Annotated in this window: 54 protein-coding genes (2 of these 54 cut by a window edge); 29 read left to right on the plus strand and 25 right to left on the minus strand. The window is 64.6% G+C overall.

Annotation, left to right across the window (positions count from 1 at the left end; translation table 11 throughout):
- Positions 1-1,137, plus strand: the 3' portion of a protein-coding gene (gene gltB / locus E4P09_RS21585) for a glutamate synthase large subunit (protein ID WP_137391717.1). Its footprint begins 3,585 nt before the window's first position; the window shows 1,137 of its 4,722 coding nt (coding positions 3,586-4,722); its start codon lies beyond the left edge, outside the window; the stop codon is at positions 1,135-1,137.
- A 10-nt stretch (positions 1,138-1,147) separates the two neighbouring features.
- Positions 1,148-2,566, plus strand: a complete 1,419-nt coding sequence (locus E4P09_RS21590) for a glutamate synthase subunit beta (RefSeq protein WP_137391718.1) — start codon at positions 1,148-1,150, stop codon at positions 2,564-2,566.
- Positions 2,567-2,581: 15 nt separating this feature from the next.
- Here the strand turns inward: E4P09_RS21590 and E4P09_RS21595 are convergent, their stop codons facing one another.
- A complete protein-coding gene (locus E4P09_RS21595; protein WP_137391719.1) occupies positions 2,582-3,466 on the minus strand; it encodes a haloalkane dehalogenase in 885 nt (294 codons plus the stop codon).
- A 198-nt stretch (positions 3,467-3,664) separates the two neighbouring features.
- Here E4P09_RS21595 and E4P09_RS21600 point away from each other — a divergent pair, with 198 nt between their 5' ends.
- Positions 3,665-4,135, plus strand: a complete 471-nt coding sequence (locus E4P09_RS21600; protein ID WP_137391720.1) for an OsmC family protein — start codon at positions 3,665-3,667, stop codon at positions 4,133-4,135.
- A 23-nt stretch (positions 4,136-4,158) separates the two neighbouring features.
- Here E4P09_RS21600 and E4P09_RS21605 read toward each other — a convergent pair whose 3' ends face one another.
- The 3 genes from E4P09_RS21605 to E4P09_RS21615 all read right to left on the minus strand — a co-directional run bounded on the left by E4P09_RS21605 (position 4,159) and on the right by E4P09_RS21615 (position 7,642).
- Positions 4,159-5,283, minus strand: a complete 1,125-nt coding sequence (locus tag E4P09_RS21605) for an SGNH/GDSL hydrolase family protein (RefSeq protein ID WP_170984559.1) — start codon at positions 5,281-5,283, stop codon at positions 4,159-4,161.
- A 55-nt stretch (positions 5,284-5,338) separates the two neighbouring features.
- Positions 5,339-6,493 carry a lytic murein transglycosylase gene (locus tag E4P09_RS21610; protein WP_170984560.1) on the minus strand — a complete coding sequence of 385 codons (1,155 nt, stop codon included), beginning with the start codon at positions 6,491-6,493 and terminating at the stop codon, positions 5,339-5,341.
- 318 nt (positions 6,494-6,811) lie between these two features.
- Positions 6,812-7,642, minus strand: coding sequence for an MBL fold metallo-hydrolase (locus tag E4P09_RS21615; protein ID WP_137391723.1), 831 nt, complete (start codon positions 7,640-7,642; stop codon positions 6,812-6,814).
- Between the two features lie 69 nt (positions 7,643-7,711).
- Between E4P09_RS21615 and E4P09_RS21620 the strand changes: the two genes are divergently transcribed.
- The 3 genes from E4P09_RS21620 to E4P09_RS21630 all read left to right on the plus strand — a co-directional run bounded on the left by E4P09_RS21620 (position 7,712) and on the right by E4P09_RS21630 (position 9,626).
- Complete coding sequence (locus E4P09_RS21620) at positions 7,712-8,527, plus strand: class I SAM-dependent methyltransferase (protein WP_137391724.1); 816 nt, start codon at positions 7,712-7,714, stop codon at positions 8,525-8,527.
- Positions 8,528-8,534: 7 nt separating this feature from the next.
- Positions 8,535-9,065, plus strand: a complete 531-nt coding sequence (locus E4P09_RS21625; protein ID WP_137391725.1) for a class I SAM-dependent methyltransferase — start codon at positions 8,535-8,537, stop codon at positions 9,063-9,065.
- Between the two features lie 75 nt (positions 9,066-9,140).
- On the plus strand, positions 9,141-9,626 hold the full coding sequence (locus E4P09_RS21630) for an RrF2 family transcriptional regulator (RefSeq protein ID WP_137391726.1): 486 nt from the start codon (positions 9,141-9,143) through the stop codon (positions 9,624-9,626).
- Between the two features lie 147 nt (positions 9,627-9,773).
- On the opposite strand, the gene E4P09_RS21635 is transcribed toward E4P09_RS21630, so the two are convergent.
- Genes E4P09_RS21635 through hemP form a run of 4 tightly spaced genes read right to left on the minus strand, consistent with a single transcriptional unit; the run spans position 9,774 to position 12,911 of the window.
- Entirely contained in the window at positions 9,774-10,586 is an 813-nt protein-coding gene (locus E4P09_RS21635) for a heme ABC transporter ATP-binding protein (protein ID WP_137391727.1), read from the minus strand.
- A 2-nt stretch (positions 10,587-10,588) separates the two neighbouring features.
- The gene (locus tag E4P09_RS21640; protein ID WP_137391728.1) at positions 10,589-11,683 is read right to left on the minus strand and encodes a FecCD family ABC transporter permease; all 1,095 of its coding nucleotides are present in this window, start codon (positions 11,681-11,683) and stop codon (positions 10,589-10,591) included.
- 46 nt (positions 11,684-11,729) lie between these two features.
- On the minus strand, positions 11,730-12,677 hold the full coding sequence (locus E4P09_RS21645; RefSeq protein ID WP_137391729.1) for a heme/hemin ABC transporter substrate-binding protein: 948 nt from the start codon (positions 12,675-12,677) through the stop codon (positions 11,730-11,732).
- A 36-nt stretch (positions 12,678-12,713) separates the two neighbouring features.
- On the minus strand, positions 12,714-12,911 hold the full coding sequence (gene hemP / locus E4P09_RS21650) for a hemin uptake protein HemP (protein ID WP_137391900.1): 198 nt from the start codon (positions 12,909-12,911) through the stop codon (positions 12,714-12,716).
- 235 nt (positions 12,912-13,146) lie between these two features.
- On the opposite strand from hemP, the gene E4P09_RS21655 reads away from it, so the two are divergent.
- From E4P09_RS21655 to E4P09_RS21675, 6 genes are all read left to right on the plus strand, one after another.
- Positions 13,147-15,186: a TonB-dependent hemoglobin/transferrin/lactoferrin family receptor gene (locus E4P09_RS21655; protein WP_170984561.1), complete on the plus strand. Its 2,040-nt coding sequence runs from the start codon at positions 13,147-13,149 to the stop codon at positions 15,184-15,186.
- Between the two features lie 81 nt (positions 15,187-15,267).
- Entirely contained in the window at positions 15,268-15,780 is a 513-nt protein-coding gene (locus E4P09_RS26085; protein WP_170984562.1) for a hypothetical protein, read from the plus strand.
- A complete protein-coding gene (locus E4P09_RS21660) occupies positions 15,777-16,907 on the plus strand; it encodes a TonB family protein (protein WP_170984563.1) in 1,131 nt (376 codons plus the stop codon). The genes E4P09_RS26085 and E4P09_RS21660 overlap by 4 nt, the downstream gene beginning before the upstream one ends.
- Positions 16,908-16,941: 34 nt before the next feature.
- Positions 16,942-17,271 carry a heme-degrading protein HmuQ gene (gene hmuQ, locus E4P09_RS21665; RefSeq protein ID WP_137391732.1) on the plus strand — a complete coding sequence of 110 codons (330 nt, stop codon included), beginning with the start codon at positions 16,942-16,944 and terminating at the stop codon, positions 17,269-17,271.
- Positions 17,272-17,556: 285 nt separating this feature from the next.
- The gene (locus E4P09_RS21670) at positions 17,557-18,408 is read left to right on the plus strand and encodes a UDP-2,3-diacylglucosamine diphosphatase (RefSeq protein WP_137391733.1); all 852 of its coding nucleotides are present in this window, start codon (positions 17,557-17,559) and stop codon (positions 18,406-18,408) included.
- Positions 18,408-19,535 (plus strand): glycosyltransferase family 4 protein, encoded by a 1,128-nt coding sequence (locus E4P09_RS21675; protein ID WP_239025306.1) that lies wholly within the window; start codon positions 18,408-18,410, stop codon positions 19,533-19,535. The genes E4P09_RS21670 and E4P09_RS21675 overlap by 1 nt, the downstream gene beginning before the upstream one ends.
- A gap of 67 nt (positions 19,536-19,602) precedes the next feature.
- Here the strand turns inward: E4P09_RS21675 and galE are convergent, their stop codons facing one another.
- On the minus strand, positions 19,603-20,595 hold the full coding sequence (gene galE / locus E4P09_RS21680; protein WP_137391734.1) for a UDP-glucose 4-epimerase GalE: 993 nt from the start codon (positions 20,593-20,595) through the stop codon (positions 19,603-19,605).
- A 120-nt stretch (positions 20,596-20,715) separates the two neighbouring features.
- Here galE and galU point away from each other — a divergent pair, with 120 nt between their 5' ends.
- Positions 20,716-21,621 (plus strand): UTP--glucose-1-phosphate uridylyltransferase GalU, encoded by a 906-nt coding sequence (gene galU, locus E4P09_RS21685; RefSeq protein ID WP_137391735.1) that lies wholly within the window; start codon positions 20,716-20,718, stop codon positions 21,619-21,621.
- A 36-nt stretch (positions 21,622-21,657) separates the two neighbouring features.
- Here the strand turns inward: galU and E4P09_RS21690 are convergent, their stop codons facing one another.
- Positions 21,658-22,923, minus strand: a complete 1,266-nt coding sequence (locus E4P09_RS21690) for an outer membrane beta-barrel protein (RefSeq protein ID WP_137391736.1) — start codon at positions 22,921-22,923, stop codon at positions 21,658-21,660.
- Positions 22,924-23,039: 116 nt separating this feature from the next.
- On the opposite strand from E4P09_RS21690, the gene E4P09_RS21695 reads away from it, so the two are divergent.
- Complete coding sequence (locus E4P09_RS21695) at positions 23,040-24,062, plus strand: KpsF/GutQ family sugar-phosphate isomerase (RefSeq protein WP_205042244.1); 1,023 nt, start codon at positions 23,040-23,042, stop codon at positions 24,060-24,062.
- A 9-nt stretch (positions 24,063-24,071) separates the two neighbouring features.
- Positions 24,072-24,620, plus strand: coding sequence for a cupin domain-containing protein (locus tag E4P09_RS21700; protein WP_137391737.1), 549 nt, complete (start codon positions 24,072-24,074; stop codon positions 24,618-24,620).
- 20 nt (positions 24,621-24,640) lie between these two features.
- Here E4P09_RS21700 and E4P09_RS21705 read toward each other — a convergent pair whose 3' ends face one another.
- From E4P09_RS21705 to E4P09_RS21725, 5 genes are all read right to left on the minus strand, one after another.
- Entirely contained in the window at positions 24,641-25,087 is a 447-nt protein-coding gene (locus E4P09_RS21705; protein ID WP_137391738.1) for an NfeD family protein, read from the minus strand.
- An 11-nt stretch (positions 25,088-25,098) separates the two neighbouring features.
- Positions 25,099-26,133: an SPFH domain-containing protein gene (locus tag E4P09_RS21710; protein ID WP_137391739.1), complete on the minus strand. Its 1,035-nt coding sequence runs from the start codon at positions 26,131-26,133 to the stop codon at positions 25,099-25,101.
- A gap of 141 nt (positions 26,134-26,274) precedes the next feature.
- Complete coding sequence (gene hemH, locus E4P09_RS21715) at positions 26,275-27,291, minus strand: ferrochelatase (protein ID WP_137391903.1); 1,017 nt, start codon at positions 27,289-27,291, stop codon at positions 26,275-26,277.
- Between the two features lie 203 nt (positions 27,292-27,494).
- A complete protein-coding gene (locus tag E4P09_RS21720) occupies positions 27,495-28,613 on the minus strand; it encodes a FecR family protein (RefSeq protein ID WP_137391740.1) in 1,119 nt (372 codons plus the stop codon).
- Between the two features lie 13 nt (positions 28,614-28,626).
- Positions 28,627-29,961: a hypothetical protein gene (locus E4P09_RS21725; RefSeq protein ID WP_137391741.1), complete on the minus strand. Its 1,335-nt coding sequence runs from the start codon at positions 29,959-29,961 to the stop codon at positions 28,627-28,629.
- A 116-nt stretch (positions 29,962-30,077) separates the two neighbouring features.
- Between E4P09_RS21725 and E4P09_RS21730 the strand changes: the two genes are divergently transcribed.
- Positions 30,078-32,288, plus strand: a complete 2,211-nt coding sequence (locus tag E4P09_RS21730; protein ID WP_137391742.1) for a CHASE2 domain-containing protein — start codon at positions 30,078-30,080, stop codon at positions 32,286-32,288.
- 118 nt (positions 32,289-32,406) lie between these two features.
- Here the strand turns inward: E4P09_RS21730 and E4P09_RS21735 are convergent, their stop codons facing one another.
- From E4P09_RS21735 to betI, 9 genes are all read right to left on the minus strand, one after another.
- Positions 32,407-32,817, minus strand: coding sequence for an NUDIX domain-containing protein (locus tag E4P09_RS21735; RefSeq protein WP_137391743.1), 411 nt, complete (start codon positions 32,815-32,817; stop codon positions 32,407-32,409).
- 23 nt (positions 32,818-32,840) lie between these two features.
- Entirely contained in the window at positions 32,841-34,076 is a 1,236-nt protein-coding gene (locus E4P09_RS21740; protein WP_137391744.1) for a phenylacetate--CoA ligase family protein, read from the minus strand.
- Positions 34,077-34,160: 84 nt separating this feature from the next.
- Entirely contained in the window at positions 34,161-35,057 is an 897-nt protein-coding gene (locus E4P09_RS21745; protein ID WP_137391745.1) for a MurR/RpiR family transcriptional regulator, read from the minus strand.
- A 21-nt stretch (positions 35,058-35,078) separates the two neighbouring features.
- Entirely contained in the window at positions 35,079-36,242 is a 1,164-nt protein-coding gene (locus E4P09_RS21750; protein ID WP_137391746.1) for an iron-containing alcohol dehydrogenase, read from the minus strand.
- Between the two features lie 34 nt (positions 36,243-36,276).
- Complete coding sequence (locus E4P09_RS21755; protein WP_137391747.1) at positions 36,277-37,671, minus strand: aldehyde dehydrogenase family protein; 1,395 nt, start codon at positions 37,669-37,671, stop codon at positions 36,277-36,279.
- A gap of 13 nt (positions 37,672-37,684) precedes the next feature.
- Positions 37,685-39,055 (minus strand): glutamine synthetase family protein, encoded by a 1,371-nt coding sequence (locus tag E4P09_RS21760; protein ID WP_137391748.1) that lies wholly within the window; start codon positions 39,053-39,055, stop codon positions 37,685-37,687.
- 22 nt (positions 39,056-39,077) lie between these two features.
- Complete coding sequence (locus tag E4P09_RS21765) at positions 39,078-39,860, minus strand: N-formylglutamate amidohydrolase (RefSeq protein ID WP_239025307.1); 783 nt, start codon at positions 39,858-39,860, stop codon at positions 39,078-39,080.
- A 93-nt stretch (positions 39,861-39,953) separates the two neighbouring features.
- On the minus strand, positions 39,954-41,612 hold the full coding sequence (gene betA / locus E4P09_RS21770; RefSeq protein WP_137391749.1) for a choline dehydrogenase: 1,659 nt from the start codon (positions 41,610-41,612) through the stop codon (positions 39,954-39,956).
- A gap of 5 nt (positions 41,613-41,617) precedes the next feature.
- The gene (gene betI / locus E4P09_RS21775) at positions 41,618-42,205 is read right to left on the minus strand and encodes a transcriptional regulator BetI (protein ID WP_137391750.1); all 588 of its coding nucleotides are present in this window, start codon (positions 42,203-42,205) and stop codon (positions 41,618-41,620) included.
- A gap of 161 nt (positions 42,206-42,366) precedes the next feature.
- Between betI and E4P09_RS21780 the strand changes: the two genes are divergently transcribed.
- The 8 genes from E4P09_RS21780 (at position 42,367) to E4P09_RS21815 (ending at position 50,344) form a co-directional block, all read left to right on the plus strand.
- Positions 42,367-43,323, plus strand: coding sequence for a choline ABC transporter substrate-binding protein (locus tag E4P09_RS21780; RefSeq protein ID WP_137391751.1), 957 nt, complete (start codon positions 42,367-42,369; stop codon positions 43,321-43,323).
- Positions 43,320-43,724: a GFA family protein gene (locus tag E4P09_RS21785; protein WP_137391752.1), complete on the plus strand. Its 405-nt coding sequence runs from the start codon at positions 43,320-43,322 to the stop codon at positions 43,722-43,724. The genes E4P09_RS21780 and E4P09_RS21785 overlap by 4 nt, the downstream gene beginning before the upstream one ends.
- Positions 43,725-43,765: 41 nt before the next feature.
- Positions 43,766-44,632: a choline ABC transporter permease subunit gene (choW, locus tag E4P09_RS21790; RefSeq protein ID WP_137391753.1), complete on the plus strand. Its 867-nt coding sequence runs from the start codon at positions 43,766-43,768 to the stop codon at positions 44,630-44,632.
- A complete protein-coding gene (gene choV / locus E4P09_RS21795) occupies positions 44,629-45,690 on the plus strand; it encodes a choline ABC transporter ATP-binding protein (RefSeq protein ID WP_137391754.1) in 1,062 nt (353 codons plus the stop codon). Before choW ends, choV begins: the two co-directional genes overlap by 4 nt.
- Positions 45,691-45,803: 113 nt before the next feature.
- Positions 45,804-47,006 carry a pyridoxal phosphate-dependent aminotransferase gene (locus E4P09_RS21800; RefSeq protein WP_137391755.1) on the plus strand — a complete coding sequence of 401 codons (1,203 nt, stop codon included), beginning with the start codon at positions 45,804-45,806 and terminating at the stop codon, positions 47,004-47,006.
- 131 nt (positions 47,007-47,137) lie between these two features.
- Positions 47,138-48,316: a DUF992 domain-containing protein gene (locus E4P09_RS21805; protein ID WP_137391756.1), complete on the plus strand. Its 1,179-nt coding sequence runs from the start codon at positions 47,138-47,140 to the stop codon at positions 48,314-48,316.
- A 54-nt stretch (positions 48,317-48,370) separates the two neighbouring features.
- Positions 48,371-49,555 (plus strand): glycosyltransferase family protein, encoded by a 1,185-nt coding sequence (locus tag E4P09_RS21810; RefSeq protein WP_137391757.1) that lies wholly within the window; start codon positions 48,371-48,373, stop codon positions 49,553-49,555.
- 99 nt (positions 49,556-49,654) lie between these two features.
- A complete protein-coding gene (locus E4P09_RS21815) occupies positions 49,655-50,344 on the plus strand; it encodes a DUF1007 family protein (RefSeq protein ID WP_137391758.1) in 690 nt (229 codons plus the stop codon).
- A 7-nt stretch (positions 50,345-50,351) separates the two neighbouring features.
- Here the strand turns inward: E4P09_RS21815 and E4P09_RS21820 are convergent, their stop codons facing one another.
- Positions 50,352-51,119, minus strand: a complete 768-nt coding sequence (locus E4P09_RS21820; protein ID WP_239025308.1) for a gamma-glutamyl-gamma-aminobutyrate hydrolase family protein — start codon at positions 51,117-51,119, stop codon at positions 50,352-50,354.
- A 120-nt stretch (positions 51,120-51,239) separates the two neighbouring features.
- On the opposite strand from E4P09_RS21820, the gene E4P09_RS21825 reads away from it, so the two are divergent.
- The 5 genes from E4P09_RS21825 to E4P09_RS21845 all read left to right on the plus strand — a co-directional run.
- Positions 51,240-52,031 (plus strand): SDR family NAD(P)-dependent oxidoreductase, encoded by a 792-nt coding sequence (locus E4P09_RS21825; protein ID WP_137391760.1) that lies wholly within the window; start codon positions 51,240-51,242, stop codon positions 52,029-52,031.
- Between the two features lie 119 nt (positions 52,032-52,150).
- Positions 52,151-52,882 (plus strand): cytochrome c biogenesis CcdA family protein, encoded by a 732-nt coding sequence (locus E4P09_RS21830; protein WP_137391761.1) that lies wholly within the window; start codon positions 52,151-52,153, stop codon positions 52,880-52,882.
- A 105-nt stretch (positions 52,883-52,987) separates the two neighbouring features.
- Positions 52,988-53,830, plus strand: coding sequence for a D-amino-acid transaminase (locus E4P09_RS21835; RefSeq protein ID WP_137391762.1), 843 nt, complete (start codon positions 52,988-52,990; stop codon positions 53,828-53,830).
- A gap of 157 nt (positions 53,831-53,987) precedes the next feature.
- Entirely contained in the window at positions 53,988-55,268 is a 1,281-nt protein-coding gene (locus tag E4P09_RS21840) for a GNAT family N-acetyltransferase (RefSeq protein WP_170984564.1), read from the plus strand.
- 68 nt (positions 55,269-55,336) lie between these two features.
- Positions 55,337-55,787, plus strand: partial view of a lipid II:glycine glycyltransferase FemX gene (locus E4P09_RS21845; protein ID WP_170984565.1) — the 5' portion only. It continues 683 nt past the right edge of the window; 451 of the gene's 1,134 nt are visible here — the first part of the coding sequence; the start codon lies at positions 55,337-55,339; its stop codon lies off the right edge, out of view.

Genomic DNA, 55,787 nt, shown 5'->3' on the forward strand with positions numbered 1-55,787 from the left:
GTGGCCGAAGAGGTGCGTGAGCTGATGGCGCAGATGGGCTTCCGCTGCTTTGCCGACATGGTGGGGGCAACCGAGTTCCTGGACAAGCGCGCGGCCATCGCCCACTGGAAGGCCCGCGGGCTCGACTTCAGCCGCATCTTCTTCAAGCCGCGAGTGCCGGCGGGCGTAGCGATCCGCCATTCCGAGGCGCAGCATCACCACATCGAGCATGTGCTGGACCGCAGGCTGATTGCCGAGGCCAAGGAGGCGCTGGACAAGGGCACGCCGGTCGAGATCGACAGCCCAATCAAGAATACGGATCGTTCGGTGGGGGCCATGCTGTCGGGCGAGGTGGCCCTCCGCCATGGGCACAAGGGTCTGCCGGACGATACCATCACCGTGCACCTTCAGGGCACGGCCGGCCAGAGCTTCGGCGCCTTCCTTGCCCGCGGCATCACGCTCGATCTGGAGGGCGACGCCAATGACTATGTGGGCAAGGGCTTGTCCGGCGGCCGCCTAGTGGTGCGCCCGCCGCGCAACGCGGTGATCACTCCGGAAACGAGCATCATCGTGGGCAATACCGTGCTTTACGGCGCCATTTCCGGTGAATGCTACTTCCGCGGCGTGGCCGGGGAGCGCTTTGCGGTGCGCAATTCCGGCGCGATTGCCGTGGTGGAAGGCACGGGCGACCATACCTGCGAATACATGACCGGCGGCGTGGTGGTGGTGCTGGGCCAGACCGGGCGCAACTTCGCGGCCGGCATGTCGGGCGGCATCGCCTATGTGCTCGATGAGAGCGGCGATTTCGAGCAGCGCTGCAACATGGCCATGGTCGACCTGGAGCCTATCCAGCACGAGGACGACATGCTGGAGCGCCTGCACCACCATGGTGGCGACCTCGAATCCCATGGACTGGTCGACATCCTCAGCAATCTCAGCCATCACGACGAGCAGCGGCTGATCCAGCTGATCACCCGGCACGCGCACTATACGGATTCGGCGCTCGCCCGCAGGATCCTTGCCGATTGGGATGCCTACCGGCCGAAATTCCTGAAGGTGATGCCGGTGGAATACCGCCGGGCGCTGCAGGAGATCGAGCGGGCGCAATCGCAACAGTCGGTCGACATGCGCATCGGCCTTACCAAGCGGGCCTCGTGAGGACACGGCAATGGGCAAGATCACAGGTTTTCTCGAAATCGACCGCCAGTCCCAGGCCTATGAACCGGCCGCCGACCGGGTGCGCCACTTCCGCGAGTTCACCCTTCCCATGGACGAGCGCGAGGCCGGGCGCCAAGCGGCACGGTGTATGGATTGCGGCGTGCCCTACTGCCATACCGGCTGCCCGGTGAACAACCAGATCCCGGACTGGAACGACCTCATCTATGCCGGCAACTGGGAAGCGGCCTCGCGCGACCTGCACAGCACCAACAACTTCCCGGAATTCACCGGCAAGGTATGTCCCGCGCCCTGCGAAGAGGCGTGCACGCTCAATCTCGATGACGCACCGGTGACCATCAAGTCGATCGAAGAGGCGATCGCGGACAGGGCCTGGGCCGAAGGCTGGGTCAAGCCGCAACCGCCGGACAAGCTCACCGGCAAGCGCGTGGCGGTGATCGGATCAGGGCCGGCCGGGCTTGCGGCCGCCCAACAGCTGGCGCGGGCTGGACACGACGTTCACGTGTTCGAGAAGCAGGCCCATGCAGGCGGCCTGCTGCGCTATGGCATTCCCGATTTCAAGATGGAGAAGCACCATATCGAGCGCCGCGTCGAGCAGATGATCGCGGAAGGCGTGACCTTCCATTATGGTGTGAATGTCGGCATCGATATCCCCGCGGACGAGATTGTCGACGGGCATGATGCGGTGCTGATCACTACCGGCGCCGAACGGCCGCGCGATCCGGGGTTGCCGGGCATGGAACTCGACGGCGTGCATTACGCGATGCCCTACCTGATCCAGCAGAACAAGCGGCTGGGTGGGGAGTCTCTGGCTGGGGAAGAGCCCATCCTGGCCGGCGGCAAGCGCGTGGTGGTGATCGGCGGTGGCGATACCGCGTCCGACTGCATCGGCACCGCGATCCGCCAGGGCGCGGTGGAGGTGGTCCAGCTCGACATCCGGCCGAGGCCGCCGGTCCGCGAGAACAAGCTGCTGACCTGGCCCTATTGGCCGACCAAGTTCCGCACGTCGTCTTCACAGGAGGAAGGGGCAAAGCGGGAGTTTTCCTGCGCGACTTTGGGCCTCGTGGGTGAGAACGGGGTGCTGACGGGGGTGAAGGCGGCGCGCTGCGACGAGCGGCGACGGCCCATGGACGGCACCGAGTTCGTCATCCCGGCGGACCTGGTGCTCATCGCCATCGGCTTTGCCGGCCCGCAGGAGCACGGCCTGCTGCAAGAGCTGCCGCTGGAGCGCGATCCACGCTCGAACATCCTGGCCGACACGGAGCGCTACATGACCTCCGAGCGGAAGGTGTTCGCGGCGGGCGACGTGCGCCGCGGCCAGTCGCTGGTGGTGTGGGCCATCCGCGAAGGGCGGCAGGCGGCGCGCGCCGTCGACGAATTCCTCATGGGCACGAGCAATCTGCCGCGGTAGCTTCGCTGCCGTTGCTTAACCACGCAATTTGCGGACGAAATCGGCAACGGCCCGGCCGATCTCGTACGGGCTGTCTTCCTGCACGAAATGGCTGCCGCGCACGGTGACCTCGGTCTGATTGGGCCAGGCGCGGCAGAATTCGCGCGGACGGCCGGTGAGGATCGACCCCGGCTCAGCGTTGACGAACAGCTTCGGCACTGGTGAGGAGGCAAGCCAGCTGCCATAGTCCTCCACGATCTTCACCACGTTGGCGGGCTCGCCCTCGATCGGGATCTGGCGCGGCCAATCGAGCGTCGGCCGCCGCCCCTCGCCTGCTTCCGCGAACGGCTTGCGGTAGACCGCCATTTCCTCGTCGTTGAGATCGCGCAGGATGGCGTTGGGCAGCACGCCCTCGACGAAGAGATTCTTGGTCAGCACCATCTCCTCGCCGGCGGTCGATCGGAAGCCCTGGAACACCCGCTTGGCATTATCCGGCCAATCGGCCCAAGTCAGCGGGGCGACCACCGCCTCCATATAGGCGATGCCCTGAACCTTCTCCGGGTTGTGCCTTACCCAATCGAAGCCCAGGGCGGAGCCCCAGTCGTGCACCACGAGAACGACGTTGCGCTCGACGCCGAGATGCCGCCACAGCGCGAACAGGTGCTCGCGATGGGTTTCGTAGTCATAGCGGCCGGGTCCCGAATTGGGCAGCTTGGCGGAATCGCCCATGCCGACGAGATCGCAGGCGATCAGCCGGCCCAGCCCTTCCAGATGCGGCATGACATTCCGCCAGAGATAGGACGAGGTCGGGTTGCCGTGCTGTAAGACGATCGGGTCACCCTCGCCCACATCGATATAGGCCATGCGAGTGCCGTTGATCTCGGCAAAGCGCTTCTCTGCATAGGGCTTGGCGGAATACATGGTGTCACTGCCTCTTCCGTTGGGATGAACCTGTCCGGGCGAATTGACTCACGGGTCAGATTAGACGAGCGGCCAGCGCATGTCTCCTATGCGGACGCTTCGAGGGCGAGGGAAGCAAATCGGGTTGACGTGCCCGCATCGAGGGTAGGTAATCGGCCTGGAATCTTGGCGCCTGCCCGCAACGGAGGCAATGAACCCATGCATCAGTACAAGGCGACCATCGCCTGGACCGGCAATACCGGCGAGGGCACTCGCAGCTATCGTGCCTATAGCCGCGACTATGACATCATCGTCCCTGGCCGGCCCGTGCTCAAGGGCTCGTCCGACCCCGCCTTCCGTGGCGATCCTACGCGGCACAATCCCGAAGACCTGCTGCTGGCGGCAATCTCAGCCTGCCACATGCTGTGGTACCTGCACCTGGCGGTGGGCGCGGGCGTGGTGGTCACGGACTATGTGGATGAGGCAGTGGCCGACATGGCCATGAACCCGGATGGTTCGGGGCAGTTCGTCTCGGCCACGTTGAGGCCGCGGGTCACCATCGCGGCGGGTGACGAGACGGTGGCGCGGGCCCTGCATCATGACGCCAATGCGAAGTGCTTCATCGCCCGCTCGATGAATTTCCCCGTGCACCATGAGCCGGTGATCGTGCGCGCGGAGGCGGCCGCCTGAGGCGCTGCGCCGTTCGCGCATGGCTATTTCCAAGAGAAGTCGTCGAGCCGTCCCGGCTGGGACGGCGGAGGCAGCCCGTCGACGAAGAGCTGGGCAGCAGGCGATCCGGGCGGGGCGGTTTTCTGTAGCGATGTCAGGCCCGCTTCGCCACCTGGGCTGGAAAGGCCGATCGCCTCGGCAATGCTGGCGGCATCGATGCCGCCGACGGCCGTGGGCCGGGCCGTCTTGGGGAGCTCCGGCTGGATCATGATCGGCTCCTTCAGCCCGGGCTGGCCAAAGAAGGGCATGGTATTGGTGAGCTTGGCCGCCGGCTCGCCCGCACCGTCGGCAGGCGCTGCGGCCGCTGGCGGCGGCGGGTTCTCCGCTGCCTTCACATCCTCGCGCAGCACGTCCAGCACGATGGAGGCCAGCTTGGTGTTGCCCCGTTTCAGAAAGCGCACGCCGTCGCGGTCGCGTAGGCGGCGGTAGAGGCCCGATTCCGGGTCCATGCCCATCTCCGTGTAGCCCCCGGTCTCGTCGCTGAAATGCTTGCGGATATCGATGAACTTCACCCCGACCGCCTCGGCGCGCTCCTTCACGACGGCATTGATCTTCTGCATTGCCTCGTCATAGTCGGGTCGCGCCATGGGCGGGAGCCCGACCCAATAGACCGCGATGTTGCGCTTGCGCAGCTCGGCCAGGAACTCGTCCACCACCTCCTGGTATTTGGCTTTCCATTCCGGCGAGCCGAAGGCCAGGCGCTCGCTGCCGACACGCAAGTCCTGCCCGTCATTGGAGCCGAGCAGCACCACGGCCGCATGGACCTGGTTGCGGTCGAGTATGCCGGGCAAGGCGTCCAGCCAATCGTAGAGATCGGACCGGGCAAAACCGGAGCCCTCACGGTAGCGCACCTCGACCTGGAATCGGTCATCGGGCTTGACCGCGCGCCCCATGCCGGCCCACAAGCCGCCAGCCAGGGCGTCACCCAGCACCAGCACGCTGTAGCGGTCGTGGGCCTCAGGGATATAGGTGGCCCCAGGCCCTTTCTGGGCGGAGGTGGTGGAGGCTGCTTCCGCTTGACCGCTCGGCTGCTCCTGCGCCACCGCGGCGGGTAGCGCGAGCGCCCACGCGGCGAAGAAAGCCACCAATGCCGCAAGCATGCGCCGCATACGTCCCGCCTGTCCGGTTTGTGTACTCCCGAGCTGCCGCCGTATAATTCGCAGCTCAGCCGTCCTGCCGCAACAGTTTAAGCAGATGAACCGTGGGTTCGCCGTCCGCGTCCAGACCAGCATCGCGCTGAGCCCGCTCGACCGCCTGGCGGGTCATGGGGCCCAGCTTGCCGTCGATCTCGCCGGTCTCATAGCCCTTGGCATTCAGCAGCTCCTGCAGCTCCATCTTGTCGCGCACGGTCAGGCTATCCCGCGGGCGCGGCCACTCGGAAACAAGCGGCCCGCGGCCATCGATCCGGTCGGCCAGGTGGCCGACGGCCAGCGCATAGGCCTGGGAGTTGTTATAGCGCAGGATGGCGCGGAAGTTCTGCGTGACCAGGAAGGCCGGGCCAGAGGCGCCTGCAGGCATGATGAGCGAGGCCTTCACGGGCGAGTCCGATTTGAAGTTGCCACCGTCCGCCAACCTGACGCCAAGCTTGGCCCAATCGCCGATCGTCTTGCGCCGGTTCAGGCCGGCCAGCTTGGTGTTGAAGCCGCGCGGCAGCGCCACCTCCCAGCCCCAGGGCAGGCCCGGGCTCCAGCCGGATTTGCGCAGGTAGTTTCCGGTGGAAGCGAGCGCGTCGGGCACACTGCGCCAGATGTCGCGCCGGCCATCGCCAGTCCAGTCCACCGCATAAGCGTTGTAGGTGGTCGGAATAAACTGGGTGAACCCCATGGCGCCCGCCCACGAGCCGGTCATGACGGCGGGCGTCACATCGCCGCGCTGCAGGATCTTGAGCGCGGCGATCAGCTGCTGGCGGCCGAATCTGGTGCGGCGCCCGGTATAGGCCAGGGTCGCCAGAGACCGGATCACATATTTGTCGCCCATATGCGATCCGTAATTGGTCTCCATGCCCCAGATCGAGATGAGGATGTTACGCGGAACGCCGTAGCGCGATTCTATCGCCCGCACCTCGCGTTCGAACTGGGACAAGACGGCCTTGCCGTTCGCAATGCGGGCATCGGACACGCGCAGGTCGATATAGTCCCAGATCGGGGTGTTGAACTCCGCCTGGTTCTCGGCCCGCTCGATGACCTCCGGATCGGGGGTCACACCTCTGAAAGCCGCGTTGAAGGTCGACCGGGAGATGCCGGCGCGCTGCGCCTCCGGCCAGAGCCGTTGCAGGAAAGTGTCGAAATTTGCGTGGGCAGTGTCTGTGCCCGCGGTCATTGTGGTCACGACTGCGGCCACACCAACCCAACCGGCGAAAGCAAGCCTCGCCCCCATGCGCAACAGATTAAACTGCATACCATACCCCGCTGTCGGCTGAGCACTCCTCCACAAGCGTCATTCTGGACAGTGTTGGTTAAGAGAAGATTGCCGTTAAGACTTTATTACCCTGAGTTACAAGAACACAAGGGCTGACGATTGTGGCAACCTTTCGACAAGTGTGGCGAGCTGGCCAAACAAAACCGCCGGGTCGCCAAGCTTTACCGGAGGCGGGATGGGATTCCATAGACGTGCGCAGGACTTAGTTCGTTAACCATGTCACAGCGTTAACACCATGTTCTCGCGCGCAGCGACCGTCCCGGGGCGGCACTCCGCGGCCTGGGCCTCGATGGCCGCCAGCGTGTCGTCGTCGTGGCGCGGGTTATGGTGGAACAGCACCAGCTGCCGCGCATGGGCGGCATTGCACAGGGCAACCCCCTGAACCCACGTGGAATGGCCGAAGCCCTTGGTGGCCTTGTATTCCTCCGGGGTATACATGCTGTCATAGATCACGAGATCCGCGTCCCGAATAAGCTCGATGATATGCTCATCGAGGCCGACCTCCGGGTGCTCCGTGTCCGTGACATAGCAAACCGTCTTACCGCCATGCTCGATGCGATAGCCGACCGCACCGTTGCAATGGCGGAGCCTGGCTGTCTGCATCACGATGCCCGGCTTCGGCTCGAGGATGTCGCCGGCCTGAAAGGTGCGGCAGTCGAGCTTGGCGCGGAACACTTCCGGCCCGACGGGGAAGAACGGCGCCTGCATGAAGCTCTTCAGCATGTCCTTCGTGGTGGAGCCGTCCACATGATGGCCCGACCAGATCGTTACCTGCATGTCCGGCCGATAGAGCGGGTCGAAGAACGGGATGCCTTCGATATGGTCGTAATGGCAGTGGCTGAAGAACAGGTCGAAGGACTTCACGCCGTCGCGGATCAGCTGCGGCCCAAGCGCCCGGGCGCCGGAGCCCGCGTCAAACACGAAGATGTGCCCGCCGATCCGCATCTCGATGCAGGGCGTATTGCCGCCGAAGGCGTCGAACTGGCGTCCAGCGCAGGCTATGCTGCCCCGCACACCCCAGAACCGGATCACGAAGCGGGCTTGCTCCATCAAAAGCCCTCGCTGCTCCCCGCCCGTCGAGGGCCTCGCTGTGCTCTCTCCATGCCGGCACCTTAGAGCATGATCTTCCGAATTGGTAACGGCTTTTCGGAAAACTCGCCGCTGCCGCAAGGGCATGGCGGCCGAGCTCGGCTGCGCCTTCACGCACGGCCGGGGGCCGGTTGCGCTTGCCTCATCGATTTGGATTGCGCGATTCCCATTTTCAGGCATGGTCTCGGCACAATCGCCGCCCGATGTCACGGCAAGATTGCAGAGATGTGTGGAACGGATCTTCATCTTGATAAGCTGCGCAAAGCGCGCGAGCGTGGCCTAATCGACCGTTTTGGCCTCTATGGGCTGCAATGGGGCGACCCTGACGAGCGTTCCGACCTTGTTGCGGTGCGCGACCGGTTCGTGTGGCCGCTGGTTCATCCGGACAAGGTCACCGTGGAAATCGGGCCGGGCGGCGGGCGTTGGACACGCTACCTGGTGCCGTGCCGGACGCTCTACCTCGTCGACCGCTATCCCGAGTTGCTCGCCGAACTGAGTCGCAATTTTCATGCCCCTAATATGGTGTTCGTTCAGAATTCTGGAACAGACCTCCCCGGCATAGCAGACAAGACCGTAGATCTGGTCTTCTCCTATGGCACCTTCGTCCATTTCGAACTGCCGATCATCGCAGCTTACCTCGAGGAGATTAATCGTATTCTGAAGCCCGGGGGCGATGTGGTTCTGCAATATGCCGACAAAACAAAGCCGGTTGGGGCGGAAACGCCCAGCTTTCCCGATTGCGATCCGGAACGGATCGCAGCTCTCGTCCGCGATACGGGATTCCGGATTGTCGAGCAGGAGGACACCCTCTTGAATAACAGCGGCATCATCCGCTTCTCCATTTGAGGCCGTCATGTCGAGGCTGGACTCCTTCATCAACCGGGTTATCGCACAACGCGAGTGCCTGAACGCCGCCTGCGCGGAAATCGCCGGCCGCGAGGGGGTGGTGTTCGAGCTTGGGCTCGGCAACGGCCGCACCTTCGACCACCTGCGCGAGCGCTTGCCCGGACGGGAGATCTTCGTGTTCGAGCGCAGCCCGGCTGCGCATCCGAAATCGATGCCGGATGAGGCACACCTGATCATTGGGGACGTGACGAAGACCCTGCCCGCCGCCGTCGAACGCTTTGCCGGTCGGGTGGTGCTACTGCACAGCGATCTGGGCAGCGCGGATCTCGAGGAGAATGCCCGGCTGGCCCGGTTCCTGTCAGGCACCATTCCCCCGCTTCTGGCGGAGGGCGCAATCGTGCTGTGCGACCCCGCCCTGGATCTGCCGAGGGCGGAGCGCCTGCAACTTCCGCCTACCGTGCAGAAGGATCGCTACTATATGTATCGGTGGAAGATGCGCGCGGCGCAGCCGGCATCGGCTATTCAAGAATCATTCTAATATGCTAGAGTGCCGGTTGGAGCCTGTGACGGCCTCCAGACGTCCGGTACGGACGCTTCAAGCGGAACCAGACCCATGCGCCTGACGAAGATGACCAGCTATGCCCTACGGATCCTGATCCATTGCGGGCAGACTCCGTCGCGGAAGGTCAAGACGTCCGATATTGCGCAAGCCTATCAGATCACCGAGGCCAACGTGTCGAAGGTGGTGCAGCTGCTGGTGCGCGCCGGCCTGCTGGAGACGGTGCGCGGGCCCGGCGGCGGATTGACGCTGGCGCGGGCCCCGGAGGAGATCCGCATCGGCGACATCATTCGGGCGACCGAAGACACCACCATCCAGACCGATTGCTTCGGCCAGGGCGTCGACGAGTGCGCCATTCTCAAGGCGGTGCCGATCAACCGGGTGTTCGACAATGCGGTGAATGCGTTCATCGAGGTGCTGGACCGCCACACCCTCGCCGAGTTCATCCGCGCCCGGCCGGGCTCGGCCCTGTTCGCGCAGATCGCAGCCGCCGGCGAGGCGGGCGACGAGGCGCGGCGACCAGCCGGCGGGCTGGTCTAGAGCGTCCCGGGTTCGGGTGCTTTATGGGCCCCACCCGGCCACCTTACGGCGTCCACCCTCCCCTCCAGGAAGGGACAATCCGCAGACCCTCGCTTCCTTCCCTCCCTTCCAGGGGAGGGACGCGCGTAAATGGCTCACTGGTACTGCTCATCGTGCGGTATGGGGCAGGAGGAACGGCTTGCCTCCGCTCGGCACCTGATTGAGCGTTACCGGCACGTCGAACACCTGCGCGATCACCTCGGTGGTGAGGGTTTCGGCGGGAGTGCCCCGCGCGGCGACCCGGCCGTTGGAGAGAATGACGAGCTCGTCCGCATAGAGGCTCGCCAGGTTGATGTCGTGCAGGATGGCGAAGGCCCCGCCGCCTTGGGCGACGAAATCCCGGACGATATCGAGCGTCTCGAGCTGGTGCCGGAGATCGAGATTGGAGATTGGCTCGTCCAGGAAGAGATAGGGTGCCGCGCCAAGCCGGCGCGAGACTTCCAGCTGACAGCAGATGCGGGCGATATGCACCCGCTGCTGCTCACCTCCGGATAGTTGCTGGTAATACCGGCCTGCATAGCTCAGCAGCCCCACCCGCGACAAAGCGACGCGAACCGCCTCCTCCTGCTGGCGGTGCCGGTCGCGTCCGCCGCCCGCGAGGGAATGACCCCCGGCGGCAATCAGGCCGAGCTCGACGACCTCGCGCACGGTGAAGGGAAAGGCGAGATGGCTCTTCTGCGGGAGAACGGCCCGACGCAAGGCCAGCTCGCTCTTGCGCCAGGCGGCGAGCGGGCGGCCGTCAAGGGTGATGCGGCCGGCGCTCACGGGAAGATCGGCGGTGAGGCAGGCTAGCAGCGTGGATTTGCCTGCCCCGTTCGGCCCCAGCACCACCGTCAGCCGGCCAGGCTGCACCGAGAGGCTGACATCGGACAGAATCTCGCGGGCGCCACGCCGGCATGTGATGTGAGCAGCTTCGATCATGGTCACAGATCCACAAGCGAGCGGCGGCGCAGCAGCAGCCACAAGAAGAACGGCGCGCCGATCAGAGCGGTGACGATGCCGATGGGCAGCTCGGCCGGCGCGACCGCCGTGCGGCTCACGATATCGGCACCGATCAGCAGGATGGCGCCGAGCAGGGCGCTGCCGATCAGCAGAGCGCGGTGGCGCGGGCCTATCCCCAAGCGCAGGAGGTGCGGCACCACGATGCCGATGAAGCCGATCGGCCCGGCCGCGGCCACCGAGGCACCGACGCTCAATGCCACGATCACGATAGCGAGCCGCTTCACAGTCTGCACCTCCACCCCGAGATGGCCAGCCTCAGCTTCGCCGAGCAGAAGGGCATCGAGACGGTCCGCCAGCCAGGGAATGGAGATGAGGGCCACAAGGATGAAGGGCGCCGAGATCAACACCTTTTCCATGGTGGCACCGCCCAAGCTGCCCATGGTCCAGAAGGTGAGGTCGCGCAGCTGCTGGTCATCGCTCAGATAGGTGAGATAGCCGGTCAGGGCGCCGGCCAGGGCCCCCAAGGCGATGCCGGCCAGCAGCATGGTGGCGACCGAGGTGCGCCCGGCGCGGGTGGCGATGCGGTAGAGCAGCGTGGTGGTGATAAGCGCGCCGAAGAAGGCCGCCACCGGCAGGGCGTAGGGTCCGATCAGCCGGGCGGTTTCGGGCAGGAAAATCGGGATCCCGATGATGACGATCACTGCCGCCAGGCCGGCGCCGGAGGACACACCCACCAGGCCCGGATCAGCCAGGGGATTGCGGAACAGGCCCTGGAGCACGACGCCCGAGACCGCCAGCGCCGCACCGATGATGATGCCCAAGAGGGTGCGCGGCAGTCTGATATCGAGGATGATCGTATCGCGTAGGGCAGCTTCATTTCCCGAGGCTCCCCTGAGGCTTGCCCAGATGGCCTCCCAGGCCGCCCCGGGCGTGAACCCGGTGGCGCCGATGCTCAGCGAGAGGAATGCCGCGAGCGCCAGTCCGCCAACCAGCAGCCAGATGACGAGCCGGGCGGTCCGGCGACGATCACCGCCTAAGACGGCGATCTCTTCTGATTTGCTTTCGGCTATGGCCACTGTACCGACACCACTGCTGTCCCGTTATAGAATGGGCGCTGCGGGGTCACTTCGTCCATGGCCGCTCGGGGAGCGGCGCGATCGCCGCGTCCGGATGGAGCTTGGCGGCCAGGGTCGCGGCCGCATGCGCGGTGCGCGGGCCGAAGCCGAGTAGATACAGGCCGTCCATGGTGATCAGCCGCTTGTTGCGCCCTGCCGGCGTCTGAGCGATCGCGGGATTGGCGAAAAGGGCCTCGCCCGGCGCATGGGCGCCAGAGCGGGTCATCATCAGGATCACGTCCGGTGCCGCCGCGATTATGGCTTCGCCATTCACCTGCTTGTAGCCGGCAAAATCGGTCAGCGCATTTTCGGCTTTGGCCAGCTTGATCATCTCGTCAGCCGAGGTGCCCGCGCCGGCGGCCATCATGCGGTCGCCCGCCGTGCTCAGAATGAACAGGACCTTCGGCCGGTCGTTCACCTTGGCAAGCTGCTCCTCAAGGCTACGGAAATCCGCAAGCAGCGTGGCGGCCAGGTGCTCACCCTCGGAGGGCTTGCCCATGACCTTGCCGACGAAGCGGATCTTCTCGGCAATGCCCTCAGGGCTCGCCTCGTCCGGAACGGTCACGAAGGGGACCGACGCGTTCTGCAGCTGGCCGACCACATCCTTGGGCCCGGCATCAGCTTCGGCAAGGATGAGGGTGGGCTTCACGGAGAGCAAGCCTTCCGAGGAAAGCGCGCGCAGATAGCCGACATTCGGGTGTTCGGCCAGAGCGGCCGCCGGATAGAGGCTGGTGGTGTCCACCGCGACGATACGGTCCTGCAGCCCGAGCGCATAGAGAATCTCGGTCACGGAGCCGCCCGCGGCAACCGTGCGAGAGGTATCCGTCACCTCGACCTGTCGTCCGCTGCCATCGGTTATGGTGGCAGCGGTTGCCGGTTGCATCAGTGCAGCCGAAGCCAGCATTGCCATAACCAGAAGGCGGCGGCCCTGCTGCAGTCCCTTCATCGAACCCATGAAAAAAGCCTCTGTCCAATCCTCTTCCGCGGCGGCTCACTTGTTCAGAACGAGCTTGCCCTGCTTGGTGACGCGAAGCGTGTACACCTCGCCTCCATGGGCGATCAGGGCGCTGGTCTGGCCGCAGAAGATCGCCTCCGACTGGATGAGCCGGCGCGTCTTGCCCAGCAACTCCGACTCAACTTCAACCGACGGAAGTCCGGCGTCGCGCCGCTCGTCCTTTTCCTCTGCCATCGTCACTTCAACCCTTCCCCGAGGCACCAATTCCGTGCCGCACAATTGTTGACTTTAATAGTCAGCTTATCCTAGAACGCAAGAGACAAGCTTTGGGGCGGGGCTCCGGCTTGGCGATGCCAGCCAAAGATCATCCGGTCGAGTAGCCAGCGAACCACACGCTCGGGGTTGAGCGGGATTTGGGTTCGGAGGGTGAACCATGTGTAGTCGGTTGGCGTGGCTGCGCCGAGCGATCATGACGAGTGCTGCATTCACGGCCATGATGGCGGCCGCAAATGCTCAGGAAACGGCAGCGGTCCAGGGTCCAGTGCCACCGGAGGGAGAGCCGGTGCCGCAGGAATGGCTGACGCTTGATGAAATCACCGTCGTGCCGGGGAAGATCGAGGAGACGCCGATCGACTCGCCTACGGCGGTGAGCATCGTGAACGAGGAAAAGCTGCAGCTGCGGCAGGCGGAAACCTTGAACGACATTTTCCGCGGCATGCCGAGCGTTACCGCAGTGCAGGACCGCGACCAGCCGGGCGGAGCCATCAATATCCGCGGCCTGCAGGATTTCGGACGGGTGGCCGTGATCGTGGACGGGGCGCGGCAGAACTTCCAGATCTCCAAGCATAACGGCCAGAACCTGATCTTCATCGAGCCGGAGCTGCTGAAGGCGGTGACGGTGGTACGCGGCCCGGTGGCCAATATCTATGGTTCCGGCGCGATCGGTGGCGTGGTTGCCTTCGAGACCAAGGATGCCCGTGACATTCTCGATCCCGGCCAGTTCGCAGGCGGCATTCTGCGCAGCGGCTATGAGACCAATGGCGATGGCTGGTTCCTCAGCGGTTCAGGCGCCATGCAGTACGAGGCGTTCGATGCGGTGGGGAACATCACCTATCGCGAGCGCGACGACTACAAGAACGGCAAGGGCGAGACCGTCGACGGGTCGGGCTTCGACATCCTGAGCGGCTTTGCCAAGATGGGCTACCGGCCGGCCGAAGGGCACGAGATCAAGGTCAGCTATATCGGCACGGACGACCATTGGCTGGACGAATCGGAAAGCGTCGCCCGCGACAGCCGGCTCACCAGCAATATTGGCGTTCTGCGCTATACCTTCGATGATCCGACCGGGGATTTCTGGAACCTGTCGGCCAGCGGCTACATCTCCAATACGGATCTTGACCAGCGCAACGAGACCGGCGTGGCGGAAGGCTTCAGCCGCGATTTCAAGCTCACCACCTATGGCTTCGACGTCTATAACACGACGCTGTTCGAGACCGGCTTCATCGGCCACACCCTCACCTATGGCGGCGACTTCTTCACTGACGACGTGAAGACCGAGGACGTTGCCGGCACGGGTGACCTGTTCACGCCGGGCGGCACGCGCGATGCCTATGGCGCCTTCATCCAGGACAGGATGACCTTCACGCCCTGGCTTTATCTGATCGCCGCCGGCCGTTTCGACGGCTATGAGCTCAATGGCACCGACACCATCACGGGCGACCCGGTCGATAACGAGGGCGACCGGATCTCGCCGAAGGTGACCGTGGCAGTGAAGCCGTTCTATACGTATTTCGAAGGGCTGGAGCTTTACGGCACCTATGCGGAGGGATATCGCGCGCCGAGCGTGACGGAGACGCTGATCTCCGGCATCCACCCGCCGCCGGCCACCTTCCCTTTCCTGCCCAATCCCAACCTGAAGCCCGAGACGGCCAAGACGATCGAGCTGGGCATCAACTTCAAATACAATAGCCTGTTCACCGCTGGCGACGCCCTGCGGATCAAGACTGCCGTATTCCAGAACGACGTGGATGACCTGATCTCGTTCGAGCAGGTGCTGCCGACGCCCTTTCCGTTCGGCAGTTATCAATACATCAACGTGGCCAAGGCGCGGATCAAGGGCTTCGAATTCGAGGGCATGTATGATGCCGGGTTCATGTTCGCGGGCCTGAGCGGACAAATCCTGCGCGGCAAGGACCAGACCACCGATGAGTGGCTGAACTCGATACCGCCGGACCAGCTTACCGGCATTCTCGGCTTCCGCTTTCTGGACGAGCGGCTCGAGGTGGGCACCGAGGTCACCGCCACCGCCAAGCAGCATAGGGTGAGCGACCCCGACCTGAAGACCAGCCCTTTCACTCTGGTCGACCTGTTCGTGGGCTATGCCTATAGCCGCGACCTGCGGTTCGACGTGCGCTTCAACAATATTCTCGATGAAAACTACCGGCCGTTCCTGAACCAGACGGATATGCCCGGCTTCAATACGAAGTTCGCCATGACGATGAGGTTCTGAGCAACAGGTGGAGCTGCGGCTCCACCTGACCTTTGCAGCGATTGGACGTATGATCCATTCCGCAAAGAGGGAGGACGTGCCATGAAGGGAGATCAGATCTTGAGCCTGCTTCGGAGATTGCGCGTCATATCATCGCGTTGCGTCGCAGGTGTTTTGTTCGTCGTGGCCGCGCCAGCGGTGTTCGCGTCCGCGGCTCTGGCGCAAAGCAATGCGCAACCCGAGGCGGCCAGCGCGCGCACGCTGGAGGTTGAGCTGAACCGGCTGGAGCAGCGCGAAGGCGCCTGCCGGTTGAGCATGGTCTACCGCAATCGCCTCGGCGCCGACATCGAAGCCCTGCAGCTTGAAGCGGTGCTGTTCGATGGCGATCAGCGGGTGGAGCGCTTCTTGGTGTTTTCCTCGAAGGCGCTGCCGGCCGGGAAGATCAGGGTTCAGCAGTTCGACATCCAGGGGCTTGAATGCGCCAGCGTCGGATCGGTGCTGATCAACGACGTGAAGGCCTGCCAAGGCACCGGCCTCGAGCCGGCGCAATGCCTCGCGGCCCTCAGCCTATCGTCCAGGGCGGATACCAAGCTGATGAGCTCCGTGGACCAATGAAACGTGTCCCCTCCCGCTGGATCCTCGGCTTCATGGGCGCATTGGCCATGCATGTGGTGGTGCTGGGCATGGTGCCGTGGCCGCGGGAGGAGGCGCTGAGCGAGCGATCTGCCGGCGAAGAGGCGGACGTCTGGGGTGCGCCGACCAGTACGGTGATGATCGAGCTGGCGGCGGTGGAGTCGATCGCTGGGGACGCACCCGAAGCGGCTGAAGCAGAAGCAGAGGTGGTGGATGAAGCCACCACCGTCGAGACGGAGCCGGTCGAGACCGAAACGGTTGAGAACGAGCCGGTTGAGACTGAGCCGGTCGAGCCGAGCGCTGAACCCGAGGAGGTGGCAGCGCTCGAACCAGAACCTGTTTCGCAGGCCGAGACCATTGAGCACAGCACGGCGAAGCCCACTGAAGTGGCTGTTGCCGACGCTGAGGAAATCGAGGCGAAGCCCGTCGATCAACCGCCTACAACCGAGCCCGCCGGTCGCGTTGTCGCGGCAGTCGACCCGCTGTCGCCACTCGAACCAGTCGAGGACGTGCAGGAAACCATCGAAGCCTCAGCGCCTGTCCCGAAGCCGAAGTCCAAGCCGGTGGTGGAAAAGCCCGCGGCCGAGCCGAAGAAGGCGGAGCCCGAGCGCAAAGTGACGGAGAAGGCCGCACCCGAGCGGAAGCGGGACCGGAAGGAGGCCACGAAGGCGAGCCCGCGGGCAACCCGCCAGAAAACCGCCCGCAGCCGCAGCAAGGGCCCGGCAAAGGCGGATGCGGGCAATGCCAGGGTGTCGGCCAGCGCCGCGAGCGGCATTGCCCGGGGCAATCGCGGGATCCGCCAGGCTGAGGCAGGCTGGTCCAGTCGTTCCAACTATGCCGGCCGGATCGTCGCACATCTGCAACGGCACAAGCATTACCCCGAAGCCGCCGCCCGCAACGGCACCACGGGCGTAGCCACGCTGACCTTCTCAATCGCATCCAACGGCCGGCTGACCTCCGTGCGTCTGCGCGGTAGCTCCGGGGCCGCCATTCTCGACCAAGCGGCGCTCGATACTGTGCGCCGCGCGTCACCGTTCCCGCCAATTCCCCCTGAGGCAGGGGTTTCGGCCATGACCTTCACCGTGCCGCTGCGCTACAAGCGGCAATAGGTTTCAACCATCGCATGACAGCCAAGGAGATCTCATGTTTATCGCGATGAACCGCTTCAAGGTGGCCAAGGGCAGCGAGGCCGATTTCGAGCATGTGTGGAAAAGCCGCGACACGCATCTGCATGAGGTGCCGGGCTTCGTGGAGTTCCATCTGCTGAAGGGGCCGGTGCGCGAGGACCACACGCTCTATTCCTCGCATACGATCTGGCAGGACAAGGCGGCATTCGAAGGGTGGACCAAGTCCGAGGCCTTCCGCAAGGCACACCAGGATGCGGGCACGCGCAAGCCGCTCTATCTCGGACATCCGGAATTCGAGGGCTTCGAGGTGGTGCAGACGGTGACGAAGAGCGACCGCGCTGCATAGAGCGGGACGATCCGGGAACTGACGTGCCGTATGGCCCTGGATGCCCCGGTCAAGCTGGGGCATGACGATTTTTGTTAAAATCAATGACTTACGTCATCATCGGCTTGGAGCCGGTAATCCAGGGCCATGAGGGAAGGCTTAATGCCATGTGGTCCGGCTTCAGCGCCCAGGCGCGGCTGGCATGGCCTGATATTCGCTGGCGCAAACGGGCCAGTCACCGTCATCAGGGCGACATGTGAATCACTCATAGGGCTGCTGCATGGTTCCGAACGGCAGTAGTCCTCCATGAATGTCCAGCCGCACCGTCCCTTTCGCTACCGGACCATCTGGATATCCGATTTTCATCTCGGTACGCGGCGGGCCCAGACGGAACTCCTGCTCAATTTCCTGCGCCACACGGAATCGGACACGCTCTACCTGGTGGGCGATGTCATCGACAACTGGGCGCTGAAGAAGCGCTGGTACTGGGCGCAGACCCATAACGACGTGATCCAAAAGATCCTGCGCAAGGCCCGCAAGGGCACCAAGGTCATCTACATCCCCGGCAATCACGACGAGTATTTCCGCGATTTCGCCGAAGCCCGGTTCGGGCGCATCAGCGTGCAGCTGGAGGCGATGCACATCATGGCGGACGGGCGCCGCTATCTCGTGCTGCATGGGGACAAGTTCGACGGGGTGGTGCGCTATGCCAAGTGGCTCGCCGTGCTTGGCGACCGCGCTTACGGCTTGTCGATTGCCATCAACAGCGTCTTCAACCGGGCGCGGCGACTGTTCGGCCTGCCCTACTGGTCGCTCTCGGCCTTTCTCAAATACAAGGTGAAGCGCGCGGTCGAGTTCGTGTCGCGCTTCGAGGACGCGCTGGTGCACGAGGCACAGCGGCGCGGTGCGGACGGCGTGATCTGCGGGCACGTGCACACCCCGCAGATGCGCGAGATCAACGGCATTCACTACTGCAACGACGGCGATTGGGTGGAGAGCTGCACGGCGCTGGTCGAGACCTTCTCGGGATCGCTGGAGATCATCCGCTGGACGGCGCTCAATCCAGGCGAAGATGACCCGCAAGGGCACATTCCCCTGCCTGCGATCGAGATGCCCTTCCCCGCTGCGCCGGTGCGAGAGCCGGTGGCCGCACGCTGATGGCCCTCATTCGGCTGCGACCTCCTCTGAAACTGCTGATCGTGACGGATGCCTGGCACCCCCAGGTCAACGGCGTGGTGCAGACCCTGACACGCACCGCCGAGGCTCTGCGTGCCGGCGGCCACCAGGTGTCGATGCTGACGCCGGAGCCATTTGCGACCTTTCCCTTGCCCAGCTATCCGGAGATCCGCCTGGCAAGCCCGCGTCCGTCGGCGGTGGCGCGCTTCATCGAGACCGCCGATCCGGATGCCATTCATATCGCCACCGAGGGCGTGCTCGGTCTGCTCGCCCGGCGCCATTGCCTGCGCACCGGGCGCAGCTTCACCACGAGCTATCACACCCGCTTTCCAGAATATCTGGCGGCCCGCATGGGTCATCCGGCGGCTGGCCGTGCGGCATGCCGGCTTGCCTATGCGGCTCTGCGGTGGTTCCATCGCCCGAGCCGCGCCGTCATGGTGGGCACGCCTTCCATGTACGATACGTTGCGCGCCCAGGGCTTCCGGGCCGTCCGGCTGTGGACGCGCGGGGTCGACCATGCGCTGTTCCACCCCAACCGGCGGCGCGCCCTGCCCCATCCGGGGCCGATCATGCTCTATGCCGGCCGGGTGGCGGTGGAGAAGAATCTCGACGCGTTCCTGTCGCTCGAAATGCCTGGCACCAAATACGTGGTCGGCGACGGGCCGGATCTCGCGCGGCTGAAGATCCGCTATCCCACAGCGGTGTTCACCGGCTATCTGCATGGGGAGGCGCTCGCCGGGATGATGGCCTCGGCAGACGTGTTCGTGTTCCCCAGCCGGACCGATACGTTCGGCCTGGTGCTGCTGGAGGCCATGGCGAGCGGCGTTCCGGTGGCGGCGTTTCCCGTGCCCGGTCCGCGCGACATCGTGGAGGATGGCATCTCGGGCGCGCTGGACGAGGATCTCGGCGCCGCGATAAGCCGCGCGCTGGGCTGTTCCCGAGCGGCGGCCCGCGCCCGCTCGCTTGAGTTCAGCTGGGAGCGCACGGCCGAGATATTCGTGCAGCTGGTTTCCGAGGCACAGCTGGATAAGGAAAGGGCCCGCCAGATTGGCAGGCCCTCCATCAACCACCAGCCGACTAGTTTGGGGGCGGACGACGCCGGCGGCTGATGGTCGTGATCATCGCGGAAGCCGGCTGAGCGCTGCCTGAATGGAAAAGTTAGCTGCCATTCATGTTCTAGGCCGGCGCCAATTTGGCCTTCAGCCGGTTCTCCCATTGCAGCGCGCTCGAGACGATCTCGTCCAAACTGTCATGCTCGGGCACCCAGCCAAGCCGCTCGCGCACCTTCTGCGCGCCGGCCACCAGCATCGGCGCGTCGCCCGGACGCGGCGGCCCATCCCGCACCACGAGGGGATGATTGGTGGCGCGCTCGACCGCGGCGATCACCTCCAGAACCGAATAGCCCTTGCCATAGCCGCAATTGAACACATCGCTGCGGCCGCCGGCGCGCAGATAGTCGAGCGCCGCGACATGGGCCGCGATCAGGTCGGTCACGTGGATATAGTCGCGGATGCAGGTTCCATCCGGCGTGGGATAGTCGCGGCCGAAGATTTCGAGATAGGGCCTCTCGCCCAGCGCCGCCTGGGATGCGACCTTGATCAGGTGCGTGGCGCGGGGCGAGGACTGGCCGCTGCGGCCCAAGGGGTCGGCGCCGGCCACGTTGAAATAGCGCAGCGCGGCATAGGTGATGTCATGGGCAACGGCGGCATCGCGCAGCATCACTTCCGACATGAGCTTCGACGTCCCGTAGGGAGAAATCGGGTCGAGCCGGGCGGTCTCATAGACCGGCATCTCGTCCTGGATGCCGTAGACGGCCGCGGTGGAGGAGAAGATGAAGTGAGGCACGCCTGCCGCGACCGCCGCCGCGATCAGGCCGCGCGTCTTCACCGTGTTGTTGAGATAGTATCCCAGGGGATCGGCCACCGAGTCCGGTACGACGATGGAACCGGCGAAGTGGATGATCGCCTCGTAACGAGCGCTGGACAGCACGCGCTCGAGCAGGCCGTCGTCGCCGATATCGCCCTGGATGAAACGCGCCGCTTCAGGCACGGCCCAGCGGAAGCCGGTGGACAAGTTGTCGATGACCGTCACATCCTCACCGCTGTCCAGCAGGGCAAGAACCATATGGCTGCCGATATAGCCGGCGCCGCCCGTCACGAGGATTGCCATTACGCCTCCGAACCAAAATTCACGCGCCGCGTTTTTGCCACCGTGCCGCTACATTAAGCTTCCGGATCTTTTTCTTGAGCGGCTAAGCTAGCAAACATCGGGCCATAGAGAGAGGATTTTATGTCGCGCCGTCTTCGCAAAGCCGTATTTCCCGTGGCGGGCCTCGGCACCCGCTTCCTCCCAGCAACCAAGGCGGTGCCTAAGGAAATGCTCACCATCGTGGACCGGCCGGTCATCCAACTGGCGGTGGATGAGGCGCGCGAGGCGGGCATCGAACACTTCGTCTTCGTCACCGGCCGCAACAAGGGCGTCATCGAGGACCATTTCGACAAGCAGTTCGAACTCGAGACGACCCTGAAGAACCGAGGCAAGACCAAGGAGCTCGACCTGCTCGCCTCCGATCTGCCCAGCGCGGGCCAGACGAGCTTCACCCGCCAGCAGGAGCCGCTTGGCCTGGGCCACGCGGTTTGGTGCGCGCGGGAGTTGATCGGGGACGAACCCTTCGCCCTGCTCCTTCCCGACATGCTCATTCATGCGAGCCCCGGCTGCCTTGCCCAGATGATCGAGATCTACAACAGCCACGGCGGCAATGTGCTGGCGGTGGAAGAGGTCCCGCATGAGGACGTACATCGCTATGGCGTGGTCGACGTGGAGGCGCCGGGGCCCGACGGCGCCCAGAAGGTGAAGGGGATGGTGGAGAAGCCCAGGCGTGAGGACGCCCCCTCCAACCTGATCATCTCCGGCCGCTATATCCTGCAGCCGGAAATCTTCCGGAAATTGGAGATCCAGAAGCCCGGCTCGGGCGGCGAGATCCAGCTGACGGACGCGATGCTGGCCCTGATGCAGGACCAGGTGTTTCATGCCCTCAAATTCAAGGGCAAGACCTATGATTGCGGCGACAAGGTCGGCTTCCTCGCCGCGAACGTGGCCTATGGGCTCGCCCGCAAGGACTTGGGCCCAGCCTTCCGCAAGGCATTGCAGGAGGTTCTCGCGGCGAACGGGGAAGACGTCGACATCAATATCTGAAGACGCGTGGGGCGGGTCGCGGCATCCGCCTCTGCCTCATTGCTGCAGCTTCACCCCGACCATGACGCGGTTCTCGGTGTAGTCGCGGGTGCGGCCGGTGAGCGTGTAGTCGGTGAATTCGTAGCTGCCGATCACCGCCAGCCGTGGTGTCAGAAAATAGGACACATCGAGCCCGGCGCTCCAGGTCTGTTCCGTGAGCTTGATGCCGATATAGTCCTCAAGGGTATAGCGCGCCATTGCGGCGGCGATCAGGTTGTAGCGGAAGGCATGGTCCACCCGCAGCCCGACCGTGAAGTCGCGGGTGGCGGTGGCGCCGGTGACGTTGGTCTCGCCGATGCCGCTGGATGCGTCGAGGGTCACCGCCGTGATCTGCCGCGGACGCCAGATCACGTTGGCATCGAAGCCCACGCCCTCGACCATCTTGCGCGCCAGGTGGCGGTAGTCGCGGATCTCGTAGGTTAGGGCCGCCATGCCTCTCCAGATCGGGCTCGGTTCGAATTCGGCGCCGATGGCGAACCTGGCGCCATCAGATGATCGTTTCACGCCGAGCTCGTCGTCCGGCCGGTCATAGATGCGCGGCACATAGGCCGCCTCGATATAGGGGGTGAGGATCGGCGCATCCTGATATTTCACCCGCAGCTCGGCAAGGGGCGCGGTGTAATTGAGATCCTTGTTCACCTGGACGCTGCCGTCGGACAGCCGGACGTCACCGAAACGGTACCAGCTGGTGCCACCGCGTATCGTGGCGGCGATGCGGCCGGCGTCATAGGTAAGGCCGGCGCGGATGCGGTACGTCTCGTCCTTGCGCGGATCGAGCGCGTTCACCGGAATGTCTGGCTGCGCCAGCCCCTCCTGCTGCAGTTCGTAGCGGGCCTCGAATTCCGCGGTGAAGTCGCGGCGAATGTCCAGCCTGTAGGTGGCGCCGATATCGGCATTGTCGATGTTCTGGCGCGACTCCTTCGCATAGAGCACATGCTCGCTTTCGGCATGAACCTCGAGGCCGTGCCGGTTCCAGTCACTGCGCGCCTCGAATATGGGCTTCAAGCGCAGGCCCACATCCGACCGACGATCGGTGCGGGACTGGCGCACATTGTCGGTGTAGACGCCGCCGATCTCCAGCGAAGGATAGAGGGTCAGGCCGCCGACATCGATGCCCAACGGCTCATAGGCTTCGGTGGTCATGACATCGGCCGCTTGCGCCTGGTTTGGCCAGGCGCAGACCGCGATGAGCGCAGCGGCGCCAAGACAACTGCGGATTGCGGTACCCCGGCGCCGCGCCGCTGCCGGTGCGCCTGGGTTCATGCTGTCTCTCCCTGCTCCGCATTCGGTTACCGTACGAGCGGATAGTGTTTCGTTAAGGTTAATATTGGGTTTATGCCGCACTGCCTCCCATTGCAGTCAATGACCGATCGGAGTACATGGACGTGATCACTGAGGGGTGCCCATTGCCTGTGCTGGCCGTCACAACGCATCCGATCGTCGCCTCTGCCATGTCTGCGATCGACACGGAGGCGCGTGGGCTGACACAGCTCAAAGCCGCGCTGATGGGCGCACTGGAAGGCCCCTTCCTCGCGACCATCGAGGCCATCGAAAGGGTCTATGCGAGCGGTGGTCGCGTGATTGTCTCGGGCATTGGCAAGAGCGGGATCATCGGCCGCAAGATCGCGGCGACTCTGGCTTCCACCGGCACGCCCGCATTGTTCGTGCATGCGAGCGAGGCGAGCCATGGCGACCTCGGCATGATCACCGATCAAGACGGGGTGATCGTCTTGTCCAATTCAGGCGAAACGCCGGAACTGGCGGATCTCGTGGCCTATGCCAAGCGCCGGCAGGTGCCGCTGATCGCCATCACGGGGTCGGAGGCCAGCACGCTGGCGCGCGTTGCCGATATCGTACTCGCTCTGCCGCGCCACGAGGAGGCCTGCCCGCACGGGCTTGCCCCCACCACCTCCACCACCATGCAGGCGGCGCTTGGAGACGCGATCGCGGTGACGCTGCTCAAGAACCGCGGCTTCGGCCCGCAAGACTTCAAGGCCCTGCATCCCGGCGGGAAGCTTGGGGCGCAGCTGTGCTTCGTGCACGAGATCATGCACGGGCGCGACGAGCTCCCGTTGATCGGGCCCGATGCGATCATGAGCGAGGCCCTGGTGGAGATGACGTCGAAGCGGTTCGGCTGCGTGGGAGTGGTCGGCAACGCTGGTGCACTGGTCGGCGTCATCACCGATGGCGATTTGCGCCGTCACATGGCGCCGGACCTGCTGAGCCGCACCACGGCCAGCGTGATGACCCGCAACCCTGTGACAATCGCGCCTAGAGCCCTTGCCTCGACGGCCCTTGCCGTGCTGAACGAGCGCAAGATCACTTCGCTGTTCGTGGTGGAGGGCACTTGCCCGATCGGCATCGTTCACATTCACGACCTGCTGCGGGTCGGGGTGAAATAGGCGCGGGTCATGGCCAACGATCTCACGGCCGAGGAGATCCGGACCCTGCTGAAGCTGGAGCCGAATGCGACCTGCGGCGAGGTACGGGTGACGTTCGTGAGCCAGCAGGCGGTGGCGCCGGGCGGCCTTGCTGGACCCTTCGCCGACGGCCGGCCGCTCGGATCGGCCCTGTATTTCCTGGTGAGGCCGGACGCGCCAGTCAGGCTGCATCGCATCCGCAACGACCAGCTCTATCACTACTATCTCGGCGATCCGATCGAGGTGTTTCTGCTGCACGGGGCCGGGCGCAGCGAGCGGGTGGTGGTGGGGCCCGACCTGCGCAATGGCCAGCAGGTTCAGCTGTTCATCCCGGGCAATACGTTCCACACCGCCCGGTTGCTCGGCGGCGGACGCTGGTTTCTCGGCGCCAGCACCGAGTGGCCGGGCGTTGTGCCGGCGGATGTGGAGATCGGCAATGTTGAGCGGCTGGCCGAAGACCACCCGCAGCTGGCCCCGGTGCTGCATGCTATCGCCTCGGCAGCGGCCAATACTGCCCCAGGGCCAAGCTCTCCGCGGTGATCGCCGCGGCGGGCGGTCTGCTACTCCTCGCGCTCGACAAGCAGATCCATGCCATCGGTCCCGGTGACCCGGACCCAGCTTCCTGCCGGCGCGTCAGGGCCCTTGATCACCCAAGATGTATCGTTGATCCACAAGCGGCCGCGTCCATCGGTGATGGGTGCATCGAGCCTGTAACGCTGGCCGACAAAGCCCTGCTGGCGGCGGTTGAGGTTGGGCTGATCGCTTGCCGCGCCGGGACCGCTGAAATAGCGGCGGGCGATGAGCACCGCGACGACGGCCAACGCCGCGAAGACCAGGAGCTGCGCCTGCCAGGGGATGCCCACCACCAGAACGATCAGGCCAACCGCAAAGGCCGCCGCGCCGATCCAGATGAGGAAGACGCCGGGCATCATCAGCTCGAGCAAGAGCAGCACGCCGGCCAGGATCCACCATCCCCAGAAGCCGATCCCTCCGAGCAACTGTTCCATGGGCTCCTCGGCTAGCCGGGCGTCGGGCCAGGCGGCGGGGAACCGGGCGACGTGGCCACGCCAACCTGGGGTACCGTGCCGGTGCTGCGCGGCGGGGTCCTCGGCGCATCCGGCGGGCTTGCGCCATCGCCACCGCCAAAGGCGGCGCGGGTGAGTTCGGCAATGCCACCGACTGCGCCCAGGACAGAGGTGGCATCGACGGGCAGCATCAGCACCTTTTGGTTCGGCGCGGTCGCCAGGGAGCGGAGAGCATCCACATATTTGGTCGCGACGAAATAGTTCACCGCCTGGATGTTGCCGCCTGCGATGGCCTGGCTCACCATCTGGGTTGCCTTGGCTTCGGCCTCGGCGGCGCGCTCACGGGCCTCAGCGTCGCGGAAAGCGGCCTCGCGCCGGCCTTCCGCCTCGAGCACGATGGCCTGCTTTTGGCCCTCCGCCCGCAGGATCTCGGCGGCGCGAACGCCCTCGGCATCCAGGATGCGCGCCCGCTTTTCCCGTTCCGCCTTCATCTGCCGGGCCATGGAATCGACGAGATCGCGCGGGGGATTGATGTCGCGAATCTCGATGCGGGTAACCTTGACGCCCCACGGATGGGTTGCCTGGTCGACCACCGCGATCAGCCGGTGATTGATCTCGTCGCGCTTGGAGAGGAGCTCGTCGAGGTCCATGGAGCCCATGACCGTGCGAATATTGGTGAGGGTGAGATTGACGATGGCGTTCTCCAGGCCGGAGACCTCATAGGCGGCCTTGGCCGCGTCCAGCACCTGGTAGAACGCCACGCCGTTCACCTCGACCATGGCGTTGTCGCGGGTGATGACCTCCTGGCTCGGAATGTCGAGCACCTGCTCCATCATGTTGAGCTTGGCACCGACGCGGTCGATGAACGGAATGATCAGATTGAGACCCGGCTCAAGCGTCTTGGTGTAGCGGCCGAAACGCTCGACTGTCCAATTGGAGCCCTGCGGAATGACTCGGATGCCCTGGAAAATCGCCAGCAGCACCACGACCAAGAGCACGATGACGAATATGGATACGCCCTCGAACATACGCCGGTCTCCCTATGGCGGGTGGTCGCATTCTCATAACGATGCGCGTGCGAGTTGTCCACGGGAGTTGCTCGCGGTTTGGCGCCGCGACGGGGTCATCCGGCGCCATACGCCGCGTCCGTCCCCGGTGGCGTTGACCACTTAACGCCAGCCCTGCAGTTCGTCCTCGATGATGGTGGCGAGCATTTCGATCGAGAGCTCGCTGTCGTTCAGGCATGGCACGAGCGAGAAGTGTTCACCGCCGGCCTCGTGGAAAATCTCCGCAGCGCCGATGGCGATCTCCTCCAGGGTCTCGACACAATCGGCCGCGAATCCGGGAGTGATCACGACCAGGTTCTTCACACCCTGCTTGGGTAGAGCCTCGATCGTCTCGGCGGTATAAGGCTTGATCCATTCGGCGCGGCCGAAGCGTGACTGGAACGTCATGACCAGGTCTTCCTCGCCAAGACCCATGCGTTCGCGCAGCAGGTGAGTGGTCTCGGCGCAGTGGTCGTAGTACGGATCGCCCTTCTCGACATATTCTTCCGGCAGGCCGTGGTAGGAGGCGACGATCCGGTCCGGCCGCCACGGCAGGCTCTGCAGATGTGCACCCAGAGACTGGGCAAGGGCATCGATATAGGCGGGGTGGTCGTAATAGGCCGGCACGGTGCGCAAGGCCGGCTGGCGGCGCAGGCACTTCAGAGCATCGAACGCCTTGTCCTGAACGGTCGCAGTGGTGGCTGCGGCATATTGCGGATAGAGCGGAAACAGCAGGACGCGATCACAACCCTGTGCCACCAAGCCTTCCAGGCGCTCGGCAATCGGGGGCAGGCCATAGCGCATGGCCCAATCGACCACGACGCCCGGGATCGCGGACAGGCGCGCCGCGATCTTCTCCGCCTGGGCCCGGGTCGCGGTCTTGAGCGGGCTCTCGTTGCGCGCCTTGTTCCAGATCTTGTCGTAGGCCTTGCCGCTCTTTTGCGGACGAGTGGAGAGCACGAACAGGTTGAGGATCACCTGCCACAGGATCGGGTTGACCTCGATGACACGCCGGTCGGACAGGAACTCGCGGAGATAGCGACGCATCGGCCAGTAAGACGTGGCCTCGGGCGTGCCGAGATTGACGATCAGGACCCCGATCTTGCCGCCCTCGACACCGCGATGCCGGATGAACGGCATGGCTGACACCGGCGCCGCGGCGTCCTCCTCTGCGGCATCACCCGCAGCACCCGTCGTGCTGTATTCGCTTAATCGTGCCATATGGGGCATTAATGATCGCGCCAAGCGAAACGCAAGAGGCAATTCGCCTTGCGATCGGTCAAATCAGAAGATCACCCGGACACCGGCCCGGAATGAGGCTCTGCCGCCTTCTGCGGAGAGCCCTAGTTGCTCCCGTAGGGATAATCGCCGCCGCCATAGGGCGGAGGATCCTCTCCACCGTAGGGAGGGGGCTCCTCACCCCCGCCGCCATAGGGATCCTCGGGGAAGAAGATGTCCTCCCAATCCGGGCGGTTCGGCACTTCGATTTCGTCCGGCCGCGGGATCACCACCGGCTCCGGGTCCGGAGGCGGCTCGCCACCGCCGCCGCCGTAAGGATCAGGCGGCACGTTGCTGTCCTGGATAGCGTCGTCACGCTCCTGCTCCAGCGGGTCGGTATCGGTGGTCGGCTCGTTGAACAGGTTCTGGTCGCTGAGGGCGCCGCCGGTTTCCCGTACATCCGACGGATTGATGCCGCGGCCCTGGGGCGTTGACCTGAGCCATGTATCGAAATAGGCCAAGGCATTCGCGTCGAGCCGGAACGGCCCGAGCGGCGCGGCGCCCTCATAGGGCACGCACACCGCGTAACCCGGCTCGGAGATCTCCACGCTGCGGCCGCCGCCGGTGATGACGATGCGCCCCATTTTGTCGAACGAGTTGCGTCCGCGGCCGGGCCCACGCAGCGCCACCAGGCTGGCGCTGGCGGGGTCGAACCTGACGCCGCTGCCGATGCCCGCCGCCTTGCAGATGGCCACCGCATCGGGCCCTACCGCCACCTCGCCCATGGTGCCGCGAATACCTATGGTGGAGGCCGGCGTGCGCAGGGAGACAGCGGAGGGGTTGGCGGTGCCGATCTTGCCGGTCATGAAGCGGAAAGCGCCTTTGGCGATGCTCGCCGCCACCTTGCCCGACCCGGCATTGGGGTCGTAGACGAACTCGTCGATGGTGATTTCGCAGTTCTGGCCAACGGTAAAGACCGTCTCGTCGACCAGCAGAATCTGCAGGGCAGACTGGCGCAGCGTCTCGACCACATCGCCGCGATAGACATCCTCCCTGACCTGCGCCTTACGCTTGTTGGCATCGGCCGCGCCGGTCACATAGACCTGGCCCGATACGGCAGCGTTCACGCCAACCCGGCTCGACTGGGCATAGGCGTCGAGTGCGGCGCCCGAGACGGTGTTGAGCAAAAGCCCCAAGGCGAACGCGGTTCGCGCTGCCTTCGGCACTTTCGGAGTTCGGCTCATCTGCCTTGTCTCCTCAGAAGCTGAAGCGCTTCGTGAACAGGCCCTCGACGCTCCAGTTCTCGAAGTCCAGGTTCTTGATGGTTGAGTCCTGATAGGTGTACGACCCGGAGATCTGGAAGTTCATGTCTCCCAGGGTGGGCGGCAGCTCTGCCTCGAACAGGTCGGCCACCGTTTGCAATGGCGTGCCATAGGCCAGCTTTGCCTTCAGCCGGAAGTCCTCGCGGATAATGGTCGAGGAATAGCGCGGGTCCGGCGCATCATAGGTGAAGTTCCACAGCGTCAGCTGGGAGAGAAGATAGGTGCCCTTGCCCAGCAGGGTCAGGTTGGAGGCGCGGCCCCATGGGCCATCGAAGGCGAAGCTCGCGTCATCCGCCTCCTTGTCCACGTAATAGGCTTCGAGGCTGAAGATGTTCCACTGCACCGGCCGCCAGCTGAAGCCACCACCCGCATCGAGGCGCAAGCCATCGCGCGCGCTGCCGACATTGCTCAAAGATGTCTTGTAATAGTCCTGGTCGACGGCGATGACCTCGGCCTTCAGCGCGAGATGCGGGCTCACCGCGAAGCCGATTTCGAGCTCGCCGCCGAATTCGTCGAGATAGTGGTCGCCGTCCAGGGTGAGACCAGTGTAGATGCCGGCGGGCGACACGGAAAATGGCCCGAAGAAGAAGGTGCCGCCGGCCCTCACGCGGCCGGAGATGTAGTCCTGCTTGTCGAAACTGAACTGCTCGTTCAGCCAGCCACGGGTATCGAAGAACAGGAAATCGCCGTTGCCGGTGCCAAGCGAATGTTCGAGCCGGGCTCGCCCGGAGGTGTAGAACGCGGTGTCCGGATCCTTGTCGATCTCGTTGTCGACCGGCACGTCCTCGAACAGGATCGTGCTGCCGTCCGGCGCGAGGTTCGGGTTGGTGTCGTGGCGGAAGCCGAAGGTCCATTCGCCGAACAGCCGTGTCGGCGCATTACGGGTGGTTGCGAGGTGGTAGTAGCGCTCGACCTCGCGCCGCTGGTCGGCCGTCAGGTCGCGGGTGCGCAGAATGGCAAGCTCGCGGACCGCGCCGTCCATATCGTCGAGGCGGTAGAGCACGATGGCGTAGAACAGCCGGGCGGCGTCCCACTCGGGCTCCAGCAGGAGCAAGCGCTCGAGACTGCCGGCCGACTGCTGCAGGTTGCCCTTGCTCGCCTCCTGGCGCGCATAGGCGAAGGACAGCCGGAGATCATCCGGGTTCTGCAGGATCTGATCATAGGTGATGGGCTGACCGACCTGTGTCTGCGCTGTCGCTTGCGGGGATGCCGCAACCGTGAACAGCATCAGCGTCCCCGCAACACCCACGAGGTGCGCCTTGACTAGCATAAATGCGCTCTTTCCCCCTGACGGCTTCCCCAAACCAGCCGGACAGGATGCACAATACTGTCCAATCGGCTAATAATCCAACGGAATCACGACCGTCTTTAGAATGATTTTCCCCAATGGCAGCAGCAAAGCCACAGTTGAAGCGCCGTTGGGCTCGCTTGGCCGGGCTGCTGACCCTCGCCGGGCTCCTGGCGCTGACGGTGTTCCGCCCAGCGGTGCTCGAATCCTCCACATTGGCCCTGTTCGACAGCTACCAGCGCCTGAACCCGCGCGGCGTCTTCGATTCTCCGATCCGGATCATAGACATAGACGAGGAGAGCCTGCGCCGGCTGGGGCAGTGGCCGTGGGACCGCGATCTGATCGCGAGCATCGTGCAACGGCTGCAAGCGGCGGGTGCGGCAGCCATCGCCTTCGACATCGTGTTTGCCGAGCCGGACCGCACGTCGCCCGCGCGCGTCCTGAAACGGCTGGAGCAGCGGGACCCCGCCTTGAGCATCGCCCTGCCGGACAAGCTGCCCGACAATGACGCCATTCTGGCCGAGGCATTCCGGCAGGCACCCGTGGTAACCGGCGTCATCCTCACCGGCCTGGGCGATGATCCGCCACCGCCGGCCAAGGCCGGGTTCGCCCATGCGGGGGCCGATCCGCGGAGCTATCTTGCGGATGCCGGCGGGGCGGTGGCAAATCTGCCCATATTCGATGAAGCGGCCTCCGGCCTGGGCTTCATCAATTTCCAGCCGGGCTATGACCGGGTGGTGCGCTCCGTGCCCCTGATCGCCCGCTATGGCGACCAGCTCTATCCTTCTCTGGCGCTCGAAGCGCTGCGGGTGGCTCAGGGTGCAAGCACCTTCCAGATCCGCTCGACCGGAGCGAGCCGCGAGATCCAAATGGGCGAGCGAGCCGGCATGGTGGCGGTGAGGGCGGGCGATTTCACGATTCCAACCTCTGCTGACGGCGAGATCTGGATCCACTTCACCACCGGACCGAGCCAGAACATCGTTCCCGCATGGCAAGTCACCGAGGCCGGCCTGGATGCCGAGCAGCTGCGCGCCCTCATGGAAGGCCATATCGTGCTGATCGGCACCAGCGCCGCAGGGCTGCTCGACATCGTCGCCACGCCCATGTCCAATGCCGTGCCGGGTGTCGCGGTGCAGGCGGAGATCATCGATCAGATTCTGGATGGCGGCTTCTTGCGCCGGCCAGACTGGGCGCCGGGTGCCGAGCAGACGTTCGTGCTGGTGCTGGGTCTGCTGCTCATCGCACTACTGCCCTGGTTCAGCCCGGCCAGCGGCGCGCTGATCGGCCTTGCCGGCATCGCCCTGGCGATCGGTCTTTCCTGGTTTGCCTTCGATCACGAGAAGCTTCTGCTGACGCCGCTTTACGCCATTCTGTGCGTGATCTTGGTCTATCTCGCCGTCACCGGGGTGTTGTTTCTCGCAACCGAGCGGGAACGCCAGAGCATCCGGCAGGCCTTCAGCCTCTATCTCGCGCCGGCCTTAGTGGAGCGGCTCGCGGAAGAGCCCGAGCGGCTCAAGCTCGGCGGGGAGGACCGGGAGCTCACCATCATGTTCTCGGATATCCGCGGCTTCACCACGCTCTCGGAAGGCTTGGCGCCGCAGGAGCTTACCAAGCTGATCAATGATTTCCTGACACCGATGAGCGATGAGTTGCTCAAGGGCGGTGCCACCATCGACAAGTATATCGGCGATGCGATCATGGCGTTCTGGAACGCGCCGTTGCCGACGGATGACCACGCCACCCGCGCTTGCGCCACGGTGCTCAAAATGCTGAAGCGGCTGGACGAGGTGCGGGACAAAATCCATCGCCCGCTGCAGATTGGCATCGGGCTCAATACCGGTGTGTGCTGCGTCGGCAATCTCGGCTCGGCGCAGCGCTTCAACTATTCGGCCATCGGCGATTGCGTGAACCTCGCCTCCCGCATCGAGGGGCTGACCAAGAAATATGGCGTTCCCATCCTGGCGGGGCAGTCCACGGTGGATGAAGCGCGGGACTTTGCCTTCATCGAGGTGGACCAGGTGCGTGTGGTGGGCAAGACCGAACCGGTGCGCATTCATGCCCTGCTCGGCGGGCCCGAAATGAAAGCCGATCCGGCATTTGCGCGGATGACCTCGGCCCATGAGGAGATGCTGGGTGCGTTCCGCAGGGGCTGCTGGGACAAATCGGAGCGGCTGCTCGAGGCGACGGAAGCCTGCGCGGGCTCCTATCCGGTGGCCGGGCTGCTGGGCAGCTATCGCCGCCGCATCGCCCAGTATCGCTCGGCCCCGCCGCCGGACTGGGACGGCATCACGGACATGGAGAGCAAGTAACCGTCGATGCTGAGGCGCCGTATGGCCCTGGATGCCCCGGTCAAGCCGGGGCCGGGGCATGACGGTTTGCGCGCTGAGATCAGGAGGACACGTGGCGGCTGGGCTGACTGCGGAGCGGCTAACCCTTCAGCAGCCGCCGGGCATCGCGCATGATCTGGCCGTGGTCGAAGGCGAACTCGATGCTGTCCCAGTTTTCGACCAGCTCGGCTTCGGCCGCATCGTCGCCGGCCTGAGGCATTTGCGTGCCGATATGGGTCAGGAACACCACGCTGGCAGTGTGGAAGCGCGGGTCGCGATCCGGCGAGGAATAGACGCCCACCAACCTGAGATCGCGGGCAATTAGGCCGGTTTCCTCCTCGAGTTCGCGCCGGCAGGCCTGCTCGACCGTTTCCCCCACATCGACAAAGCCGCCGGGCAACGCATAGGCGCCCTGGAAAGGCGGGTTCTTACGGCGAATCAGCACGATGCGTCCGGCATCGTCCACGGCGATGCAGTCCGTGGTCAAAAGCGGCGTCTCGGGTTTCGGCATGAATGCGGCTGGCCTCTCGTCAATCAATCATAGGTACGCTCGTCGGCGATCACCTTGCCATCGGCCGGCAGAGATCCGGGCGGAACCAGCTCCACGCTGCCGCGGATCTTAGTGAGGGCCTGCAGGGTTTCCGCGAGCTTCTGCCTGAACCCCTCGTCGTTCGAGGCACTTTCCGCCCGCAGGATCATGGCATCCTGCTCGCCCTGCCGGGTTATAACCAGGCGCAGCCGGCCAAGTTCCGGATGCCGCTTGCCGATTTCGGCAACCTGGCCGGGGCGCACGAACATGCCCTTCACCTTCGCCGTCTGATCGGCGCGCCCCATCCACCCCTTGATGCGCATGTTGGTGCGGCCGCAGGGGGAGGTTCCGGGCAGGGCGGCGGACAAGTCGCCGGTGGCGAGGCGGATCATGGGATAGGTCTCGCTGAAGGAGGTGACCACTACTTCGCCGATCTCCCCTTCCGGCACGGGATCGCCGGTGCCGGGCCTCACGATCTCGACGATGATGTTCTCGTCCACCACCATGCCTTCGGGCGCCTCGGTCTCGTAGGCGACCGTCCCCACCTCGGCCAGGCCATAGGACTGGCGCACGCTCACGCCGCGACCTTGCAGCTCGTTGCGGAGCGAGGCCGGAAGCGCCGCGCCCGAGACGAGCGCCTTGACAAGAGAGGACGCGTCCTTGCCGAGCTCCTGCGCCTTGTCGAGCAGGATCTTCAGGAAGTCCGGCGTGCCGGCATAAGCGGTTGGCCTGAGGTGGGCGATGGCGTCCACCTGCATCTCGGTATTGCCGACGCCGCCGGGGATCACGCTGCAGCCAAGGGCGCGCGCGGCGGTATCCATCATGAATCCGCCGGGGGTTAAGTGATAGGCGAAGCAGTTGAGCACGATATCGCCCGGCCGGAAGCCAGCGGCGAACATGGAGCGCGCGCCGCGCCAGGGATCGCTGCCCGCGCTTTGCGGCTCGAAAATGGGACCGGGCGACATGAACAGGCGCGGCGGCGTTCTGGCTTCCTTCACAGCGAAGCCGCCAAAGGGCGGTTCCGCTTCCTGAAGCACCCTAAGATCGCTCTTGCGCAGCACCGGCAGCTCGGCCAAGGCCTCCCGGCTGGTGATTTGGGCCGGATCGACATTTGCAAGATGCCTCGCCCAGCCCGGGGCTCGGGAAATGGCCATTTCAATAAGCGCTGGCAGACGCTGGAACAGGTCGCGCTCACGCTCGTGCGGATGCCGTGTCTCAAGAGCATCGAAGTGTTCGGTCATGACTCCCCCAACCAACGCACGCTCGGTGAGAAACTGTATGCGGCCCGGTGGTGGAGGGCAATGCCGGTGCTGCACACGGCACGGTCATTTCCGAAACCGTCGCATCTCGTCGAACAGTTGCTCCATGAGCCGCAGCCGCTCCGCGGCCTGCGGCCAGATGCGCTCCGCGGTGGCGGCGAGCAGTGCCTCGACCATGATCATGGGCACGGCAAGCGAGTCCCAGCTCGACGGCGCCTCGATGCGCAGGGGCAGGATGTGGGCGGCGACAGCGCTGATCGGCGACATCCACTGATCGGTGAACAGAACGATGACTGCGCGGCGCCGGGCGGCGATCTCGGCGAGCTCGATCAGATCGCGCTCGTAGCGGCGCACATCGAAGATCACCAAGATATCGCCGGGCTGCATGTTGGCGAGATGCTGGGGCCAGAGGGTGGTCGTAGCCGGCAGGGCCGAAACACCGGGCCTCAGTCCATGCAGCTGGGTGAAAAGATAGTCGGCCAACACCCGGCTGAGCCGCCCGCCCACCGTGTGCACGGCGCGTTCGCAATCGGACAGGCAGCCGACGACGGCATCGAATGCTCGGTGATCGGTGAGCTTGAGGGAGTGTTCGAGATTTTCGATGACCGCGCCGGCGAAGCGATTGAGCATATGGCTTTCCGGCGCGCGTCCAGACCAGCGCTCGAACTTCGCCAGCGGCGTCGACAGCTGGGCTGCCAACTCGCCGCGCAAAGTCTCCTGGAACTCGGGATAGCCCGCAAAGCCAAGCTTCTGCACCATGCGGATCACGGTGGGTGCGCTGACCTCCGCGCGCCGGGCGAGTTCGGCAACGCTGGTGAGGCCAGCGATGGGATAATCGGACAGCAGAGCCATAGCCAGCTGGCGCTCGGCACGGGTGAGGCGGTCGAGGCCCAGCCTGAGCCGCTCGGCCACGGTGGCGCCGGCCCTATCGCCAGCGGATACTCCGGCGCCGCTCTTGGTCATGGAACAGCTCCCTTGCGGGGGTTACAGGCCCAGCTCACCCCGGACGGCGCGAGCCGCGATTGTCCGATACTGCGCCTGGCTTAACGGGATGGGGTTGCCGCCGGCAGAAGGGTCGCGGGTCGCCATTTCGGCAATCTGGTCGAGCTTGTCCTCGGCGATGCCGAGTTCGCTCAGCATGTTCGGTATTCCGAGTTCCGAGCGCAAGGCGACGAGCCAGTCGAGGAAGCCTTTGAAGCCGCCCGGCAGGCCCATGTAATTGGCGGCATCGCCGATGCGGCTTTCGATTGCGTCGCGATTCGCCATCAGCACATAGGGCATGAGCACGCCATTAAGTGTGCCGTGGTGGGCATCATAAAGACCGCCGATCGGATGAGACAGGGCATGCACCGCGCCGAGGCCGCGCTGGAAGGCGGCGGCGCCCATGGAGGAGGCCGCGAGCATATGGCTGCGGGCCTCGATGTCGCGGCCGTCCGACACGGCTTTCGGCAGCCATTGCTTGATCAGGCGCATGCCTTCGACCGCGATACCAGCGGCCATCGGGTGGAAGGCGGGCGCGCAATAGGCTTCGAGATTATGGGCCAGCGCGTCCATGCCGGTCGCGGCCGTGAGCCTGGCGGGCAGGCCGATGGTCAGCTCGGGGTCGGCGATGACAATCGCGGGCAGGAGCTTGGGGTGGAAGATGATCTTCTTCTCGTGGGTCTCCTCGTTGGTGATGACCGACGCGCGGCCCACCTCGGAGCCGGTGCCGGCGGTGGTCGGCACGGCGACAATGGGAGCGATGGCCTTGGCGCTGGCCCTGGTCCACCAGTCACCGATGTCCTCGAAATCCCAGATCGGCCGGGTCTGCCCCTGCATGAAGGCCACCGCCTTGCCGGCATCGAGTCCCGAGCCGCCGCCGAGGGCGATCACGCCGTCATGGCCCCCTTTCCGGTAGGCGTCGACGCCCGCGGCAACATTGGCCTCATTAGGGTTGGCCTTCACATCCGAGAAAACGGCAGCGGCGACGCCATCCGCTTGCAGGATGTTCAGGATGTCCGAGAGCATCGGCAGGGCAGCAAGGCCGGGGTCGGTGACCAGCAGCGGCCTGCTGATGCCGGCATCACGGCAGGCCTTGCCCAACTCCTTGATGCGGCCGGGGCCGAAACGGACGGTGGTGGGGTAATTCCAGTTGGCGGTCAGTGTCATTGTTCTGTCCTGGCATAAGCGCGGCGGATGCAACTCAGCTGGTTTTGGCGCGGAGGTGGAAGGACTTGGGCCGGGTCAGCGCCTCATAGCCGATGCGCGACAGGGTCACACCGCGGCCGGAGTGCTTCACTCCGGTCCAGGCCAGGGCCGGGTCGAGATAATCGCAACGATTGAGGAATACGGTGCCAGCCTCGAGCCTCTCGCCGATCGCCTCCGCCGCCTCCACATCCTCGCTCCAGATAGCAGCGGTGAGGCCGAATGGGCTATCGTTCATCAGCGTCACCGCCTCGTCGTCGCCCGCTACCTTCATGATGCCGACCACCGGCCCGAAGCTTTCATCGCGCATGACAGACATCTGGTGGTCCACCTCGGTGAGAATCTGCGGTGCGAGGTAGGGCGTTCCCCGCTTGCTCATGGGGAAAGCGCTCTCGTCGATAAGGGCGCGGGCGCCAGCGCGCACGGCCGCCTCGATCTGGGCGCGCACGAAATTCGCGGCGCTCGCCTTTACCATCGGGCCGAGGGTGATTGCCTCCTCAAGCGGATTGCCCAGAACATAGCTGCGGGTGAGCGCGACGGCCCCCTCCACGAACGCGTCATAGACCGGCGCATCCACATAGATCCGCTCGATGCCGCAGCAGGACTGGCCGGAATTGAAGAAGGCGCCGTCAACCAGGTTCTCGACCGCATGGGCAATGTTCGCGTCGCGGCGGACGTAGGCCGGGTCCTTGCCACCAAGCTCCAGCCCTAAGCCGATGAATTGGCCGGCCGCAGCCGCTTCCATGGACCGGCCGCCTTCGACGGAGCCGGTGAAGCAGACCATGTCGGCAAGGCCGCTGCTGATGGCCTTGGTGGTGAGGTCATGACTCATCACCAAATTGTGGAACAGGCCATCGGGCAGGCCGGCCGCCCTGAAGGCCTCGGCAATGCGCTCGCCCACCAGCAGGGTCTGGCTCGCGTGCTTCAGCACGACCGCATTGCCGGCCATCAGCGCCGGGACCATCCCGTTCACTGCGGTGAGATAGGGGTAGTTCCACGGGGCGATGATGAAGACCAGCCCAAGCGGCTCGCGCTTGATGTAGCGCTCGAACCCATCCTTCTGGCCGGGGTCGATGGGGGCGAGCGCCTCTTGCGCGATCTCGATCATGTAGCGCGCCCGCTCCTCGAAGCCGCGCAGCTCGCCCGGGCCATAGCGCACCGGCCGGCCCATCTGCCAGGCCAGCTCCGGCACGATCTCGGTGCTTTTTGACTTGAGCGCATCCACCATGGCGGCGCAATAGCGGCCCCGTTCGGCGATGGAGAGCCGCGCCCAATCCTTCTGAGCGGTCCGGGCGGCGCGGAAGGCGGCCCATATCTCGGCCTCGCTGGCCATGGGGCGCTCGGCATAGACCCGCCCGTCGACGGGCGAGATGATCTTCACCGTATCGGTCAAGGAGGTGGTCCTCTCAGCTCTGCTCGAAGCCGCGGCGCAGCTCCCAATCGGTGACCCGCCGGTCGTATTCGAACTGCTCCCAGCGGCCGGTATGCACGTAATGGTCGATGACATCATCGCCGAAGGCCTTGCGCAGCATTTCCGAGCGGTCGAGTGCCGCCACGGCATCGCGCAAGGTCTTCGGGATCTCGCGCAGATTTGCGCCGGTATAGGCATCGCCCACATAATCCGGCTCGAGCTCCAGCCCCTCGTCGATGCCGGCCTGGCCTGCCGCGAGCACGGCGGCGAAGGCCAGATAAGGGTTGAGGTCAGCCCCACCGATGCGACACTCGCAGCGGATGCCGTTGGTGTGCTCGCCGCAGAGACGGAACCCGGCGGTGCGGTTGTCGCGGCTCCAGATCGCGCGGGTGGGCGCGAAGGTTCCGGCCTGGAAGCGCTTGTACGAGTTGATATAGGGCGCGAGGAAATAGGTAATCTCCTCGGCGTATTTCAAAAGACCGGCCATATACTGCTTCATCAGCTGCGACATGCCCAAGCGGTCGCTCTCATCGAAGAACAGGGGCGCCTTGCCGTCGGCGCTCCACAGGGACTGGTGGATGTGGGCGGAGGAGCCGGCGAGGCCATAATTCCACTTGGCCATGAAGGTCACCGCCTTCCCATGGAGATGGGCGATCTCCTTGATACCGTTCTTCAGAATCACGTGACGGTCGGCCATGGTGAGCGCATCCGCATAACGGACATTGATCTCCTCCTGGCCGGGACCCCATTCGCCCTTGGAGTTCTCCACCGGGATGCCGGCAGCCTGCAGCCCCTTGCGGATGGCCCGCATGACATCCTCTTCCTTGGTGGTCTGCAGGATGTGGTAGTCCTCGATGTAGTAGCCAGCCGTTCTGAGCTCGCGGTAGCCTTTCTCGAAAGCGGAGCGGAAGCTCTCGTCGAACAGGTAGAACTCGAGCTCGGAGGCCGTATAGGCTTTCATGCCGCGCGCATTCAGCCGCTCGATCTGCGCCTTGAGAATCGCGCGGGGACTGTGGGGGACCGGCTCGTGGGTGTGATGGTCGACCACATCGCACAGCACCATGGCCGTTCCCTCCAGCCAAGGCACGCGAGTGAGGGTTGCGAGGTCCGGCTTGAGAGTGAAGTCGCCATAGCCCAGGGCCCAGTTCGCGGCCTTATAGCCGGGCACCGGCTCCATATCGATGTCATCAGCCAGGAGGTAATTGCAGGCATGGGTCTCGTCGATGCCGCTGTCGAGGAAGAATTCGGCTTGAAAGCGCTTGCCGAGCGGCCTGCCCTGCATATCCGGGAAGCAGACCAGAACCGTGTCGATCGATCCGTCCGCGATCGCCTGCTTGAGCGCGTCCACTGTCAGCTGTCCCGCCATGCTCTCCCCCGCTGCGATCCAATCACTGTTCCCGAAGGTCCAGAGCGCCGATCCGGGCGAGCGCCTCGGTGAGCACGCCCGTCAGCCGCTCCGCCCAGCGTGCCTGTCCGGTCTCGCTGGTGACGAGATCGTTGCGCACCTCGATCATGGTGTGTGGAATGCCGCGCTGCTCGCCATGCACCGGAATGGTGTAGTGGGTGAGGTCATTGACCGGATAGGGCACGTTGTCTGCGATCTCCAGAGCGGGATCGCGGGCGAGCAGGGCATTGAGGGCGTGGGACAGGGCCGGTGCGCGGTTGTATTGCGCACCTACGTGCCAGGGCCGCTGGAAGCCCTTGTAGATCGGCGTGAAGGAATGGAGCGTCACCAGCACGGACTGACGGCCGGCCATCTGCCGCTCGTCAAGGAGCGCGGCGATGCGGTCGTGAAACGGCGTGAACACGGCATCGATACGCGCCTGTCGGCCTTCGGGCGTGAGCGCCATGTTTCCGGGTATCGGCGTGAGTTCGCTCACCTCCGGCATGGCCTCGCTGCTCGCCGGCGGGCGGTTGCAGTCGACTACCAGGCGGGAATAGCGCTGCAGCACCAGGGTGGCATCCAGGATGTCGGCCATCAATCGGGCCATGGGCTCGGCGCCGATGTCCCAGGCGATGTGGGTGCGCAAATCCTGCTCGGAGAGGCCGAGGGTGCCGAGGGCGCGAGGTATGCGGTTGCCCGCGTGCTCGCAGACCAGGAAGAACGGCGAAGCGCCCGAGGGGTTGATCACCTCGACGGGTTCAACTTCTCCATCCATCAGCAGAGACACCAGCACCACTCCAGCTTTAGACGATTTGTACGAAACATTTCATAACGACCCGATGCCGTCAATATTATTACAGAAGTGGCACAGCGGAATGTTCTAACGCTGGTTCTCGCGCCAGCGGGGGCTGATCCAGGGCTGCTGGTTGGACGGCGGCAGGGGACTGCGGCCGAGCACGTGGTCGCTGCCCTTCTCGCCGATCATCAGCGAGGGGGCATTGAGATTGCCATTGGTGATGCGCGGGATGATCGAGCTGTCGATCACACGCAGACCGGCGACGCCGATCACCCGGCATTCCGGGTCGACCACCGCCATTGGGTCGTCCGCCGCGCCCATACGGCAGGTGCCACAGGGGTGGTAGGCGCTCTCCACGTGTTCGCGAATGAAGCCGTCCAGCTCCTCGTCCGTGACGAGCTGCGCGCCGGGCTGGATCTCGCGACCCGCGAAACCCTTGAACGCCTCCTGCGCGAAGATCTCTCGGGTGAGCCTAAGGCAGGTGCGGAAGTCCTCCCAGTCCTCCGGGTGAGACATGTAGTTGAAGCGGATGATGGGCGGGGTTTCAGGTCTTGCGTCGCGTAGACGCACATGCCCGCGGGATTTCGAGCGCATAGGCCCCACATGGGCCTGGAAACCATGGGCCTTCACCGCCGACTTGCCGTCGTAGCGGATGGCCACGGGCAGGAAGTGATACTGGATATCGGGATAACGGACGCCCGCCTTGGAGCGGATGAAGGCTGCGCTCTCGAAATGGTTGGTGGCGCCGAGCCCCCGCTTGAACAGGAGCCAGTTCAGGCCGATCCATGCTTTCGAGGGGAGATTGAGCTTGCTGTAGAGGGTGATGGGCTTGAGGCATTCCATCTGGAAGTAGATCTCCAGATGGTCCTGCAGGTTCTCGCCGACGCCGGGCAGGTGGTGCACGAGGGGAATGCTCAAGTCCTTGAGCTGTTCGCCATCGCCTATGCCCGACAGCATGAGCAGCTTGGGCGAGTTTATGGCCGAGGCGGCGAGCACCACCTCGCGCCGCGCCCCGGCGGTGAGCACGCGTCCGCCCCGGCTATATTCCACGCCGGTGGCCTTGCGGCCCTCGAACAGCACGCGCCGGGCGAGCGCCCGCGCCACCAGCCGCACGTTCCCGCGCTTGAGCGCCGGACGGAGATAGGCCCGGGCCGCCGACCAGCGCCTGCCCCGCCACACCGTCATCTCCATGGGTCCGAAGCCCTCCTGCTTCTCCCCGTTGTAATCTTCGGTGATCTCATAGCCGGCTTGGGCCCCGGCCTCGACAAAGGCATGGTAGAGCGGATTGGACCGGAGGCCGCGGGTCACGTGCAGCGGGCCGGAGGTGCCGCGCCAGCCCTCCTGCCCGCCATGCGCATTCTCCATGCGCTTGAAATAGGGCAGCACATGGCGGAAGCCCCAGCCATAGGCGCCCATCTCCTCCCAGGTATCGTAGTCGAGGGCATGGCCGCGCACATAGACCATGCCGTTGATGGAGGACGAGCCGCCGATCACCTTGCCGCGCGGGGTGGCCAGCACGCGGCCGCCGAGATGGGGCTCGGGCTCGGAGGAGAAACCCCAGTCATAAAGGCGCATGTTCATGGGATAGGACAGGGCCGAGGGCATCTGGATCAGCGGCCCCCTGTCTGTCCCGCCATATTCCAGCACCAGGACGGAATGGCGGCCATCCTCGGAAAGGCGATTGGCCAGCACGCAGCCCGAACTGCCCGCACCCACGATGATGTAGTCGAACTCCTGGTCCATGCCGGTCACGCCCGGTTCAGCGCGATCTGGCTGTCCACGTAATCGCGCGTGAGCGTGCGCGGGACCTTGGGATCATCGGGTCCGCCGTGCAGTGCATATTGCAGCCACAACCCGTCGATCATGGCGACCGTGCCCTCGGCCACGGTCTTCACCCGTTCAGCACCGACCATCGGCTTCAAGGCATTGGCGAGGTCGGAGCGCAGGCGCCGAGCATAGACCCTCAGGATGCGCAACAGCCGGGGTGAATGTTTCGCCTGGCCGTAGAGGGCAAGCCAGGCGGCCATGACTTCGGGGGCGAACTGCTCGTCCGCCAGGCAGGCATCAATGATGGCATGCACCCGCTCGACTGGCGTGCGCGCCTTGGCCAAGCGCGCGACCGCCGCCTGGCGCAGATCCTCCAGCAGGTGGCGCATGGTCTCGAACAGCAGGTCGTCCTTGTCCTTGAAATAGTGGTGGACGATGCCGGCGGACACGCCGGCGCGAGCCGCGATCTTCGAGACCGTCGCATCCTGAAGGCCATGGTCGTGGATCGACATGATCGCCGCATCGATCAATTGCCGCCGCCTGATGGGCGCCATTCCGAGCTTGGGCATTGCCTCCGCCGAACAAATGCTGCTTCGCGGGATTCCTACATTGTCATTGGTTGGTCATTCAATTAAAAATACTGGCGGCTACCTGTGATTGGTTGCCCCAGGGGCGCCGAAACAGGCCGTTGCCACGAGAACCGGAACAAGTCGGCAGGGGAGAGGGCGTCATGCGCAATTCTGTGAAAGGCATGGTGGCGGCAGCCGCCATGGGATTAGGAGTGCTCGCCGGCTCGCTGGCCGCAAGCGCCCAGGAGCCGGCCTCGTGCAAGGTGGTGCGCTTTTCCGACGTGGGCTGGACCGATATCACCGCCACCACCGGGCTTGCGTCCGTGGTGCTTTCGGCGCTCGGCTACGAGCCCCAGGTGCAGGTGCTCTCGGTGCCGGTGACCTATGCCAGCCTGAAGAACAAGGACATCGACGTGTTCCTGGGCAACTGGATGCCCACCATGGAGGCCGACATCAAGCCTTACCGGGAAGACGGATCGGTGGAGACCGTGCGCACCAATCTGGAAGGGGCGAAATATACCCTGGCGGTGCCGAGCTATACCTATGAGAAGGGACTCAAGAGCTTTGCCGATATCGCCAAGTTCAAGGACGAGCTCGGCGGCAAGATCTACGGCATCGAACCGGGCAACGACGGCAACCGGCTGATCCTGGGCATGATCGAAAAGGACCAGTTCGGCCTGAAGGGTTTCGAGCTGGTTGAGAGCTCCGAGCAGGGCATGCTCTCCCAGGTGCAGCGCGCCACTCGGCGCAACGAGGACATCGTGTTCCTCGGCTGGGAGCCGCATCCGATGAACACCAACTTCCAGCTCAAATATCTGGAGGGCGGCGACGAGGTGTTCGGCCCCAATCTCGGTGGTGCGACAGTGCACACCAACGTGCGCAAAGGTTATCTCGAGGAATGCCCCAATGTGGGGCAGTTCCTGAAGAATCTCAGCTTTACCCTGCCCATGGAGAACGAGATCATGGGTGCGATCCTGGACAAGGGCCAGTCGGCCAATGATGCGGCCAGTGCCTGGCTGAAGCAGCATCCTGAGGTTCTGGACGACTGGCTCGAGGGCGTGAAGACGTTCGACGGCCAGGACGGCCGTGAAGCCGTCAAAGGAAAGCTCGGCGCATGATGGTCGCGGGCGGCTGCCTCTGCGGGGATGTCCGCTACGAGGCGGAAGTGCACGCGAGCGACGTGGCAGACTACTGCCACTGCAGCCAGTGCCGGCGGGCGGGCGGTGCTCCGGTCATCGCCTGGGTGCAAGTCTCGCCGGACCGGTTTCGGGTCACCAAAGGGAGCCCGCTGAGTTTTGCCTCCTCCCCGGGGGCAGCACGATGGTTCTGTGGCCGCTGCGGCAGTCCCCTCTATATGACCGACGAGGGCGACCGCTCGGTCGGCATCACGCTGGGCACACTGGATCATCCCGAGGCGGTGCCGCCAACGGTGCACGGCTGGCATTCCGCCCGCATCCCTTGGTTCGAGACGACGGACACGCTCAAGCGGTACCCGAAGACCCCGCCCTATGATCTCTAGGGCCGCCCGGATCCCGCGACCTACACTACAGAGGCCCTACCATGGACTGGCTGACCAGTGAGATCACCGCGCACAAGATCCCGATCGGCCAGTGGGGCAAGGCGTTTTTCGATTTTCTGACGACCTATCTCTACTGGTTTTTCGATGGGGTGGCGCTGGCGATCGAGCACACGCTGGATGCGGCCATCGCCGGCGCTTTATGGCTACCGCCTCTGGTGCTGGTGGCGCTGATCGCATTGCTCGCCTACGGCCTCCACCGCAGCTGGAAGCTGGCGGTGGGCGTCGCGCTCGGCCTTTTGTTCATCATCAACCAGGGCTATTGGCCGGAGACGGTGCAGACCCTTGCTTTGGTGCTGGGGGCAACGCTGGTGTCGCTGGCCATCGGCATACCGCTCGGGATTGCGGCGGCGCATCGGCCCTGGCTGTACCAGGCGCTGCGCCCGGTGCTGGACCTGATGCAGACGCTGCCCACTTTCGTCTATCTCATCCCTGCCCTGGTGCTGTTCGGACTGGGATTGGCGCCGGGGCTGATCGCCACGGTGGTGTTCGCCATCCCTGCCCCCATCCGCCTCACCCATCTCGGCATCACCTCCGTGCCGCGCAGCCTGATCGAGGCGGGCGAGGCCTTCGGGGCCACCCGGCGGCAGCTGCTGTGGAAGGTCGAGATCCCGCATGCCTGGCCCACCATCATGGCCGGCCTCACCCAATGCATCATGCTGTCCCTATCCATGGTGGTGATCGCCGCCCTGGTGGGCGCGGACGGGCTGGGCAAGCCGGTGGTGCGGGCGCTCAACTCGGTCAACGTGCCCATGGGGCTCGAAGCGGGTCTCGCCATCGTGGTGGTGGCGATCATCCTCGACCGCATATTCCGGGCGGAGGGGCGGCAGCCGGAGGGACAGGCGAAATGAATGCCGCTGCCGTCTCCTTCGAAAATGTCGACATTATTTTCGGCAAGCAGCCCGAGCGGGCGCTCGCGCTCTTGGACCAAGGGGCAAGCCGCGCCGAGGTCCTTGAACAGACCGGCACTGTCGTCGGGGTGGCCGACGCGAGCCTGGAGGTCGCAGAGGGCGAGATTTGCGTGCTGATGGGACTGTCAGGCTCGGGCAAGTCGACCCTGATCAGGGCGGTGAACGGGCTCAACAAGCCCGTGCGCGGCCGTGTGCTGGTGCGCGATGGCGGCGAGACCGTGGACGTCACCACCTGCTCCGGGCCGGAGCTGAGGCAAGTGCGCATGCATTGCGTCGCCATGGTGTTTCAGCAGTTCGCCCTTTTGCCGTGGCGGACGGTTGCCGAGAATGTAGGCTTTGGCCTGGAGCTTGCGGGGGTGCCGCAGAAGGAACGGCATGAACGGGTGCGCCAGCAGCTGAAGCTGGTCCATCTGGAGAAATGGGCCGACAAATATGCCCATGAGCTGTCCGGCGGCATGCAGCAGCGGGTGGGCCTCGCCCGCGCTTTCGCCACGAATGCGCCGATCCTCTTGATGGACGAGCCGTTCTCGGCGCTGGACCCGCTGATCCGGACGCACTTGCAGGACGAACTGCTGGAGTTCCAGAGAACCCTGCGCAAGACGATCCTGTTCGTGAGCCACGACCTGGACGAGGCGCTGAAGCTCGGCAATCGCATCGCCATCATGGAGGAAGCGCGCATCGTCCAGTGCAGCACGCCGCGCGACATCGTGCTGAAGCCCGCGAGTGACTATGTGGCGCAGTTTGTCGCGCATATGAATCCGCTGAACGTGCTGGACGGCTATGCCCTGATGACCCCGATCGAGAAAGCAGCACCCGAAGCGGCGGCGCGCGCAGCCAGCCTGCCGGCCATTCCCGCAGCAAGCTCGATGCGCGAGATCATCGATGTGCGACGCACGGCCGGCGGCGCGCTGGCGCTGACCGAGGGCGGCCGCATCATCGGCCTGGTCGGAGATGGCGAGATCTATGAAGGCCTGCTGCGCCGGGCAACCGCATCCTAACCTGCCTCTGCGATGTTTTTGAGATGATCGCGCATGCCGGACCTTGTCGCGGCCAGCGCAGAGGACTAAGAGTCCGCCCCGTCGAACCGACCGTATCGAGGGAAGCAGGAACCATGGGGCTGATCGCCGAGAGCCTGAAGCGGATCAAGCCGTCGCCGACCATCGCCGTCACCCAGAAGGCGCGCGACCTCAAGGCGCAGGGGCGGAACATCATCAGCCTGGGCGCAGGCGAACCGGATTTCGATACGCCGGAGAACATCAAGAACGCGGCCATAGATGCCATTCGCCGCGGCGAGACGAAATACACGGCCGTGGACGGCATCCCCGAGCTCAAGGCCGCCATCGTTTCCAAGTTCAAGCGCGAGAACGGGCTGATTTACGAGCCCGGCCAGATCACCGTCGGCTCGGGCGGCAAGCAGATCATCTATAACGCCATGATGGCGACGCTCAACCCGGGCGACGAGGTGATCGTGCCCACGCCCTATTGGGTGAGCTATCCCGACATCGCGCTTCTGGCCGGCGGAACGCCGGTGTTCGCCGAAACTCGTCTCGAGAACGGGTTCAAGCTGCAGCCGGACGTGCTGGAGCGGGCGATCACGCCAAAGACCAAATGGCTGATCTTCAACTCGCCCTCGAATCCGACCGGCGCCGCTTACACCTATGACGAGCTGAAGCAACTGACGGAGGTGCTCAAGCGGCACAAGCATGTGTGGGTCCTGTCGGACGACATGTACGAGCACCTCGTCTATGACGATTTCGAATTCGTCACCCCGGCGCAGGTCGAGCCGGAGCTCTATGAGCGCACGCTGACCATGAACGGCGTTTCGAAGGCCTATTGCATGACCGGCTGGCGCATCGGCTATGGGGGCGGCCCCAAGGAGCTGATCAGCGCAATGGCGAAGATCCAGTCGCAGTCCACCTCGAACCCGACCAGCGTCAGCCAATGGGCGGCGGTGGAGGCGCTGAACGGCCCGCAGGAGTTCATCGCCGAGCACAACATGGTGTTCAAGCAGCGGAGGGACCTGGTGGTCTCGATGCTCAACCAGAGCAAGGGTCTGCAATGCCCGACGCCGGAAGGCGCGTTCTATGTCTACCCTTCCTGCGCTGGGGCGATCGGCAAGACCACCTCGCGCGGCGTCTTCATCAGAACGGATGAAGACTTCGCCAGCGAGCTTTTGGAAGAGGAAGGCGTAGCGGTGGTCCACGGGGCGGCCTTCGGCATGTCGCCCTTCTTCCGCATCTCCTATGCAACCGCCACCTCGGCGCTAGAGGATGCTTGCCAGCGCATCCAGCGCTTCTGCGGCAGCTTGCGCTGACTCATCGCGTCAGCAGGGGGCTGGAGAATAGGCACTCTCCTGCTCCCGTGATCCGATTGCCATTTACTTTCTGGCGGGATCTTTGAGGCATACTGCAACTTATTGTTGTAAGTTTCAAGGGATGCCACCTTATGAACATGTTGAAATCTCTCGCCGTCGGCGTTGCCGCATCCGCGGTCATGGCGGCTTCGGCTTTTGCGGCCGATCTCTACATTCCAGGAGATCACGGGCACCGGGCGACGCCTGCTGCCGACTACTCGTCGTCTGGTTCGAGTGGTGGGACTCATGAGCCATCATCCTCGAGGTCATCCGCAAATGCCGGCGGCATGTCTTCTTCTCCCTCGTCCGCAGGCTCCAGCTATGCCGGCAGCAACGGCACCACGATGAACAAATCCGCTGCCGCGCCTCAGGGGACCGTACCATCCACGTCCAAGCAGGCTAGCTCGGATCTCTTAGGCAAGCCGGCCGATGCCATTGCCAACGCGGCGGCGGGTCTCCTTGGGAAGCAGATCGGCGCCCCATCCAGCAATGCTTCCTCCTCCGGTTCAACCAACGCGAAAAATGCGGGCACCACGGTCGGCAAGCCGGCCAGCAACGGGTCGACGGTCAATAACACGACGCTGACCAAGCCCGGCACCGGCGGCATGGTTCGGTTTGACTCGCAAGGCAAGCCGAATATCGGCGGCAAGGCGGGATCCGATCCAACCAAGGCCGCGTCCGCCTCGCCGGGGACCAGCACGGCACCCTCGTCCAGCACACCGGGCGCGGGCAGCACCGCACCGGCGGCGGGCGCAGTGCCGGGGGTTGCAACCGGGCCAGCTGCAGGAACCAATCCGTCCGGCAATCAAGTTGCCGGGACCACCCCTGCCACCAACACGCCGGAATCGCTGCTCAACAAGCAAGGAACCAAGGTCGGCCAGCTGAACTGCGACGTGGCCACAGGAGTCGGCCTGATCATCGGCTCGACTAAGAGGCTGGATTGCAGCTTTACCGGGCCAGGTCGTGCGCCTGAGCACTACACGGGCCATTTCGACACGCTCGGGCTCGATGTGGGCGTCACCGGCAAGTCGAAGATGAGCTGGGATGTGCTCGCGCCCGAAGGGGATAAGCTCGCCCCGGGATCGCTGGCGGGCACGTTCAGCGGTGCGAGCGCGCAGGCGACTGCTGGGGTCGGCGTCGGCGGCAAGACGCTGTTCCATGGCAATCGCAATGGCCTGAGACTGGCGCCGTCGGCGACCGGCAACAAGCAGACCGGGCTCGATGTGGCCGGCGGCGTCACCGCAATGACGCTGAACTATGCGGGCAAGTAAACCGCGCCGCCAAAGACATCGCCGCACCATGCCGAACCGTTCTATAAGGGCGGCATGGTGCAGCGAAAAATTCTGCTTGGCTGGGAGATGGGCTCCGGCCTCGGCCATGTGGTCCCGCTGAAGCTGATCGGCGAGGCCCTGAAGCGCCGGGGCCACGCGGTGGTCTATGGGGTGCAGAACAGCCGATCGGCGCTCGATATCGGCATAGAATGCCGAGAGATCCGGCAGGCACCCCACTGGACCCCGGGCGCTCGGCGCCCGCCCCTTCCCCCCGGCTATTCCGCCTTTACCTTCGGCCAGATCCTCGGTCTGTTCGGGATCGGCGAGGCGGAGGCGACCGCGCGCATGATACGCGAGTGGTCGCGCCTGCTCGAGGCAGAGAGGCCGGACGTGGTGATCAGCGATTTCGCACCGGGGCTCAACCTGGCTGCGCGTGGTCGCTACCCGTTGCTGGTGTTCGGCAACGGCTATACCCACCCGCCAGAGCATCTCGAGCGGTTTCCGCGGCTCTGGCGGACGGACGCCACGCCCTATTACGACGAAGACCGATTGCTCGACAGCCTGGATCGGGTGCTCGCGGCGGAAGGCCGCCCGCGGCTTTACCGCCTGCCAGCGATCATGGCGGGCCAGGCGAGCGCCGTGCGCACCTTCAGCCTGCTCGATCCCTACCGCGACTGGCGGCAGACGCCGCCGCTTGCCCCCATTCTCAGCCATGTGCCGCAGCCGCTTTCGCAGCTGGGCGATGAGGTGCTGTGCGCTGCCCTGCCCCGCTTCATGAGCAAGCCGGACTTTGTCGAAGGTCTGGCGCGGCTCGACCTGCCAGGCCGGCTGCTCGCGCACAATATGGGCGAGACGGGGTTGGACAAGCTTCGGGGAACGCCCTGGCAGGTGGAGCGGCAGGTGGTCGATCTCGGCGCGAGGCTGAGCGCCACCAGAATGGTGGTGGGTTATGGTGGGCTCGGCTTTGCCAGTCTGGCGCTCGCCGCTGGACTGCCGCAGCTGATCCTCTATACGGACAACGAAAAATATCTGACCGGCCGGGCGTTGCAACGGGCCGGGGTGGCCCGGGCGATCCACATCGACCGGCTCGATGCAGACACGTTCGTGAAAACGGTGGCGCGGCTGTACTTGGACCCCGCGGTGCAGGCGCGGGCACATGCGCATGCCATGGCCCTTGCCCCCGTGCTCGAGAAGGATCCGGTTGCCTCCGTGGTGGAAATGGCCTGCACCTTGCTTTGACAACCAGCGGCAAGCGTCAGATGCGTGTTCCTGTGTCGTGCTTTTGCCCGTTTTGGCGCTAGAATGGCAGCATAATCCTAATTCGGAGCACTTATCGAGATGAAGGCGTGGATCCGAAGCCTGAGCCTTGCCGTCGTCGCCCTCGGATTTGTCGCCGGGGCCGGGCGGACGGCTGACGCCCATCCCCATGTCTGGATCGAGAGCCGGTCCGATCTCGTGCTGGACGATGAAGGACGGATCACCGCGATCAACGTGGAATGGCGCTTCGACGAGATGTACAGCCTGGCCGCCGTCGAGGGGCTCGATGCGAACGGCGACGGCATTTACGAGGCCGAAGAGACCCAGTCGCTGGCCAAGGAGAATATCGAAGCCCTGAAGGAATACGACTATTTCGTGTATGCACAGGCCAATGGCCAGAAGGTGCCATATGGAGAGGTGACCGAATACGGCAATCTCTTCGCCAATGGCGTGCTGACCCTCTATTTCCGCGTGCCCTTGGCAACGCCTGTGGATCCCACCAATACGAACTTCACCTACTCCATCTACGATCCGTCATTCTACATCGCCATCGAGCTACCCAAGCAGGATCCCATCCAGGTGCTCGGCACCTTGGCTTCGCCCTGCCACATCAAGATATCCAAGAGTGCGGCCGAGGCGGAGAACTACCAGTATTCAGAGGATTTCTGGGATCAGGAGGCAAACAAGGGCATGGGCGCCATGTTTGCGCAGCCCATCTCCGTCGACTGCACGGCAACGGCCAAGAAGGCGGCCGACAGCACACAGCACTGATTGCTCTTCAGGCGGCGGCAAATCCGGTCTGCCGGGCTGCCGAATAGCGCCGGGCCGCGTCTCCGAAAGCGCGGAAGATCCTCACCGAAACGGGATTGTCGATGGCCTTATATTCGGGGTGCCACTGCACGCCCAGCACGAAGCCCTTGCCATCCCTGATGGAAACCGCCTCGATGGTGCCATCCTCGGCCGTGGCTTCCACCTTCAAACGCGGGGCGAGCCGGTCTATGGCCTGGCGATGGAGCGAATTGACCATGATGCGCTCGGCGCCGAGAATCTCGTGCAGCAAGCCGCCTCGTTCCAGGTTCACCACATGCCGTGGGCCATAGCGCTGGTCCAAGTCGTCCACCTTCGGTGCGCGATGATCCAGCCTTCCCTTGATGCGCTGGATCTCCGTGGCCAGGGTACCGCCGAGGACGACGTTGAGCTCCTGATAGCCGCGGCAGATGCAGAGAAGCGGCATGCCGCGAGCGACGGCCTTGCCGATGAGGGGGATGGTGGTATCGTCCCGCGCCTGGTCGTAAGGCTCATAATCGGAATGGGCGGAGGCGCCATAGCGGCTGGGATGGACGTTCGACAGCGCGCCGGTAAGGACGAGCCCGTCCAGTCGGTCGAGAAGGGAATCGAGATCGATCACTGAGGCAAGCGCCGGGATGACCAGGGGAATGCCCCCTGCGGCCTCCGCCACGGCCCGCACATATTTGTCGCCGATCGAATGAAACGGCACGTCCTTGTTATCTGCCGTGTCCGCCGGCAAGCCAATCAGAGGTTTCACCGCCCTGCTCCGATGCACGTCCCGCACCATGGATTAGCACGCCGCGCCCTGCTCGTCACTTGACGACAGCGCCGGAATTTGCGCTGTTCCCGCCGGGATGTACAGGGAAGGACGAATGGCATGACTTCACCGATCAAGGCATCGGATCTGTTCGACTTGCAGGGCGAGGTAGCACTGGTGACCGGCGCCTCGAGCGGCTTGGGCTGGCGCTTTGCCAAGGCTCTGGCTGCCAATGGCGCCAAGGTGGTGATCGGCGCCCGCAGGGTCGACCGGCTGCACGCGCTGGCCGAGGAGATCGCCGCAGGCGGCGGTGCGGCGCTCGCCGTGCCGCTGGACACCAGCGATGCGGGCTCGATCAAGGCCGCTTTCGACCAGGCCGAGCGAGCCTTCGGCACGGTGACCATCGTGGTGAACAATGCGGGGGTTTCCGGAAACAAGCGGACCATCGATGTGAGCGCGGAGGACTGGCGCGGCGTCATTTCCGTCAATCTCGACGGGGTGTGGTACACCGCGCATGAAGCCATAAAGCGGATGATCGCCGCCGGCAAACCGGGCTCGATCATCAACATCGCCTCAATTCTCAGCTTCCGCGCATCAAAGACCCTCGCGGCCTATGCGGCATCCAAAGGCGGCGTGCTGCAGCTCACGCGCGCGCTGGCGGTAGAATTCGCCCGCAACGGCATAAGGGTGAACGCCATCGCGCCGGGCTATATCGAGACCGAGATGAACAGCGATTTCTTCAAGACGGAGAAGGGCGAGTACCTGAAGCGCGGCATTCCGCAAAACCGGATCGGCGACCCTAGCGAGTTGGATGGGGCTCTGCTGCTGCTGGCTTCGCCGCGCGCCTCGTCGTTCATGACCGGCTCGGTGGTGACGGTCGATGGCGGGCAATCGATTTCCCTCGATCACTAGGGGCGGTCAGAGCCATCCCCGTGACTGTTTTGTGACTCCACTCCCGGCGGCAAAGGGTGTAGCTGACCAGCCATGATTGCCGTCACAAGCCAGCTCGCCACTGCAGCGCCAGGCCAGCCATGACCGTATCCTATGCCGCGGCCCTGCTGGCGGGCGCGATCAGCTTCCTGAGCCCATGCGTGCTGCCGCTGGTGCCGCCATATCTCTGCTTCATCGCCGGCACCTCGCTCGAGGAAATGGCCGATAAGCAGGCGTCGCCGCGCGTGACGGCGCGGGTGATGCTGGCCGCACTTCTGTTCGTGCTGGGCTTTGCGACGGTGTTCGTGATGCTCGGGGCGACCGCCTCGGCCATCGGCCAGCTCGTCCGCGAATACCTGTGGCTGCTCGCGCAGATCGCCGGCGTGGTGATCATCATCATGGGCCTGCACTTCCTCGGCCTGTTCCGGATCCCAATCCTCAATCGGGAGGCACGCTACCATCACGAGAGCCGGCCGGCAGGCCTGATCGGCGCCTATGTGGTGGGACTCGCCTTCGCCTTCGGCTGGACACCGTGCATCGGACCGGTGCTCGCCGCCATTCTAACCCTGGCCGCGGCGGAAGACAGCGTTACCCGCGGCGCCGTGCTGCTCGGCGTCTATTCGCTGGGTCTGGGCATTCCGTTTCTCGCCTCCGCAGCCGCCATCAGGGCGTTTCTCACATTCATGCAGCGATTCCGGCGCCATATCGGCACGGTAGAGAAGGTCATGGGCGGGCTGTTGGTGCTGGCCGGCATCATGTTCCTGACGGGTACGATGACCGCGTTCTCGTTCTGGCTGCTCGAGACTTTCCCGGCGCTCGGCCGGATCGGGTGATCAAGGCTCCCCGACGGGAGGGCAGCGCCCATCCACCCCATGGACGAACGGGCCGTTTCTGCTTACAAGGCGCTGCTGATTTTCTTTCGCTGAGGACCGAGCCCAATGAGCCGCATCGTCCATTTGAACGGCGCCTATCTGCCCGAGCAGGACGCCAAGGTTTCCATTTTCGATCGCGGCTATGTGTTCGCCGACGGCGTTTACGAGGTGACGGCGGTCATCGACGGCAAGCTCGTGGACTTCGAACCCCATGTGCAGCGCCTCGAGCGGTCGCTGCGCGAGCTGGCGATGGCCTGGCCATGCAGCAAGGATGAGCTGCGGGAGGTGCATCAAGAGCTCGCCAGGCGCAATAATGTCACCGAGGGCGTGGTCTATATGCAGGTGACCCGCGGGGTGGCCGAGCGGGATTTCGCCTTTCCCAAGGACGTTCCCAGCACGCTGATGGCCTTCACCCAGCACAAGTCGCTGCTCGACAGCCCCCATGCCGCCAACGGGGTCAAGGTGATCAGCGTGCCGGACATCCGGTGGAAGCGCCGCGACATCAAGTCCATCGCCCTGCTGCCCCAGTGCATTGGGAAGCAGCAGGCTGCGGAGGCCGGCGCCTTCGAGGGCTGGATGGTGGAGGACGGCCTCGTGACCGAAGGCACCTCGTCCACCGCCTATATCGTTCGGGATGGCCGGGTGATCACCCGTCCGCTGTCCCAGGCCATTCTGCCGGGCGTCACGCGCAAGTCGCTGATAAGACTTGCCACAGAGGAGAGGGTCGTGGTGGAGGAGCGGCCGTTCACGCTCGAGGAGGCCTATGCGGCCGACGAGGCTTTCCTCACCAGCGCCTCCACCTTCGTCATGCCGATCGTCGCGATCGACGGGCGGGCGATCGGTTCCGGCAAGCCTGGTCCCGTGGCCACATCGCTGCGGAAGATCTATCTCGATGCCGCACGCAGCTAACCTGCAAGCCACCCGCTCCTGCGCATGAACCAAGCCGCGCCAGCCTTCTGCAAGACTGAGCCGGCGCCGCATCGGCAGCAGGCGGATTGCTGGCATGCTCCTTGCCTTGGCCCCGGGGACACTGTGCCATCGCGGCACGCGAACCAGGAGGGGCGCGATGACGAGCGCGAGCTCTGCCGAAAAGCTGACAGCCTTCTCGCGATCCGGAGCCGTCGGCTCAAGGCTCGACTATTCCTCGGCAGTCGTGAATCCGCCCGCGCTGCCCATTGATCTCATGGCGTCCTTCGGGCCCTGGCGCATTGCGGCCTACCGGAGCTTCGCACCCGTCGAGCAGCAGTGGCGTGCCCTGGAACAGACCGCCATTGGCTTTCCGTTCCAACATTTCGACTGGCTCAACATCTGGCATGAGCAGATCGGCCGCCCTTCCGGCGCAGATCCGTTCATCGTGCTGGTGACCGATGAAAGCGGCCGGCCTGTCATGGTCCTGCCGCTCGTCATCGAGCGGGTCTTGGGCATCCGCAGGCTCGCGGCCATGGGCGACCCGGTCTGCGATTATCATGGCCCGCTCATTGCGCCGGATCTTGCCACCCAACTGACGCCTGGCGCCGTTCGTACGCTGCTCGATCACATCTTGCGGCTCGCCTCGGCGGATTATGTACTCTTGACCCGGATTCCACCGCAGCTCAGCGGTGGGATCGCCAACCCGTTCGCCGCCTTGAAGCTGCAGCCGTTCAGCGCGTCTGCACATCGCACCAGCCTCGGCGCCGACTGGGAGAGCTTCTATGCGGCGCGGCGCAGCACGAAGACCCGCCGCCGCTTCCGGGAAAAGGAGAAGGCGCTCGCCAAGCTCGGGCCGATCAGCTTCGAGATCGTCACCGCGCCCTCCGAGCGGTTGGCTTTGGCCGCTGAGATGATGGCGCTGAAGGCCAGCCAGCTGCAGGCGACCGCCGGCACGTTCAATACATTCGCAGACACGCATGTGCAGAACTTCTTCCGTGCGGTGGCCAGCGACCCAGCGGTGGCGAACGTGTACATGTTCAGGCTCAAAGTCGGTAACAGGCTTGCGGCAGCTACGGCCGGTCTGCTGCAGAATAGCTGTTTTTACTATCAAGTCCCGGTTTATCCGGATGGCGAGCTCCAGCGTTATTCACCCGGTAATCTTCTGCTGCACAAGATCATGGCATGGGCCATCGACCAGGGCTGCACCCATTTCGATTTCACCATTGGCGACGAACCCTACAAGCTGGACTGGTGCGAGGAGACCTGGATTTTGGGGTGCGGTGCCTGGACCGGGACTTTGCGCGGCCGTATCGGCGCCGGAATCGCGTTGGCGGAGATCGCGGCGAAGCGGCGCGTGAAGCAGAGCCCAAAGCTCATGGCGGGTGCCGTGCGCCTGCGCAACCTCTTGGGGCGCCTGCGCGCCCGGCATGGTTCTTGATACGCCATTCCGTAGATGTGTCCCGGTGGTACAGCCGGATTGAGCCAAAAGAGCCAGGACTCGCAGACATGACCGCCCGAGCCTTCTCCAGTGAGCCTCTTGTGAGCGATGAGGGCGAGGTGCTGTTGGTCCGGCGGCAAGCGCTCAGCGATACCACCGTTCATGCGCTCACCCCTGCCGAGTGGGACATCCTTGCCCAGCAGTTTCGGGACGTGGTGCCGGAACAGACTGCTGTTTACGCCTGCGCCCGCTGGGGGGAGAAGCGGGTTCGCTGTCTTTCGGTCACGCAATCGGGCCAGCTGATCGGCGGTGCCGTGCTGATCGATTTTACCGTGCCGCTCGTGAGGCGCGGCCTATCGGTGATCAAGTTCGGACCACTTTGGCGCAGGCAGCAGGAGCCGGACGACGCGGCTCGACTGGCGAATGTCGTCAGCGCGCTTCAGCAGCAAGTCGCCATCGAGGACAAGCGCTGCCTCGTCATAAATCCGCTGCCCGATCCGCTGGCCGAAGGCCGAATGG

This window comes from Rhodoligotrophos defluvii (assembly GCF_005281615.1).
Taxonomy (GTDB): Bacteria; Pseudomonadota; Alphaproteobacteria; order Rhizobiales; family Im1; genus Rhodoligotrophos; species Rhodoligotrophos defluvii.

What these genes read in the sequence shown, in the direction of transcription:
- E4P09_RS21660 (WP_170984563.1), top strand. Translation starts at nt 15,777, where the DNA reads ATGAAACGTGTCCCCTCCCGCTGGATCCTCGGCTTCATGGGCGCATTG.
- E4P09_RS21595 (WP_137391719.1), bottom strand. Translation starts at nt 3,466, where the DNA reads ATGTATTCCGCCAAGCCCTATGCAGAGAAGCGCTTTGCCGAGATCAAC.
- E4P09_RS21830 (WP_137391761.1), top strand. Translation starts at nt 52,151, where the DNA reads ATGACCGTATCCTATGCCGCGGCCCTGCTGGCGGGCGCGATCAGCTTC.
- hmuQ (WP_137391732.1), top strand. Translation starts at nt 16,942, where the DNA reads ATGTTTATCGCGATGAACCGCTTCAAGGTGGCCAAGGGCAGCGAGGCC.
- E4P09_RS21760 (WP_137391748.1), bottom strand. Translation starts at nt 39,055, where the DNA reads ATGGCGGGACAGCTGACAGTGGACGCGCTCAAGCAGGCGATCGCGGAC.
- E4P09_RS21710 (WP_137391739.1), bottom strand. Translation starts at nt 26,133, where the DNA reads ATGTTCGAGGGCGTATCCATATTCGTCATCGTGCTCTTGGTCGTGGTG.
- E4P09_RS21675 (WP_239025306.1), top strand. Translation starts at nt 18,408, where the DNA reads ATGGCCCTCATTCGGCTGCGACCTCCTCTGAAACTGCTGATCGTGACG.
- E4P09_RS21655 (WP_170984561.1), top strand. Translation starts at nt 13,147, where the DNA reads ATGACGAGTGCTGCATTCACGGCCATGATGGCGGCCGCAAATGCTCAG.
- E4P09_RS21720 (WP_137391740.1), bottom strand. Translation starts at nt 28,613, where the DNA reads ATGAGCCGAACTCCGAAAGTGCCGAAGGCAGCGCGAACCGCGTTCGCC.
- galU (WP_137391735.1), top strand. Translation starts at nt 20,716, where the DNA reads ATGTCGCGCCGTCTTCGCAAAGCCGTATTTCCCGTGGCGGGCCTCGGC.
- E4P09_RS21610 (WP_170984560.1), bottom strand. Translation starts at nt 6,493, where the DNA reads ATGACCGCGGGCACAGACACTGCCCACGCAAATTTCGACACTTTCCTG.
- E4P09_RS21690 (WP_137391736.1), bottom strand. Translation starts at nt 22,923, where the DNA reads ATGAACCCAGGCGCACCGGCAGCGGCGCGGCGCCGGGGTACCGCAATC.
- E4P09_RS26085 (WP_170984562.1), top strand. Translation starts at nt 15,268, where the DNA reads ATGAAGGGAGATCAGATCTTGAGCCTGCTTCGGAGATTGCGCGTCATA.
- choW (WP_137391753.1), top strand. Translation starts at nt 43,766, where the DNA reads ATGGACTGGCTGACCAGTGAGATCACCGCGCACAAGATCCCGATCGGC.
- E4P09_RS21725 (WP_137391741.1), bottom strand. Translation starts at nt 29,961, where the DNA reads ATGCTAGTCAAGGCGCACCTCGTGGGTGTTGCGGGGACGCTGATGCTG.
- E4P09_RS21630 (WP_137391726.1), top strand. Translation starts at nt 9,141, where the DNA reads ATGCGCCTGACGAAGATGACCAGCTATGCCCTACGGATCCTGATCCAT.
- choV (WP_137391754.1), top strand. Translation starts at nt 44,629, where the DNA reads ATGAATGCCGCTGCCGTCTCCTTCGAAAATGTCGACATTATTTTCGGC.
- E4P09_RS21605 (WP_170984559.1), bottom strand. Translation starts at nt 5,283, where the DNA reads ATGCGGCGCATGCTTGCGGCATTGGTGGCTTTCTTCGCCGCGTGGGCG.
- E4P09_RS21670 (WP_137391733.1), top strand. Translation starts at nt 17,557, where the DNA reads ATGAATGTCCAGCCGCACCGTCCCTTTCGCTACCGGACCATCTGGATA.
- E4P09_RS21785 (WP_137391752.1), top strand. Translation starts at nt 43,320, where the DNA reads ATGATGGTCGCGGGCGGCTGCCTCTGCGGGGATGTCCGCTACGAGGCG.
- E4P09_RS21735 (WP_137391743.1), bottom strand. Translation starts at nt 32,817, where the DNA reads ATGCCGAAACCCGAGACGCCGCTTTTGACCACGGACTGCATCGCCGTG.
- E4P09_RS21780 (WP_137391751.1), top strand. Translation starts at nt 42,367, where the DNA reads ATGCGCAATTCTGTGAAAGGCATGGTGGCGGCAGCCGCCATGGGATTA.
- E4P09_RS21815 (WP_137391758.1), top strand. Translation starts at nt 49,655, where the DNA reads ATGAAGGCGTGGATCCGAAGCCTGAGCCTTGCCGTCGTCGCCCTCGGA.
- E4P09_RS21615 (WP_137391723.1), bottom strand. Translation starts at nt 7,642, where the DNA reads ATGGAGCAAGCCCGCTTCGTGATCCGGTTCTGGGGTGTGCGGGGCAGC.
- E4P09_RS21620 (WP_137391724.1), top strand. Translation starts at nt 7,712, where the DNA reads ATGATCTTCCGAATTGGTAACGGCTTTTCGGAAAACTCGCCGCTGCCG.
- galE (WP_137391734.1), bottom strand. Translation starts at nt 20,595, where the DNA reads ATGGCAATCCTCGTGACGGGCGGCGCCGGCTATATCGGCAGCCATATG.
- E4P09_RS21695 (WP_205042244.1), top strand. Translation starts at nt 23,040, where the DNA reads ATGGACGTGATCACTGAGGGGTGCCCATTGCCTGTGCTGGCCGTCACA.
- E4P09_RS21750 (WP_137391746.1), bottom strand. Translation starts at nt 36,242, where the DNA reads ATGACACTGACCGCCAACTGGAATTACCCCACCACCGTCCGTTTCGGC.
- E4P09_RS21825 (WP_137391760.1), top strand. Translation starts at nt 51,240, where the DNA reads ATGACTTCACCGATCAAGGCATCGGATCTGTTCGACTTGCAGGGCGAG.
- E4P09_RS21745 (WP_137391745.1), bottom strand. Translation starts at nt 35,057, where the DNA reads ATGACCAAGAGCGGCGCCGGAGTATCCGCTGGCGATAGGGCCGGCGCC.
- E4P09_RS21730 (WP_137391742.1), top strand. Translation starts at nt 30,078, where the DNA reads ATGGCAGCAGCAAAGCCACAGTTGAAGCGCCGTTGGGCTCGCTTGGCC.
- E4P09_RS21700 (WP_137391737.1), top strand. Translation starts at nt 24,072, where the DNA reads ATGGCCAACGATCTCACGGCCGAGGAGATCCGGACCCTGCTGAAGCTG.
- E4P09_RS21600 (WP_137391720.1), top strand. Translation starts at nt 3,665, where the DNA reads ATGCATCAGTACAAGGCGACCATCGCCTGGACCGGCAATACCGGCGAG.
- E4P09_RS21840 (WP_170984564.1), top strand. Translation starts at nt 53,988, where the DNA reads ATGACGAGCGCGAGCTCTGCCGAAAAGCTGACAGCCTTCTCGCGATCC.
- E4P09_RS21635 (WP_137391727.1), bottom strand. Translation starts at nt 10,586, where the DNA reads ATGATCGAAGCTGCTCACATCACATGCCGGCGTGGCGCCCGCGAGATT.
- E4P09_RS21800 (WP_137391755.1), top strand. Translation starts at nt 45,804, where the DNA reads ATGGGGCTGATCGCCGAGAGCCTGAAGCGGATCAAGCCGTCGCCGACC.
- hemP (WP_137391900.1), bottom strand. Translation starts at nt 12,911, where the DNA reads ATGGCAGAGGAAAAGGACGAGCGGCGCGACGCCGGACTTCCGTCGGTT.
- E4P09_RS21810 (WP_137391757.1), top strand. Translation starts at nt 48,371, where the DNA reads ATGGTGCAGCGAAAAATTCTGCTTGGCTGGGAGATGGGCTCCGGCCTC.
- E4P09_RS21590 (WP_137391718.1), top strand. Translation starts at nt 1,148, where the DNA reads ATGGGCAAGATCACAGGTTTTCTCGAAATCGACCGCCAGTCCCAGGCC.
- E4P09_RS21625 (WP_137391725.1), top strand. Translation starts at nt 8,535, where the DNA reads ATGTCGAGGCTGGACTCCTTCATCAACCGGGTTATCGCACAACGCGAG.
- E4P09_RS21705 (WP_137391738.1), bottom strand. Translation starts at nt 25,087, where the DNA reads ATGGAACAGTTGCTCGGAGGGATCGGCTTCTGGGGATGGTGGATCCTG.
- betA (WP_137391749.1), bottom strand. Translation starts at nt 41,612, where the DNA reads ATGGACCAGGAGTTCGACTACATCATCGTGGGTGCGGGCAGTTCGGGC.
- E4P09_RS21805 (WP_137391756.1), top strand. Translation starts at nt 47,138, where the DNA reads ATGAACATGTTGAAATCTCTCGCCGTCGGCGTTGCCGCATCCGCGGTC.
- hemH (WP_137391903.1), bottom strand. Translation starts at nt 27,291, where the DNA reads ATGCCGTTCATCCGGCATCGCGGTGTCGAGGGCGGCAAGATCGGGGTC.
- E4P09_RS21740 (WP_137391744.1), bottom strand. Translation starts at nt 34,076, where the DNA reads ATGACCGAACACTTCGATGCTCTTGAGACACGGCATCCGCACGAGCGT.
- E4P09_RS21645 (WP_137391729.1), bottom strand. Translation starts at nt 12,677, where the DNA reads ATGGGTTCGATGAAGGGACTGCAGCAGGGCCGCCGCCTTCTGGTTATG.
- E4P09_RS21835 (WP_137391762.1), top strand. Translation starts at nt 52,988, where the DNA reads ATGAGCCGCATCGTCCATTTGAACGGCGCCTATCTGCCCGAGCAGGAC.
- betI (WP_137391750.1), bottom strand. Translation starts at nt 42,205, where the DNA reads ATGCCCAAGCTCGGAATGGCGCCCATCAGGCGGCGGCAATTGATCGAT.